Origin of the sequence: Pseudomonas sp. Irchel 3H7 (genome assembly GCF_900187605.1) — a bacterium.
Classification (GTDB): Bacteria; Pseudomonadota; Gammaproteobacteria; order Pseudomonadales; family Pseudomonadaceae; genus Aquipseudomonas.
In genome coordinates this window covers 172,492-229,467 of record NZ_FYEA01000008.1, presented here as the reverse complement: position 1 = coordinate 229,467, position 56,976 = coordinate 172,492, and the positions used below count along the sequence as shown (strand labels likewise).

Annotated in this window: 51 protein-coding genes (2 of these 51 cut by a window edge); 21 read left to right on the top strand and 30 right to left on the bottom strand. The window is 58.1% G+C overall.

Annotated features, from left to right (window positions below):
- Positions 1–2,077: the 5' portion of an autotransporter gene (locus CKW38_RS17130; protein ID WP_095113349.1), read on the bottom strand. 359 nt of this gene lie to the left of the window's left edge; 2,077 of the gene's 2,436 nt are visible here — the first part of the coding sequence; its start codon is at positions 2,075–2,077; its stop codon lies beyond the left edge, outside the window.
- Between the two features lie 187 nt (positions 2,078–2,264).
- Here CKW38_RS17130 and CKW38_RS17125 point away from each other — a divergent pair, with 187 nt between their 5' ends.
- Positions 2,265–3,248: an MDR family oxidoreductase gene (locus CKW38_RS17125; RefSeq protein WP_095113348.1), complete on the top strand. Its 984-nt coding sequence runs from the start codon at positions 2,265–2,267 to the stop codon at positions 3,246–3,248.
- Positions 3,249–3,279: 31 nt separating this feature from the next.
- Here CKW38_RS17125 and ada read toward each other — a convergent pair whose 3' ends face one another.
- The 5 genes from ada to CKW38_RS17100 form a co-directional block, all read right to left on the bottom strand.
- Positions 3,280–4,347 carry a bifunctional DNA-binding transcriptional regulator/O6-methylguanine-DNA methyltransferase Ada gene (ada, locus tag CKW38_RS17120; protein ID WP_095113347.1) on the bottom strand — a complete coding sequence of 356 codons (1,068 nt, stop codon included), beginning with the start codon at positions 4,345–4,347 and terminating at the stop codon, positions 3,280–3,282.
- 88 nt (positions 4,348–4,435) lie between these two features.
- Positions 4,436–5,101, bottom strand: coding sequence for a DNA oxidative demethylase AlkB (alkB, locus tag CKW38_RS17115; protein WP_095113346.1), 666 nt, complete (start codon positions 5,099–5,101; stop codon positions 4,436–4,438).
- Positions 5,102–5,106: 5 nt separating this feature from the next.
- Entirely contained in the window at positions 5,107–5,817 is a 711-nt protein-coding gene (locus CKW38_RS17110) for a 2OG-Fe(II) oxygenase (protein WP_095113345.1), read from the bottom strand.
- A gap of 93 nt (positions 5,818–5,910) precedes the next feature.
- Positions 5,911–6,087, bottom strand: coding sequence for a hypothetical protein (locus CKW38_RS30210; RefSeq protein WP_007912252.1), 177 nt, complete (start codon positions 6,085–6,087; stop codon positions 5,911–5,913).
- 28 nt (positions 6,088–6,115) lie between these two features.
- Complete coding sequence (locus CKW38_RS17100) at positions 6,116–6,418, bottom strand: DUF1883 domain-containing protein (protein ID WP_007912251.1); 303 nt, start codon at positions 6,416–6,418, stop codon at positions 6,116–6,118.
- A 210-nt stretch (positions 6,419–6,628) separates the two neighbouring features.
- Between CKW38_RS17100 and CKW38_RS17095 the strand changes: the two genes are divergently transcribed.
- Complete coding sequence (locus CKW38_RS17095; protein WP_007912249.1) at positions 6,629–6,985, top strand: hypothetical protein; 357 nt, start codon at positions 6,629–6,631, stop codon at positions 6,983–6,985.
- 71 nt (positions 6,986–7,056) lie between these two features.
- The gene (locus tag CKW38_RS17090; RefSeq protein ID WP_007912247.1) at positions 7,057–7,287 is read left to right on the top strand and encodes a hypothetical protein; all 231 of its coding nucleotides are present in this window, start codon (positions 7,057–7,059) and stop codon (positions 7,285–7,287) included.
- Between the two features lie 3 nt (positions 7,288–7,290).
- On the opposite strand, the gene CKW38_RS17085 is transcribed toward CKW38_RS17090, so the two are convergent.
- Both CKW38_RS17085 and CKW38_RS17080 read right to left on the bottom strand, forming a co-directional pair.
- Complete coding sequence (locus CKW38_RS17085; protein ID WP_042704992.1) at positions 7,291–7,578, bottom strand: lipoprotein; 288 nt, start codon at positions 7,576–7,578, stop codon at positions 7,291–7,293.
- Positions 7,579–7,714: 136 nt separating this feature from the next.
- Entirely contained in the window at positions 7,715–7,900 is a 186-nt protein-coding gene (locus CKW38_RS17080; protein ID WP_007912238.1) for a hypothetical protein, read from the bottom strand.
- A 258-nt stretch (positions 7,901–8,158) separates the two neighbouring features.
- Between CKW38_RS17080 and galU the strand changes: the two genes are divergently transcribed.
- Together galU and gorA are read left to right on the top strand one after the other, a co-directional pair.
- Entirely contained in the window at positions 8,159–8,998 is an 840-nt protein-coding gene (gene galU, locus CKW38_RS17075; protein ID WP_007912230.1) for a UTP--glucose-1-phosphate uridylyltransferase GalU, read from the top strand.
- A 128-nt stretch (positions 8,999–9,126) separates the two neighbouring features.
- Positions 9,127–10,485, top strand: coding sequence for a glutathione-disulfide reductase (gorA, locus tag CKW38_RS17070; protein ID WP_095113344.1), 1,359 nt, complete (start codon positions 9,127–9,129; stop codon positions 10,483–10,485).
- Here the strand turns inward: gorA and CKW38_RS17065 are convergent.
- The gene (locus tag CKW38_RS17065; RefSeq protein WP_095113343.1) at positions 10,482–11,498 is read right to left on the bottom strand and encodes a DNA-binding protein; all 1,017 of its coding nucleotides are present in this window, start codon (positions 11,496–11,498) and stop codon (positions 10,482–10,484) included. The two genes, gorA and CKW38_RS17065, sit on opposite strands and share 4 nt — an antisense overlap.
- 177 nt (positions 11,499–11,675) lie before the next feature.
- Here CKW38_RS17065 and CKW38_RS17060 point away from each other — a divergent pair, with 177 nt between their 5' ends.
- The 3 genes from CKW38_RS17060 to ahpF all read left to right on the top strand — a co-directional run bounded on the left by CKW38_RS17060 (position 11,676) and on the right by ahpF (position 15,002).
- Positions 11,676–12,614 carry a site-specific integrase gene (locus CKW38_RS17060; RefSeq protein ID WP_095113342.1) on the top strand — a complete coding sequence of 313 codons (939 nt, stop codon included), beginning with the start codon at positions 11,676–11,678 and terminating at the stop codon, positions 12,612–12,614.
- A 137-nt stretch (positions 12,615–12,751) separates the two neighbouring features.
- Complete coding sequence (ahpC, locus tag CKW38_RS17055) at positions 12,752–13,315, top strand: alkyl hydroperoxide reductase subunit C (protein WP_007912224.1); 564 nt, start codon at positions 12,752–12,754, stop codon at positions 13,313–13,315.
- Positions 13,316–13,439: 124 nt separating this feature from the next.
- Positions 13,440–15,002, top strand: a complete 1,563-nt coding sequence (gene ahpF / locus CKW38_RS17050; protein ID WP_095113341.1) for an alkyl hydroperoxide reductase subunit F — start codon at positions 13,440–13,442, stop codon at positions 15,000–15,002.
- A 374-nt stretch (positions 15,003–15,376) separates the two neighbouring features.
- Here the strand turns inward: ahpF and gloA are convergent, their stop codons facing one another.
- The gene (gloA, locus tag CKW38_RS17045; protein ID WP_007912219.1) at positions 15,377–15,898 is read right to left on the bottom strand and encodes a lactoylglutathione lyase; all 522 of its coding nucleotides are present in this window, start codon (positions 15,896–15,898) and stop codon (positions 15,377–15,379) included.
- Positions 15,899–16,037: 139 nt separating this feature from the next.
- Here gloA and CKW38_RS17040 point away from each other — a divergent pair, with 139 nt between their 5' ends.
- Positions 16,038–16,556, top strand: coding sequence for a DUF4946 domain-containing protein (locus CKW38_RS17040; RefSeq protein ID WP_007912218.1), 519 nt, complete (start codon positions 16,038–16,040; stop codon positions 16,554–16,556).
- Positions 16,557–16,774: 218 nt separating this feature from the next.
- Here CKW38_RS17040 and CKW38_RS17035 read toward each other — a convergent pair whose 3' ends face one another.
- The 3 genes from CKW38_RS17035 to CKW38_RS17025 form a co-directional block, all read right to left on the bottom strand.
- Positions 16,775–17,140 (bottom strand): histone-like nucleoid-structuring protein, MvaT/MvaU family, encoded by a 366-nt coding sequence (locus CKW38_RS17035; RefSeq protein WP_007912217.1) that lies wholly within the window; start codon positions 17,138–17,140, stop codon positions 16,775–16,777.
- Between the two features lie 235 nt (positions 17,141–17,375).
- Positions 17,376–18,911, bottom strand: coding sequence for a cyclic diguanylate phosphodiesterase (locus CKW38_RS17030; RefSeq protein ID WP_095113340.1), 1,536 nt, complete (start codon positions 18,909–18,911; stop codon positions 17,376–17,378).
- Between the two features lie 118 nt (positions 18,912–19,029).
- Entirely contained in the window at positions 19,030–19,899 is an 870-nt protein-coding gene (locus CKW38_RS17025; RefSeq protein ID WP_095113339.1) for a LysR family transcriptional regulator, read from the bottom strand.
- Positions 19,900–19,977: 78 nt separating this feature from the next.
- Between CKW38_RS17025 and CKW38_RS17020 the strand changes: the two genes are divergently transcribed.
- Complete coding sequence (locus CKW38_RS17020) at positions 19,978–20,925, top strand: DMT family transporter (RefSeq protein WP_095113338.1); 948 nt, start codon at positions 19,978–19,980, stop codon at positions 20,923–20,925.
- A gap of 245 nt (positions 20,926–21,170) precedes the next feature.
- Complete coding sequence (gene hppD, locus CKW38_RS17015) at positions 21,171–22,247, top strand: 4-hydroxyphenylpyruvate dioxygenase (protein WP_007912211.1); 1,077 nt, start codon at positions 21,171–21,173, stop codon at positions 22,245–22,247.
- A 151-nt stretch (positions 22,248–22,398) separates the two neighbouring features.
- Here hppD and rarD read toward each other — a convergent pair whose 3' ends face one another.
- From rarD to CKW38_RS16995, 4 genes are all read right to left on the bottom strand, one after another.
- The gene (gene rarD, locus CKW38_RS17010) at positions 22,399–23,280 is read right to left on the bottom strand and encodes an EamA family transporter RarD (RefSeq protein ID WP_042704993.1); all 882 of its coding nucleotides are present in this window, start codon (positions 23,278–23,280) and stop codon (positions 22,399–22,401) included.
- A gap of 205 nt (positions 23,281–23,485) precedes the next feature.
- Positions 23,486–25,591, bottom strand: coding sequence for an acyltransferase family protein (locus CKW38_RS17005; RefSeq protein WP_095113337.1), 2,106 nt, complete (start codon positions 25,589–25,591; stop codon positions 23,486–23,488).
- A gap of 112 nt (positions 25,592–25,703) precedes the next feature.
- A complete protein-coding gene (locus tag CKW38_RS17000; protein WP_095113336.1) occupies positions 25,704–26,717 on the bottom strand; it encodes an aldo/keto reductase in 1,014 nt (337 codons plus the stop codon).
- A gap of 68 nt (positions 26,718–26,785) precedes the next feature.
- Positions 26,786–27,685 (bottom strand): LysR family transcriptional regulator, encoded by a 900-nt coding sequence (locus tag CKW38_RS16995; protein WP_095113335.1) that lies wholly within the window; start codon positions 27,683–27,685, stop codon positions 26,786–26,788.
- A gap of 94 nt (positions 27,686–27,779) precedes the next feature.
- Here CKW38_RS16995 and CKW38_RS16990 point away from each other — a divergent pair, with 94 nt between their 5' ends.
- Positions 27,780–28,148, top strand: a complete 369-nt coding sequence (locus tag CKW38_RS16990) for a hypothetical protein (protein WP_095113334.1) — start codon at positions 27,780–27,782, stop codon at positions 28,146–28,148.
- A gap of 252 nt (positions 28,149–28,400) precedes the next feature.
- Here the strand turns inward: CKW38_RS16990 and CKW38_RS16985 are convergent, their stop codons facing one another.
- On the bottom strand, positions 28,401–29,711 hold the full coding sequence (locus CKW38_RS16985) for an MFS transporter (protein ID WP_095113333.1): 1,311 nt from the start codon (positions 29,709–29,711) through the stop codon (positions 28,401–28,403).
- Positions 29,712–29,882: 171 nt separating this feature from the next.
- On the opposite strand from CKW38_RS16985, the gene CKW38_RS16980 reads away from it, so the two are divergent.
- The 3 genes from CKW38_RS16980 (at position 29,883) to CKW38_RS16970 (ending at position 34,306) form a co-directional block, all read left to right on the top strand.
- On the top strand, positions 29,883–31,004 hold the full coding sequence (locus CKW38_RS16980; protein WP_095113332.1) for a sugar diacid recognition domain-containing protein: 1,122 nt from the start codon (positions 29,883–29,885) through the stop codon (positions 31,002–31,004).
- Between the two features lie 246 nt (positions 31,005–31,250).
- On the top strand, positions 31,251–32,390 hold the full coding sequence (locus CKW38_RS16975) for a glycerate kinase (protein ID WP_095113331.1): 1,140 nt from the start codon (positions 31,251–31,253) through the stop codon (positions 32,388–32,390).
- Positions 32,391–32,680: 290 nt separating this feature from the next.
- Positions 32,681–34,306 (top strand): methyl-accepting chemotaxis protein, encoded by a 1,626-nt coding sequence (locus tag CKW38_RS16970; protein ID WP_095113330.1) that lies wholly within the window; start codon positions 32,681–32,683, stop codon positions 34,304–34,306.
- A 69-nt stretch (positions 34,307–34,375) separates the two neighbouring features.
- On the opposite strand, the gene CKW38_RS16965 is transcribed toward CKW38_RS16970, so the two are convergent.
- Positions 34,376–35,107: a hypothetical protein gene (locus CKW38_RS16965; protein WP_095113329.1), complete on the bottom strand. Its 732-nt coding sequence runs from the start codon at positions 35,105–35,107 to the stop codon at positions 34,376–34,378.
- A 232-nt stretch (positions 35,108–35,339) separates the two neighbouring features.
- On the opposite strand from CKW38_RS16965, the gene CKW38_RS16960 reads away from it, so the two are divergent.
- Entirely contained in the window at positions 35,340–36,527 is a 1,188-nt protein-coding gene (locus CKW38_RS16960; protein ID WP_095113328.1) for a pyridoxal phosphate-dependent aminotransferase, read from the top strand.
- A 143-nt stretch (positions 36,528–36,670) separates the two neighbouring features.
- Here the strand turns inward: CKW38_RS16960 and CKW38_RS16955 are convergent, their stop codons facing one another.
- The 5 genes from CKW38_RS16955 to CKW38_RS16935 all read right to left on the bottom strand — a co-directional run bounded on the left by CKW38_RS16955 (position 36,671) and on the right by CKW38_RS16935 (position 42,020).
- Complete coding sequence (locus tag CKW38_RS16955; RefSeq protein ID WP_095113327.1) at positions 36,671–37,648, bottom strand: D-glycerate dehydrogenase; 978 nt, start codon at positions 37,646–37,648, stop codon at positions 36,671–36,673.
- Positions 37,649–37,661: 13 nt separating this feature from the next.
- The gene (locus tag CKW38_RS16950) at positions 37,662–38,960 is read right to left on the bottom strand and encodes an MFS transporter (RefSeq protein ID WP_038368553.1); all 1,299 of its coding nucleotides are present in this window, start codon (positions 38,958–38,960) and stop codon (positions 37,662–37,664) included.
- 59 nt (positions 38,961–39,019) lie between these two features.
- The gene (locus tag CKW38_RS16945; protein WP_095113326.1) at positions 39,020–40,063 is read right to left on the bottom strand and encodes a sugar kinase; all 1,044 of its coding nucleotides are present in this window, start codon (positions 40,061–40,063) and stop codon (positions 39,020–39,022) included.
- The gene (locus CKW38_RS16940) at positions 40,056–40,838 is read right to left on the bottom strand and encodes a sugar phosphate isomerase/epimerase (RefSeq protein WP_095113325.1); all 783 of its coding nucleotides are present in this window, start codon (positions 40,836–40,838) and stop codon (positions 40,056–40,058) included. Before CKW38_RS16940 ends, CKW38_RS16945 begins: the two co-directional genes overlap by 8 nt.
- 153 nt (positions 40,839–40,991) lie before the next feature.
- On the bottom strand, positions 40,992–42,020 hold the full coding sequence (locus CKW38_RS16935; RefSeq protein WP_095113324.1) for a LacI family DNA-binding transcriptional regulator: 1,029 nt from the start codon (positions 42,018–42,020) through the stop codon (positions 40,992–40,994).
- A gap of 216 nt (positions 42,021–42,236) precedes the next feature.
- Between CKW38_RS16935 and CKW38_RS16930 the strand changes: the two genes are divergently transcribed.
- The 3 genes from CKW38_RS16930 to CKW38_RS16920 all read left to right on the top strand — a co-directional run bounded on the left by CKW38_RS16930 (position 42,237) and on the right by CKW38_RS16920 (position 47,634).
- A complete protein-coding gene (locus tag CKW38_RS16930; protein WP_095113323.1) occupies positions 42,237–43,040 on the top strand; it encodes a hypothetical protein in 804 nt (267 codons plus the stop codon).
- Positions 43,041–43,127: 87 nt separating this feature from the next.
- A complete protein-coding gene (locus tag CKW38_RS16925) occupies positions 43,128–45,176 on the top strand; it encodes a hypothetical protein (RefSeq protein WP_095113322.1) in 2,049 nt (682 codons plus the stop codon).
- Positions 45,177–45,384: 208 nt separating this feature from the next.
- Positions 45,385–47,634 (top strand): autotransporter outer membrane beta-barrel domain-containing protein, encoded by a 2,250-nt coding sequence (locus CKW38_RS16920; protein ID WP_095113321.1) that lies wholly within the window; start codon positions 45,385–45,387, stop codon positions 47,632–47,634.
- Positions 47,635–47,691: 57 nt separating this feature from the next.
- On the opposite strand, the gene CKW38_RS16915 is transcribed toward CKW38_RS16920, so the two are convergent.
- The 4 genes from CKW38_RS16915 to CKW38_RS16900 form a co-directional block, all read right to left on the bottom strand.
- Positions 47,692–48,180, bottom strand: a complete 489-nt coding sequence (locus CKW38_RS16915; RefSeq protein WP_095113320.1) for a hypothetical protein — start codon at positions 48,178–48,180, stop codon at positions 47,692–47,694.
- A gap of 264 nt (positions 48,181–48,444) precedes the next feature.
- Entirely contained in the window at positions 48,445–49,086 is a 642-nt protein-coding gene (locus CKW38_RS16910) for a DUF1345 domain-containing protein (RefSeq protein WP_095113319.1), read from the bottom strand.
- 141 nt (positions 49,087–49,227) lie between these two features.
- Positions 49,228–52,326 carry an efflux RND transporter permease subunit gene (locus CKW38_RS16905; RefSeq protein WP_007912175.1) on the bottom strand — a complete coding sequence of 1,033 codons (3,099 nt, stop codon included), beginning with the start codon at positions 52,324–52,326 and terminating at the stop codon, positions 49,228–49,230.
- 15 nt (positions 52,327–52,341) lie between these two features.
- On the bottom strand, positions 52,342–53,499 hold the full coding sequence (locus CKW38_RS16900; RefSeq protein WP_007912173.1) for an efflux RND transporter periplasmic adaptor subunit: 1,158 nt from the start codon (positions 53,497–53,499) through the stop codon (positions 52,342–52,344).
- 265 nt (positions 53,500–53,764) lie between these two features.
- On the opposite strand from CKW38_RS16900, the gene CKW38_RS16895 reads away from it, so the two are divergent.
- Entirely contained in the window at positions 53,765–54,466 is a 702-nt protein-coding gene (locus CKW38_RS16895) for a response regulator transcription factor (protein ID WP_007912171.1), read from the top strand.
- A 4-nt stretch (positions 54,467–54,470) separates the two neighbouring features.
- Positions 54,471–55,772 carry an ATP-binding protein gene (locus CKW38_RS16890; RefSeq protein WP_007912170.1) on the top strand — a complete coding sequence of 434 codons (1,302 nt, stop codon included), beginning with the start codon at positions 54,471–54,473 and terminating at the stop codon, positions 55,770–55,772.
- A 128-nt stretch (positions 55,773–55,900) separates the two neighbouring features.
- Here the strand turns inward: CKW38_RS16890 and pncA are convergent, their stop codons facing one another.
- The gene (gene pncA / locus CKW38_RS16885) at positions 55,901–56,527 is read right to left on the bottom strand and encodes a bifunctional nicotinamidase/pyrazinamidase (RefSeq protein ID WP_007912169.1); all 627 of its coding nucleotides are present in this window, start codon (positions 56,525–56,527) and stop codon (positions 55,901–55,903) included.
- A gap of 43 nt (positions 56,528–56,570) precedes the next feature.
- On the bottom strand, positions 56,571–56,976 hold the 3' portion of the coding sequence (locus CKW38_RS16880) for an anti-sigma factor (RefSeq protein WP_095113318.1). It continues 356 nt past the right edge of the window; the window shows 406 of its 762 coding nt (coding positions 357–762); its start codon lies beyond the right edge, outside the window; the stop codon is at positions 56,571–56,573.

Here is a 56,976-nt window from a genome sequence, read left to right as displayed (position 1 = left end):
CATTGCCGGCGGTGACCCGTTCGCCGGCAATGGCACCACCGTTCGGTCCGACTGCCACGCCGCTGCGTCCGGCTGCGTAATTGCCGGTGTAGACGTTGTGCACGGCACCGCGTTGACCGGCAGCCGCGACGCCCGTGCGTGAGTTGTAGGAAGCACCGACCTGGCCGGCCCAGCGATTGCCGGTCCAGGCGTTGTAGCCCGCGCCATAGCGGCTGACCGTGGCCCGGTCACCCCACTGATGATAGAGGTTGCCGGTAGTGCCGGCCCAGCCGCCAGGTCCCCAGGCCACCGCGCCACCGCGATAGCCGTAAGCGGCGCCACCCCAGGCCAGTGGCGCCGGGTACAGGTGCGGCCCCCAGGCATAACCCCAGCCGTAATTGCCCCACCACGGGTACGCGCCCCAGCCCCAACCCATCGCCACGGTGCTGCCGCCCCAGCTCCAGCCAAAACCGAAACCGAAAGTCCAGCCCGTCCACGGTGTATAGCGGATGGCGACGCCGAAACCGTAAGTCACCGGCGGGCCATACCAGACGCTGCCCACCCAGGGCGTGTAGGGATAACCGGTGCCATACACCACGACGCCCGTGTTCGGATCAAGATTTGAACCCTGATAACCCGGCGTGTAGCCGACCACCACGGTATCGCCGCTGGACTCGTAGACCTTGACGTACGTGAGGTAATGCATGGGCGAGCTCGGCGGGATCGAATAGATCACCGCTGGCACGGAACTGGCGACAACCCACGGGCCGTTCACACCGGTAGCGGTGAACCAGATACCGTTTTCCACGGCGTACCAGCTGTCGTTGTCGACTCGGATAATGGGCGTAGCGCTGTTGACCACATATTGCAGCGTCGTGGTGTTGATGGCTTTGAGTTGCGGCTCGCCATCGAACTGTGGCGCGGTCATTTTCACCGCGCTTTTTTTGATCGCCGACGTCTGTGGAATAGTCGCAGCAATGGCGGCCTCTTTGGCTTGCGGCGTGCCGGCGACCGAAGCTTTGACGTTTTCCTTCGGGCTGTCATCGGGAATGTTGGCGAAATCTGCCGGCAGCTTGTCTGCCGGGGTAAACGTCCACGGGCCATTCATATCGGTGGCGCGAAACCAGCGCCCGGAGATCAGCACATAGCTGTTCTGGTCACCGATCTCCTTGAAGATGTGCCCGGTGGTATTGCTGACATACAGCAAACCGGTGCCCTGAATGGGCGTCCATTGCGCTGCGCCGTCAGTGACCAGTAATTCAGTGGGCGTGGTCGCGACAAAAATCTTTGGTTGTGGTGACCTGGCCAGGCTGGGGATTTTGTCTTTCGGGTCGCTTTGTCCGGTCAGCAGATCGACTTGCCGGCTCTGAATGGCGGCCTGTTTGGCTTTTTCCAGTTCGGCAAACGGTGTGGCCAGGCGGGTATACGCGCCATTGATCTGGTCCGCGACCATCCAGCCATCAAAGACGTGCAGATAATGTTTGCCCTGCGTGTCTTTCAACAACAGCGGGCGAGTATTGATCACCCGCTGCAGCGCCGTGCCGTCCACCGATCGGTAGGCCGCATCGCCATCGATATAGACGAGTAGGGCGGGTACGTCAGAACTGATGATGGTCGGCGGCGTGTTTTCCAGCGGCGCGCTGTCAGCTTTCTGCTCGGCTGACAGAACGCCGACAGCCGCTTCCAGTTGATCCAGCGAAATGGTTTTCTTGCGGTTGTCGGCGTCCTTCTGCAGGGCTGCGATCCAAGTGTCGGCTTGACTGGCATCGGCCGGGAAATCGGCTTTGATGATTTTGTACTGATCCAGCGCGACCCAGCGCGTGGCCTTGTCGACCAGCGTATGCGCGCTGAACTGCACAATGCCGTAGGTTGATTTGCCATCGGCGTTGGTGGCTTCAACCGCCGCACGAGCATTGAGGGTGTAGCCGTCCCAACTGTCGAGTTGCGGCTGATAGACCGTCAGCTTCGCTTTGCCGCTGCTGATGACTTGCGGCCAGGTCGGCTCGCTCGGGGTCTCAGCGGCCGGTGCCGCCCAGGCACTGCCGAACGTCAGCAGGCACAGCATCAACATCATGAGAAACGAGCGCGGGTAAGGCATTGTCAGCTCCATCGACAGGCCGATTTCTGAAGGAATAACGGTGAAACCACGACCGTCGAAAAAGCATAGTCGTCCGTGTTGGAAATACCCGGCGGATTCGCCGATTGGCACAAAGTCGTATGTGGCAGCGTGTTGCAATGTGGTATTTCAAGGCACGACATTCTGAAAACAGTCATACGAGGCAGTCATGTTCAACGCCATTGTGATCGACAAAGACGACAGCGGTTATCGCGCCAGCCTGCAGCAAGTCAACGAAGATCAGTTGCCCGAAGGCGATGTCACCGTCGCTGTTGCGTACAGCACGCTGAACTTCAAGGATGGGCTGGCGATTACCGGCAGCAGTCCGGTGGTACGCAAGTTTCCGATGGTGCCGGGGATCGACCTGGCGGGCAGCGTAGAAGCCAGTTCCCACCCCGACTATAAGGTGGGTGATCAGGTGGTGCTCAATGGCTGGGGTGTCGGCGAAAATCACTGGGGTGGTCTGGCGCAGAAGGCGCGGCTCAATGGCGACTGGCTGATTCCATTGCCCAAAGCCTTCACCGCAGCGCAAGCCATGGCCGTCGGTACGGCCGGGTATACGGCGATGCTGTGCATTCTGGCACTCGAACGTAATGGCGTGACGCCCGATCAGGGTGAGGTGTTGGTCACGGGGGCCAACGGTGGCGTTGGCAGTTTCGCCATCGCTTTGCTGAGCAAGCTCGGCTACCGCGTCGTCGCATCCACCGGCCGTGTTTCCGAGCATGAATATCTGAAGCAGTTGGGCGCCGCTGAAATCATCGACCGCGCGACCTTGTCAGCGCCCGGCAAGCCACTGGCCAAAGAGCGCTGGGCAGCGGTGATCGATTCGGTAGGCAGTCATACGCTGGCGAATGCCTGCGCCAGCACTCGCTCCGAAGGCACCGTCGCCGCCTGTGGTCTGGCGCAGGGCATGGATTTCCCGGCGTCGGTTGCTCCGTTCATTTTGCGTGGTGTGACACTGGCCGGCATCAACAGCGTGACCCAGCCCAAGGCGCGCCGCCTCGAAGCGTGGGAGCGTCTGGCCAGGGATCTGGATTTCTCCTTGCTGGCATTGATCAGCCATGAAATCGGCCTGAACGAGGCGATTGATGCGGCGCCGAAGTTACTTGCCGGACAGCTTCGCGGGCGGGTTGTAGTGGACGTTAATCGCTGACAATGTCAGTCGCGATCGACCTCGGCATCCGTCAAGCCTGTGTCTCGCGCTCAAGCAATTGACGTTTGCGCTCGACGCCCCAGCGATAGCCCGAAAGATTGCCATCGCTGCGCACCACGCGGTGGCAAGGGATCGCCACCGCCAAACGGTTGGCCCCGCAGGCCTGGGCTACCGCGCGCATGGATGTCGGTGCGCCAATGCGCTGGGCAATCTCGGCGTAGCTGGCCGTCTGGCCCAACGGAATTTCCCGCAGCGCCTGCCACACGCGTTCCTGAAACGCCGTGCCTCGCACGTCCAGTGGCAGGTCCAGGCCAATCGCCGGCGCTTCGATAAATCCCACGACTCTGGCGATCAATTGCTCGAAACCGCTATCGGCGCCAATCAGGTTGGCCTTGCGAAACTGGTCCTGCAGATCGCACACCAATTGATGCGGATCGTCACCCAGCAGAATCGCACACACACCGCGCTCGCTTTGCGCCACCAGAATCGCTCCTAGCGAGCATTGGCCGACGGCGAAGCGAATGTCGTTGTTCCTCCCGGCCGCGCGATAGTCGCCGGGTTTCATCCCCAACAAATGATCTGCTGATTCATAGAAACGGCTATTGGAATTGAATCCGGCGTCATACAACGCATCGGTTACCGAGCCGCCGTCTGCCAGGCGCTCACGGACTTTGCGCGAGCGATGCGCCGTTGCGTAGCCCTTGGGCGTCAACCCCGTCGCGGCCTTGAAGACACGATGGAAGTGAAACGGACTCAGGCCAGCGGTTTGCGCCAGTTCGTTGAGCGCCGGCAACGTCTCGGCGGATTCGATTTGGCGGCAGGCAATGGCGACGGTCGCGGCATGCTGCGCGGCGACATCACTTTGATCCTTGCTGGTTCTTTTGCTCGGCCGATAGCCGGCAGCCTCGGCCTGTTCAGCGGTATCGAAAAACTCGACGTTCTGCGGTTTCGGCAAGCGCGCAAGGCTGCTCGGGCGGCAGTAGATGCCGGTGGTTTTAACTGCGTAGACAAATTGCCCGTCCGCCCGTGAATCTCGCGCAACCACAGCGGCCCAGCGTGGGTCTGTTTCAATCGTGAAAGGAGTCGAAAGCGTTTTCATGAGGGTTTGTCCGTTGACCTGTTTGATTCAGGTTAACCAGCGTCGCAAGGCGCGACACTCCGGGCCTTGCGGTCAAATTTTTTGCAGACTATCCGGCCACGCGAAAGGTCAGATTGATCCGCTGTTCCCCCAGGCGCGGATGCCGGCCTTGCTTGATCGGCAGTACACCGTGAAAACGCAAGCGATCAACGCCACCCCAGACCACCATGTCGCCATGCAGCAAGGCAATGCGCTGACTCTTGTCGCTGCGATTGAAACCGCCGAAGAGGAACATTGCCGGCAACCCCAGTGACAGCGAAACGATCGGTGCAATGTAGGCCTTTTCGTCTTTATCCTGGTGCAATGACATCTTGGCGCCGGGGACATAGCGGTTGATCAGGCAGGAATCGGCGTTGAAGTCAGCGAATCCGGCTTGCGCGGCTGCCGAGTGCGCCAGTGCCGCGAATACTTCCGGCATTGGCGGCCATGGCAAATGACTGAGCGGATCGACGCCTGAATAACGATAGCCATAGCGATCAGTGATCCAGCCCAAAGCGCCGCAACTGCTAGTGCCCACCGACATGCTGAATCCACCCGGCGTGACCATGTGGCGCAACGGCGCTGCGGCAAGAATCGTATCCAACGCCGGCAGGATCTGCTCGATCAGCGGCAGGGCAAAACCATGCAGCAGCCACGATTGCTCGCCAATCTGCTCGGCGCGGGGGCGTTGCTCGGGTTCATGATCGGCGAACAGATCGAAAGTGTTCGGTTGCATGTAGGTCAGGTGGCGTCGTGAAAGATGATGCCTAGGGTATGCCTTTTTCCACTGTGCAGGCGACTGACGCCGTGGCGCATCGTTACCCGATAATCACCGCGCACGCCTTTGACCGGGCGCTGGTTCACGGCAAAGATCACCGCATCACCTTTCGTCAGATCGAGTACGTGCGGGCGAGACTGCATGCGCGGGCGCTGCTCGGTGAGAACGAATTCGCCCCCACTGAAGTCTTGCCCGGGTTCTGACAGAAGTATCGCCACTTGCAGCGGAAACACCGATTCGCCGTACAGGTCCTGATGCAGGCAGTTGTAGTCCTGCGCGCCGTACTGCAAAAGAAGCGGGGTAGGGCGTAATTGACCGGTGGCATGGCAGCGCTGAAGAAATTCGGCATGGCTCGGCGGAAAACGCTCGGGCAGGTTCATGCGTTCGTACCAGCGATTGGCCAAGGCAACCAGGCGCGGGTACAGCGCGCCGCGAAAGCGTTCTACGGGTGTCGGCAGGGGATAACGAAAATATTTGTACTCGCCACGACCGAAACCGTGGCGGGCCATGATGACCTGCGAACGAAACGGTTCGGTCTGCTGATACAGCGCACTCAATTGATCGCAGGTTTTAGCCAGCAGCAGCGAACGGACGATCGCGTAGCCGTCCTGATCCAGTTGCCGCTCAAGGCTTGCCCAGTCGAGTGAATCCAGACGAGAGGGTGACATCGACATGCTGACTCCTTGACGCTTGGTCGAAGAAAATCAGTCTAGGCAGGGCCTCGCGGCAGAACACTCCGCCGCTTGCGGTCGAATTCCTGTCGATGCTTACAGCGCTTTGCTGACGGCGATCTCGCTGATCACGTCGTCGCTCTGGCCGTGAAGGGCATCCAAAGCAGCCTTGGCTTCTTCGGCAGTGCCGTTTTCCAGCTGCGCGAACTCAAAGCGGCGTTCACCGTTGAGTTTGTATTTGATGACGTATTTGGTCGTTTGGGCCACGGTCATGCATTCCTTTCTGGTTGGACGGCTTGTCTCAGCTGAGTTTGGTGCTGGAGCGGCGGATGATCTTGATCGAGTGAGTCAGCGTCGGCTTGCGGGTCACGCTGATCGCACGGCGGTTGACGGTGTCGATGGTGATGTTCCAGAAACCGGTGCTCGGCGCGGTGATACGGGCCGGAAAGGTGTCGAAGGCGCCGCCGTGATAGGTGTGACGGCCGCCGTTTTTGAAGCTGCGGAAGTTGGCGTCGTTCATCAGACGGATGTTGCACATTTGCGAGCATTGGATGACGACGATGTCGTCTTCGTTGAGGTGTTCGCGCTGGTGAATGAATTTCATGGGCGCCTCCAGAAGGGCTTTTTCTACAAAATCAAAACGATAGCTTGTAATTGCGCGCAGTTTATCAGCCCGCACGGGTTATTATCTGGCCGTCGGGCGTTGGTTTGACAATTTTGAACAGATATTCGCAATCGGATGCGGGTTAAATGCAGAAGGCCCCGGAGAAAAACGGCATTTGTGCTGTCGGACGGTCTTTAACGGAGGTTTTGTATGAAGTGGGGTGTGGTGTGTCTACCGTTGATTCTGGCTGTGGGTGGTTGTGCGAGTGTTTCCGAAATCAATGAAACGCTGCCGACCGTGAGCGTAATCTCCGGCAAGAAACCCCATGAATATGCCCAATGCCTGGCCGAGAAGCTGGCGGACAGCCGCGGTGCGCTGCAAATGCAGCCGCACAAGGACGGGGTTCGGGTGATCGTCCCGGGTAAATTTTCCACCGGCGCGGCAGCGGTATTTGATATCGAAGATCGCTCCGGCGGCAGCAGCATCAAGTTGCATGAGCGCATGTCGAATGTGCCAGTACGTCCGCGTGATGTGCGAAACGCCGCCAATGCGTGTATTTCCGGCTGATAGACTGATTGTCATCAGCAACGATGCCGTCGCAGTCATGCTGTGACGGCATTTTCATTTCTGGAGTCGCGATGAAGCGAGAGCAAGTACGGGAGCGCCACGTAGAGGGCCTGATCTCTGCCACCCATGTCATCCAGAACCCGGCGAATCCGGGGGAGTGGATCGTGTTTTTCAAGAAGAGCGCCGGACGCAGTTATTTTCTGGTCGACGAAAACGACGAAGTCGAGTCGTTCAACCGTCTCGACGATCTGATCGAAGTCGTACGCGGACTCGGGATCAAATTCGCCGAAATTCATATGTAAGGTCTATTTGCAGACCACGACAACGTTGCGGTTCTTGTAGTTGCCGACATCGACTCCCAGCGTTTTGTCGCTTTCCTTGGGCTGAGGCGTACCGTCAGTGCCCACGATGCGATAACCGGTGCCTGCACAGGACGCATCGGCTTTTTCATAGCAGGTCGCCCAGGAGTTGGCTTCGCCGGAGCAATCGATCGACAGGCCCTGTTCACCGTTGTTCAGGTACGTGGGTTGGGAGGTCGCGCAGCCGGCCAGTGCCAATACCGCTATCAGGGGCAGCCATTTTTTCAAAGTCATGTTCGGGGTCTTCAGCAAGGGGGACTAGACGCTCTGACAGCGCCGGTGTGAAAAGGTTATAGCGTTTGGCCACTTGTTTGTCAGCGGGCACAAAAAAGCCCTGCACAAGGGCAGGGCTGAGGCGTGTCGGGACTGATCAGTCCTGATCTTTGCCGCGGCGCTTGGCCGATGCCGGAGTGTCCGTGAATACGGAAGCCACATCGGTGGCCATTTGTTCGCTGTCGAAAGGCCCGGCGATGTGTTCGCCATTGGTGGTGGTCAGCGTCCACTTGCCGTCTTTCTTGTCGATCACATACCCGTTGATGATTTTTACCGCGGCCATCTATCTGTCTCGTTCGCTGGTTCAAAGGCGCCATGATACCGCCAAATGCTGGCATTGGGGGGCGATGAGCGTATGGTAATCCGGATTGTCGACAGCTATGAGCTACGCTGATCTGGCTGCGTCAGGATGCCGATGGAACTATCGGCGAGAATATTTCTCTATGTTGGCATCGGTTAGCCAGTGCGGGGCATTGTAAGGTGCACGCCGCCTGATTAGACTGCGCCGAAACTCGTACACACAGCCCTTTCAAGGACTTATATGATCAAGAAATGCTTGTTCCCAGCAGCCGGTTACGGTACTCGCTTCCTGCCAGCGACTAAAGCCATGCCTAAAGAAATGCTGCCGGTGGTAAACAAGCCACTGATCCAGTACGGCGTTGAAGAAGCTCTGGATGCCGGCCTGACGGAAATCTCCATCGTCACCGGTCGTGGCAAGCGTGCTCTGGAAGACCACTTCGACATCAGCTACGAGCTGGAAAACCAGATCAAAGGCACCGACAAAGAGAAATACCTGGTCGGTATCCGCAAACTGCTCGACGAGTGCTCGTTCTCCTACACCCGTCAGACTGAAATGAAAGGCCTGGGTCACGCGATCCTGACCGGCCGCCCGCTGATCGGCGACGAACCGTTCGCCGTGGTTCTGGCGGATGACCTGTGCGTCAACCTCGAAGGCGACGGCGTACTGACCCAGATGGTCAAGCTGTACAAGCAGTTCCGCTGCTCGATCATCGCCATCCAGGAAGTCGATCCGCAGGAAACCAGCAAATACGGCGTTATCGCTGGCGAGATGATTCGCGACGACATCTACCGCGTGCACAGCATGGTCGAGAAGCCAAAGCCGGAAGACGCGCCGTCGAACCTGGCAATCATCGGTCGTTACATCCTGACCCCGGACATCTTCGACCTGATCGAACAGACCGAGCCAGGCAAGGGCGGCGAAATCCAGATCACCGACGCCCTGATGAAACAAGCCCAGAACGGCTGCGTCATGGCCTACAAGTTCAAAGGCAAGCGTTTCGACTGCGGTGGCGCTGAAGGCTACATCGAAGCGACCAACTTCTGCTTCGAGAACTTCTACAAGACTGGCAAGGCTTACTAAGAGCGCTTGATTGGTCTGTAAGAAAAACCCGCTTCGGCGGGTTTTTTCATTTTGCGCCCCCATATGACTGGCAGTGCTTGCCCAATGGGCGTCTGCAGGTATGCTGATCCCCTGCCGAGGAGATAGAAATGGCCTACGATTTTGACCTTTATGTGATTGGTGCCGGTTCCGGCGGTGTGCGCGCTGCGCGTTTTGCGGCCGGTTTCGGTGCGAAAGTGGCGGTGGCGGAGAGCCGTTATCTGGGCGGGACCTGCGTCAATGTCGGCTGTGTGCCGAAAAAGCTGCTGGTGTACGGCGCGCATTTCGCCGAAGACTTTGAGCAGGCGTCCGGTTTCGGCTGGAGCCTGGGTGAGGCGAATTTCGATTGGGCGACGCTGATCGCCAACAAGGATCGCGAGATCAATCGCCTCAACGGCATCTATCGCAACCTGCTGGTCAACAGCGGCGTGACCCTGCATGAAGCGCACGCGAAGATCGTTGGCCCGCATGAGGTTGAAGTGAATGGTGAGCGCTACACCGCGAAAAACATCCTGATTGCCACCGGTGGCTGGCCGCAGATTCCGGAAATTCCGGGGCGCGAACACGCAATTGGTTCCAATGAAGCGTTCTTCCTCAAAGAGCTGCCAAAGCGTGTGCTGGTGGTGGGCGGCGGTTATATCGCGGTCGAATTCGCCGGGATTTTCCACGGCCTCGGTGCAAATACCACGCTGCTGTATCGCGGTGATCTGTTCCTGCGCGGCTTCGATGGTTCGGTGCGCAAGCATTTGCAGGAAGAGTTGACCAAACGTGGTCTGGATCTGCAGTTCAATGCTGACATCGCGCGTATCGACAAGCAGGCCGATGGCAGCTTGAAAGCGACCCTCAAGGATGGTCGTGTGCTGGAAGCGGATTGCGTGTTCTACGCCACTGGCCGGCGTCCGATGCTGGACAATCTGGGCCTGGAAAACACCGATGTGCAGCTCAATGACAAAGGCTTCATCAAAGTCGATGAGCAGTATCAGACCAGCGAGCCATCGATTCTGGCGCTGGGCGATGTCATTGGTCGTGTGCAACTGACGCCAGTGGCATTGGCTGAAGGCATGGCCGTGGCGCGTCGTCTGTTCAAACCTGAGCAATACCGTCCGGTGGATTACAAGATGATCCCGACGGCGGTGTTCAGCCTGCCGAACATCGGCACGGTCGGTTTGACCGAGGAAGAAGCGCGCGACGCGGGTCATGATGTGGTGATCTTCGAGAGCCGTTTCCGACCGATGAAGCTGACCCTGACCGAGTGCCAGGAGAAGACGCTGATGAAGCTGGTGGTCGACGGCGAGACCGACAAAGTCCTCGGCTGCCACATGGTCGGCCCGGACGCTGGCGAGATCGTTCAGGGTTTGGCGATAGCGTTGAAGGCTGGCGCAACCAAGCGTGACTTCGACGACACGATCGGGGTACACCCGACGGCCGCCGAAGAGTTCGTCACCATGCGTACACCGGTCGGCGCTTAAGCGTCTTTCGGTTTGGCTGAGTCTGGCGCTGCCGCAACGGTGGGCGCCAGACGCTGGATTTCTTCCAGGCTTGCCTGGGCCTTGTTCAATTCCTTTTCCAGTGACTGGTTGAGCAGCGTCTGCTCCTCGACGCTCTGTTTGAGTGTCTGGCTTTCCAGGGTGGCTACGCGCAAGCGTTCCTGGAGGAGGGTGCGCTCACTGTCGACGCGCGTCGCTTGTTCGAGCAGTTGATCCTGACGCTGATTGCTCTGCTTGAGCTGATCCTGCAACAAACTCAGTTCGCGCTGGGTGCCACGGTTTTCCGTGAGCAGGCGTTCGTTGTCGCGGTGCAGTTGGGTGATCTCGTCCTGGCGGACCAATGCACTTTGCTGCGCCTGACGCAGCTCGGCCTGAATCTGCTGCACCTGCGCTTCGTGGCGGCTCTGTTCCTGCTCGCGCTGCTCTTTGCTGGCGTTGCGGTAGTGCTCCAGCGCGTCACGGGCATGCAGGTGTTTTTCTTCCAGCGAGCGGATCTGCTCGTCCTTGTCCTGCAAGCGCAATTCAAAATCCGCCAATGCCTGATTCAGCCCGGCATTGCGGGTTTGCTCGGTTTGCAGCATTGACCGCGTGTTGTTCAGCGCTTCGGATTCGCGCTCCAGTGCGGCGCCTTGAATGTCGTGGTCGTGTTCGAGCTTTTCCAGCGCCTGGCGCGTTTGTTTCAGCTCCGACTCCAGTGCTTCGCGCTGTTCCTCGAACTGCTCACGGGCCTGCTCGATGGGCTCTTGCGCCTGTTCTTTGAGGCGCTGGGCGAGACGAGAGACGAGGGCGGTCAACTCGTCATCGATGGGCTCCGCCGAGGCTTCAACCGGCTGCGCACCGTCATCCAGCTCTTTCAAATAACGATGGATCGTGGTTTTCGAGCCGGTGTTGCCCATTTCGATGCGTACTGCATCGATGCTCGGGTGTTCGCCACGGGCGAGGATCGCTGTGCGCGCGATTTGCACCAGTGCTTTGGTAATGCCGCCACGGGCCATGTGAACTCCTACGGTTACGTACTGTGGTACATGCCACTTAAGTACGCAGTGTACCATCTCAAAAATAAACATAAAACTTTGATAATCAAGACGCGGGATATACTGGTATTACCCAGTGTCAGGCGGCAAAATGCGCATCTGCATCCCCATATCAGTACGCCAGCGAGAAAACAGCCCATGAGCGATCTGGATCGCTATCTGCAAGCGGCCACCCGCGACAACACCCGCCGTAGCTACCGCGCGGCCATCGAGCATTTCGAAGTGAAGTGGGGCGGGTTCTTGCCGGCCACGGCCGACAGCGTCGCGCGGTATCTGGTAGCGCACGCCGAAGAGCTGTCGATCAATACGCTGAAACTGCGTCTGTCGGCGCTGGCGCAGTGGCACAACAGTCAAGGGTTTGCCGATCCGACCAAGGCGCCAGTGGTGCGCAAGGTCTTCAAAGGCATTCGTGCTCTGCACCCGGCGCAGGAGAAACAGGCCGAGCCGTTGCAGTTGCAGGATCTGCAGCGCGTCATCGATTGGCTTGAGCAGGAGGTGCAAACCGCGAAAGAGCAACAGGATCGCCCGTTACTGCTCAAGGCTTACCGTGATCGCGCCTTGATCCTGCTGGGATTCTGGCGCGGCTTCCGCAGCGATGAGTTGTGTCGCTTGCAAATCGAGCATGTACAGGCGCACGCCGGCAAAGGCATTACCTTGTATTTGCCACGCAGCAAGGGTGATCGGGAAAACCTCGGCCAGACCTATCAAGCGCCGGCGCTGCTCAAGTTGTGTCCGGTGCAGGCCTACATCGATTGGATCACTGAGGCGGCGCTGGTGCGTGGCCCGGTTTTTCGTAGCATCGACCGCTGGGGCAATCTGAACGAGGAGGGCTTGCACGCCAACAGCATCATCCCTCTGCTGCGCCAGGCGTTGCAGCGTGCGGGCATTGCCGCCGAAAACTACACCAGCCACTCGCTGCGCCGAGGCTTTGCCACATGGGCACACCAAAGTGGCTGGGATCTGAAGTCGTTGATGAGCTACGTCGGCTGGAAGGATATGAAGTCCGCGATGCGCTATGTTGAAGCCAGCCCATTCCAGGGAATGGCTCGGATTACGGATAAACCGGCTTCGTCGTAGAGATCGTTTTCTTCTATTAATACAGTCAGCTAATAGCGAAAACAAATCAGCAGCATCAGGTTTGCCAATGAGCCATCCGTCGAGTGAGTGGGTAGGATTCACCCATCAACTTCATAACCCCTGACGGAGAGTCATCAATGCCTATCATCAACAGCCAAGTAAAACCGTTCAAAGCTACCGCATTCAAAAACGGCGACTTCGTTCAAGTCTCGGACGCTGACCTGAAAGGCAAGTGGTCGGTCGTGTTCTTCTACCCAGCCGACTTCACCTTCGTTTGCCCAACCGAGCTGGAAGACCTGGCTGACAACTACGCTGCCTTCCAGAAACTCGGCGTAGAGATCTACAGCGTTTCCACCGACACCCACTTTGCTCACGCTGCCTGGCACAACACTTCGCCAGCCATCGGCAAAATCGAATACACCATGATCGGCGACCCGACCCACGCCATCTCCCGCAACTTCGACGTGCTGATCGAAGAAGTTGGTCTGGCTGACCGTGGCACTTTCGTGATCAACCCTGAAGGCCAGATCAAAATCGTTGAACTGAACGATGGCGGCGTTGGCCGTGACGCTTCCGAGCTGCTGCGCAAGATCAAGGCCGCTCAGTACGTTGCTGCTCACCCAGGCGAAGTTTGCCCAGCCAAGTGGAAAGAAGGCGAGGCCACTCTGGCACCGTCCCTGGACCTGGTCGGCAAGATCTAAGTCTGTGACACGCAACTCGGGGCGGATCTCCGCACCTACTTAAGTTAGCTGCACCGCCCCATAAAAATGCCCGGGCGAGATTCGCTCGGGCTTTTTTTCGCCTCAAATAAAGGAAATCGCCCGTATGTTGGACGCCAATCTTAAAGCCCAGTTGAAATCGTACCTGGAACGGGTCACCCAGCCGATCGAGATCGTTGCCTCCCTCGACGACGGTGCGAAATCCCGTGAAATGCTGGAACTGCTGAAAGACGTTGCCAGTCTTTCGAGCCAAATTACCTTGATCGACAGCGGTGCCGATGCACGCAAGCCATCGTTCTCGATCAACCGCCCGGGCGCTGACATCAGTCTGCGTTTCGCCGGCATCCCGATGGGCCACGAGTTCACTTCGCTGGTGCTGGCCTTGCTGCAAGTCGGCGGCCACCCATCGAAAGCCAGTGTTGAAGTGATCGAGCAGATCCGCTCGCTCAAAGGCCAGTTCAGCTTCGAGACTTACTTCTCGCTGTCCTGCCAGAACTGCCCGGACGTCGTTCAAGCGCTGAACCTGATGGCCGTGCTCAATCCGAACATCCGCCACGTCGCCATCGACGGCGCGTTGTTCCAGGACGAAGTCAACGATCGCAAGATCATGGCTGTACCTAGCATCTACTTGAACGGTGAAAACTTCGGCCAGGGCCGCATGGGCCTGGAAGAGATTCTCGCCAAACTGGACACCGGCGCCATCGAGCGTCAGGCCGAGAAGATCAGCGCTAAAGAGGCCTTCGACGTGTTGGTTGTCGGCGGTGGCCCGGCCGGTGCTTCGGCAGCGATTTACGCTGCACGTAAAGGCATCCGCACCGGCGTTGCGGCTGAGCGTTTCGGCGGTCAGGTGCTCGACACCATGGCCATCGAGAATTTCATTTCCGTACAGGAAACCGAAGGGCCGAAACTGGCCACAGCACTCGAAGAACACGTCAAGCAGTACGACGTCGACATCATGAACCTGCAACGCGCCGACAAGCTGATCCCGGGCAAAAACGGCGAGCTGCATGAAGTCCGCTTCGCCAGCGGCGCAACCCTCAAAGCCAAGAGTGTGATTCTGGCGACCGGTGCGCGCTGGCGTGAAATGAACGTGCCGGGCGAGCAGGAGTATCGCAACAAAGGCGTGGCGTACTGCCCGCACTGCGACGGCCCATTGTTCAAGGGCAAGCGCGTGGCAGTGATCGGTGGCGGTAACTCCGGCGTCGAAGCGGCCATCGACCTGGCCGGGATCGTGTCGCACGTAACGCTGCTGGAGTTCGACGTACAACTGCGTGCTGACGCCGTATTGCAACGCAAGCTGCACAGCCTGCCGAACGTCACCGTGATCACCAGTGCGCAAACCACTGAAGTCACCGGCAATGGCGAGAAGGTCAGCGGTCTGCGCTACAAGGATCGCAACACTGACGAGCTGCGCACTGTCGAGCTGGAAGGGATCTTCGTGCAGATTGGTTTGTTGCCGAACACCGACTGGCTGAAGGGCACCATCGAGCTGTCGCCGCGTGGCGAGATCATTGTCGATAACCGCGGTGAAACGTCGATTCCAGGCATCTTTGCAGCGGGTGACGTGACCACTGTGCCGTACAAGCAGATCGTGATTGCAGTGGGCGAGGGCGCCAAGGCTTCGCTGAGCGCTTTTGATCATTTGATCCGCACGTCGGCTCCTGCGTAACTGCCGGGCCAGAAATGAAAAAACCCATGAGCGATCATGGGTTTTTTATTGCGCGTGAAAAGCTGCCCCTCACCCCAGCCCTCTCCCGAAGGAGAGGGGGCCGACCGAGGTGTCTGGCGTTTTCCATCGACCTGAAAGCGCCAGTCGATTATGGATACAGCGCCAGCCGTTAAAGTCGGTGAACCTGCGCAATATCCCCCAATCAGCCCCTCTCCCTGTGGGAGAGGGAGCCGGCCGAGAAGTGGTGCGTCGATTTGTAAGACCTAATCGATTATGGATTCAACGCCAATCGTTCAAGTCGGTGTAACTCTGCAATATCCCCCAATCAGTTCCCTCTCCCCCAGGGAGAGGGCTAGGGTGAGGGGCTTTTGCTTTTACAGCGGCGCAGGCTGAATAATCTCGACCCAGTAACCATCCGGATCCTTGATGAACGCCAGGCTTTTCATGCGGCCATCGCTCAGACGCTTCTGGAAGTCGCAGCCCAGTTCTTCAAAACGCGCACAGGCCGAGACAATATCCGGCACCGAAATGCAGATATGGCCAAAACCACGTGGGTCGGTATTGCCGTTGTGATAAGCGAAATCGGCGTCGTTCTCAGTGCCGTGGTTGTGAGTCAGTTCCAGAATGCCTGGAATCGACTTCATCCACTCGGTGCGAGCCGCTGCGTCAGCCGGGATCTGTGCCTTGTCGACCAGCGCGAGGAAGTACAGGCTGAACTCGGCTTCCGGGAAGTCGCGCTTCTCAACCAGCGAGAAACCCAGCACGCGAGTGTAGAAGTCCAGGGATTGGGTGATGTCTTTGACGCGCAACATGGTGTGGTTGAAGACGAAGTTGCGGGTTGCGCTGTCTGGGGTGGCAGTGACGCCGGGGAAAGTGTTGAGTTCGTGCAGGCTCATGGGCCCTCCAATAACTATGGGCGAGTGAATGGGCGCAATGATACGCATGCCTGTCGGCATCGCCAAATGAAAGGGCAGGCTTGCCCTGCGTGCGGGCGAGCCTCAGACTTTACCGCTCAATCTGTGAGTGCGCCCGGCAATGATCCGACTGTTCAAATCCCTGTTTGTTTTTTCTTTTTTGTCGCTGGTGGCGGTGTGCGCGTCGGCGGACGAACCGAGCATCACCTGGCCGGCCGGCTGGGAAGTCGAGGCGCTGCCTCCGGTGACGGCACAGGTTTCCCGTCAGCGAGCGGTGAAGAATGATGCCAATGGCAATCAGGTGATGGTGATGGAATTGACCATGACTCAGGTTGAGAAGGGCCACCAGGTCAATTTGCAGGGCGTGCTGCTGGAAATGCGCAAGTCGATACAGAAAGACTTCTTCCAGGGCGGCTACCAAAGCGTCTGCAACAAAGTGCATGCGGCGACGCTGGGTTCTTTGTCGGCGCTGGAAACCACTTGCACGATCACCGAAAACGGTCGGCATGTGTTGTCGCAAACCCTGGTAGCGGCGGTAGAGGCGGACAAGGCTTATGTTCTTTCCTACGCCGGGCAAGCTGAGGTTTATAAGGCGAGCGCAGACGAGATAGTGGCGGCGAGAAACAGCTTGAAACTTTAAGCCGCTGTACTCTTCACGCCGAAGGTTAGATACCCGAAGGGATTAAGTACAAAGTTTAACGTGGGTCACGATCGTAACATCGCGCAGCAAAATGTTTGGCGTCTGGCTCAGCAACGTTACAGAAAACTCGAAACTTCTTCGATGAAATTCATTTCATTTGTTAGATATTGTCAATAAAAAAGCCCTGCATGATGCAGGGCTTTTTTGTTGGCAGGGGATTAACCGCGCAACCAGGAGTCAACGGTGGCAGCACCGTATTGTTCCTTCCAGGCTTTCAGGCCGCGGTGGTTGCCGCCCTTGGTTTCAATCAGTTCACCGGTGTGCGGGTTGTGATAAACCTTGACCACGCGAGCGCGGCGGGTTTTAGGCGCTGCAGAGGTCTGCAGACCGGATTTTGCCGGGTTCGGATCGAGGATGGCGATGATGTCTTTCAGGCCTTTGCCGTAGGTTTTCATCAGCCCCTGGAGCTTTTCTTCGAATTCGATTTCTTTCTTGAGCCCGGCATCGTTCTTCAGCGATTCCAGCTGCTTGAGCTGTTCCTGAAGGGCCTTTTCAGCTGCACGAAATTCAGCGAGTCTGGACAATATCTTTACTCCAATAGTGTGTTTGGCTGATACCAACCGCAAACAAAGCTAATAAGCCAAGAGCCTTGAAGCGACTCGGTGATAAATGGCTCACCTGCCAATCTTGCTCAGGTTGAAAAAATTGTAGTAGTTAATGCGCCAAGAGTAAATCCTGATGTTGTCTTCATGTAACAACAGCGGTCTTTTGTATCAATTTGGTGCGCCTGATCGGGACGCTCGTCTTAATCCGGCTTAGTTAATGGTGAGTTAATGCGCTGATGAACTCCGCGGCCGGCATCGGTTTGCCGAACAGGTAGCCTTGCAGAAAGTTGACGTGATGTGCAGTCAGATAATCGGCTTGCGCCTGAGTTTCGACACCTTCGGCAACAATACCCAGATCAAGCTTGGCCGACAGTTCGATAATGGTATCGAGAATGTGTCGGGACAGCGCATCGACGCCGATCATGGCGACGAAACTCTGATCGATCTTGAGGAAATCCACATTGAATTTGCGCAAGTAGCCGAGGCTTGAATGACCGGTACCGAAGTCGTCAATCGCGATCTTCACGCCCAGTGCATGCAGTTGCTCGAACAGTTGCCGGGTGATGTCGGTCGGCTCGATCAATTCGCGCTCGGTCAACTCCAGCACCAGGCTGATGCTGTCGGGCACGAACGCGGCGAGAAACGCCCGGCAGTCCTCCACCAGTTCCAGATCCTTGCAATGGCTCGCGGTGATATTGATGCCGATATGAAAGGGCGGGGTGAACGTTGATGACAGCGGTCCCAGCAGCGCAGCGGTTTGTTGCATCAAGGCGCGGGTCATCGGCACGATCAACCCCGAATGCTCGGCGAATGGAATAAACAGGTCCGGGCGCACCAGTCCTTCTTTGGGGTGAGTCCAGCGCATCAGCACTTCGGCCCCCGACCACTTCTTGCTGTCGCCATGCACTACGGGCTGAAAGTAAGGAATGAATTCGCCTGCCTCGAGCGCCCGAAGCATCTCGTGGCTCGGAGACGTCGAGCGCTTCTGCAAGACATGGCCGATGGCACCCGAGACCACGCCAAAAAAGATCAGCAGACTGAACAGCGGCGGGTATTCATCGGCCATGTAGCGCCAGGTTTCGCCCTCGGGAAATCCCGCAGAAACGCTGAACGCATAACGCGAAGAATCGAGTGTGTGTTGTGCTATCGGCAACGCGGGCAGGGCGCCAGTGTGTACTTTGCCGTCGGCCGACAGCCAGTTGTCACCCACTTGCAGCACCAGCAACATGTGCCGGCCGATCAGACGCAACATGTTGCTTAGATGGTAGCCGTCGAGTGTCGTCAGTGCGCCGCCGCGACCCTCGCTGAGCCGATAGACCAACAGAGCGGTGTTGGGTGTTACCGGGTTGCCATTCATCAGCCACAACTTGCCCTGGTTGTAGTCGCCCGCGTTGACGGCTTCCTTGAAGTCGCCAAACAACGAACTGCAATAGAGGTTGTCGTCCCACACCAGATTGGTCGAGCGCACGAACGGGCGACGGGTCACTTGCTCGCGCAGGGCGAGCTTGACGTTCTCACAAGTCTGGCCGGCCAGAGGCAGCAATTCACGGGCTGCCTGGGCCGTGTTGTCGAGCATCAATTCGAATTGGCGCAACGCCTCTTCCGCAGTCTGTTGTGAACCTTGTTCCAGCGTGCGTTCGGCCTGCACGTAGAGAATTACGCTGCCCAGCAGCACCGGAAGCAAGCCACTGAGCAGTGTGACGACGATGCGGGCGCTGCGTTTGCGGCGGGGTCTGGCGGTCAACGGCATGGGCGCATCCTGTCGCGGTGGAGTGGGGCTCTCGAATGCAGGCCGGATAACGGCGCGCCGCTGAAAATCACATCAGCCAGAAGGGAGGATAGATGGCAGAAGGCGCTTGCGCTGCTCATCAAAGATTCATCCGCGACGCCACTTCGATAAAGGCCAGGGTGGCGGGAGAGGCCTGGCGCTGATCGAGGACGGCAAGTCCGACCTGGCGCTGCACGGCGGGCAACAACGGCTTTTTCACGTAGTGAGACGTTGCTTCCTCCGGCAATGAGCCTTCGGCAACAATCGTGATGCCATCGCCACGGCTGACGGTGTCGAGGGTGCTGAGCAGTTGCGAGCAGCGATAGCGAATATTCGGTTGCAAGCGCGCGGCCATGAACAGCTGCGATACCAGTTCTGAAGAACCCGCCTCGGTGAGCACGAACGGGTCGTCGCACAAGTCCTTGAGAGTCAATGCCGATCGCGCTGCCAGCGGATGACCTACAGGGAGCAGGGCAACCATCTGGTCTTCGATCAGCGCAAACGTGTCGAAGCGATCTTGGGGCAGCACCACAAAACCGATGTCGATCCGCCGCTCTTCGAGCCACTGGGTCACTTGTCGATCGGGTCCTTCATCGATGTGCACCTCGATGCCCGGATGCGCCTCTCGATAACGCCGCAAAATATTGGGCAACAGTTTGATCGACGATGTTGGTCCGAACGAGCCGATGCGCAAGGTGCCGCTTTTCATACCGCGCGCATCGGCGGCTTCCTGACGCAAGGTGTTGGCCAGACCGAGCATCGCGCGGGCGCGCAGCAACAGTTGCTCGCCGATATCGCTGAGTTCCACTGTCGACTGGTGCCGACGCAGCAGCTCGACGCCGAGTTCTTGCTCCAGCGCTTTCATCGCATGGGATACCGCCGACTGTGAAATCCCCAGCCGATGCGCCGCGAGGGTGAAACCGCGCAGTTCGGCGACCACTGAGAAGATCTCCAGTTGGGTAAGGGTCATGAGTATTTGCTCATTTTACGATGATGGGGAATGAGGTGAATGATACGGCATTCCTCAATTTCCTTGGGCTGGAGCGTCATGCGCAACGTTGAGCAGCTACACACAACTTCATCCGACATCGCCGTTTACCTGACTCTGGCGGCGGTCACCATGATCTGGGGCGGGACCTTTGTCGCCGGACGTTTCCTGGCCGGCAGCCTGAGCCCAATGTTCGCCGCCAGCCTGCGCTTCTTGCTGGCCAGTGCGGCGTTGCTGGGCTTTTTGTGGCTGGCGCGGATCCCCTTGGCGCGGCCGACCCCAAGGCAGTGGCTGCAACTGATGCTATTGGGATTCTTCGGGATCTTCTTCTACAACCTGTGCTTCTTTTACGGCCTGCAATACATCAACGCGTCGCGGGCTTCGTTGATCGTCGCGTTGAACCCGGCGGTGATCGGTCTGGCCTCATGGTGGTTGTTCAAAGAACGCTTGAGGCGGGTGAAGGTCGCCGGAATCGCCACCTGTATTGTTGGCGCTGGTCTAGTGATCGTCAGCCGTAATCCGCAATTACTGGCTGCAACGCCTGACGCATGGATCGGTGATCTGTTGATCCTCGGCTGTGTGCTGGGATGGGGTGTTTACTCGTTGTTTTCCCGTGAATTGAATCAGACGCTGGGGCCGGTGCAGACCGTGACGTATTCGATCCTGATCGGCACGCTCATGTTGTGGGTTGTGGCGGCTGTGCGCGGCGAACTGAGCTGGGAGGCGCTGGATGATCTGGGGCTGCCGCAATGGCTGAGCCTGACCTACCTCGGCGTCCTCGGCTCGGCGCTGGCCTACATCGGCTATTACCACGGTATCCGCAAAATCGGCGCGACGCGCAGCGGGGTGTTTATCGCGCTGAACCCGTTGACGGCCGTGGTCTTCGGCGCAGTGTTGCTGGACGAACACCTGACATTGGCCATGTATGGAGGTGGCGCACTGATCCTGACGGGCATTTACCTGTGTAACAAACCCCTTGCACCGGGCGCCAGAAAGCGGATTTTATAGAGAGAGCAGACAAGCCTATTTACGCTGTGTAGAATCGGGTTACGCATACAATAATAATCGTCTTCTGGCAGCAGAAGCCTCGCCCGCAAGAGCCTTGGGTCGACAATGAAGATATTCGGGTTTCAACTGATCTACGGTGACTTTCTCGCCCGCAGTGTGCGTGGCATCTCCTGCGCGCCACCCACCGACCTCACATGACTGACAAATAACCCTGGTTAATTGATAAGAAATGATGAGGTGCCACCATGGCAGATTTATACGAAAACCCAATGGGCCTGATGGGCTTTGAATTCATCGAGCTGGCATCGCCGGTGCCGGGCACCCTGGAGCCGATCTTCGAGATCATGGGCTTCACCAAAGTCGCCACCCACCGCTCCAAGAACGTGCACCTGTACCGTCAGGGCGCGATCAATCTGATCCTCAACAACGAACCCAACAGCGTTGCGTCGTACTTCGCCGCCGAGCACGGTCCTTCCGTTTGCGGCATGGCGTTCCGCGTCAAGGATTCGCAAAAAGCCTACAACCGCGCACTGGAACTCGGCGCTCAGCCGATCCACATCGAAACCGGTCCGATGGAGCTGAACCTGCCGGCGATCAAAGGCATTGGCGGCGCGCCGCTGTACCTGATCGACCGTTTCGGCGAAGGCAGCTCGATCTACGACATCGACTTCGTGTTTATCGAAGGCGTTGATCGCAACCCGGTCGGTGCCGGCCTGAAAATCATCGACCACCTGACCCACAACGTGTATCGCGGTCGCATGGCCTACTGGGCGAACTTCTACGAGAAGCTGTTCAACTTCCGCGAGATCCGTTACTTCGACATCAAAGGCGAATACACCGGCCTGACTTCGAAAGCGATGACCGCACCGGACGGCATGATCCGCATCCCGCTGAACGAAGAGTCGTCCAAAGGCGCGGGCCAGATCGAAGAGTTCCTGATGCAGTTCAACGGCGAGGGCATCCAGCACGTCGCGTTCCTCACCGACGACCTGATCAAGACCTGGGATCAGTTGAAGAAGATCGGCATGCGCTTCATGACCGCGCCGCCGGACACCTACTACGAAATGCTCGAAGGCCGTCTGCCGAACCATGGCGAGCCGGTTGATCAACTGCAATCGCGTGGCATCCTGCTCGACGGCGCCTCGGAGCAGGGCGACAAGCGTCTGCTGCTGCAGATTTTCTCGGAAACCCTGATGGGCCCGGTGTTCTTCGAATTCATCCAGCGCAAAGGCGATGATGGTTTCGGCGAAGGTAACTTCAAGGCTCTGTTCGAGTCGATCGAACGCGATCAAGTGCGTCGTGGTGTGCTTGCCACCGAGTAATCGGCCACTGAAATGAAAAATCCCGGCCTGCAGCGATGCAGAGCCGGGATTTTTTTGAAGATCAAAAGATCGCGGCCCGAGCCTGCGGCAGCTCCTACAGGGAAAATGCATTCCAAATGTAGGAGCTGCCGAAGGCTGCGATCTTTTGCTTTTAAGGGCGGCGTTGCCGCGTCAGGTGTTTGAAGCCTTCGAAGATCAGCACCACAACCGCCAGCCAGATCGGAATATACGTCAGCCATTCCCCGGACTTGATGCTCTCACCGAGCAACAACGCCACGCCAAGCAACAGCACCGGCTCAACATAACTCAACAGGCCAAACAGACTGAACGGCAGCAATCGGCTGGCAATGATGTACACCACCAGCGCCGATGCACTGATCAGGCCGAGCAGCGGGATCAGCCACATCAGCCCCGGGTATTGATCAAACACGCCCAAGCCTTGCTCGCCGCCCTGCACAAACCACCAGGCGACCGGCAGCATCAGCGTCATATCCACCCACAATCCGCCGAGGTGGTCGGTTTTCAGGTATTTGCGCAGGACGAAATACAGTGGATAGCCGACCACGACCACCAGTGTCGCCCAGGAAAAACCGCCGACCTGATATAGCTCATTGAGCACGCCCAAACTGGCGAAGAACACTGCAATTTTCTGCAAATAAGACAGACTTTCTCCGTAGGCAATCCGTCCGGTCAGCACCATCGCCAGCGGCAGCAGAAAGTAGCCCAGCGACACGTCGAGGCTGTAGCCGTTGAGCGGCGCCCACATGAACAGCCACAGTTGCACACCGAGCAGGGCAGCCGAGACGCTCAACCCGGCGACCAGTTTTGGCTTTGCCGCGACCACACGAACCAGCTCCAGCACCCGCCGCCATTCCCCGGATACCAGCATGAACACGGTCATGCACGGCACGGTCAGCAGCATCCGCCAGCCGAAAATCTCTACGCCACTCAACGGTGTGAGCAACGAGGTGTAGTAATACATGACGGCAAACAGCACCGAGGCTGAAACCGATAGAGCGATACCTTTAGACAAACTGTCCTCGCGGGGGTTGATGGTCAAACGGGGCGCGAAGGATACGTGGTTTTTGTGCTGAATATTGGGCAAATGCTCAATATTCTTCACACACATTCCCCTGTATGAGCTGCCGCAGGCTGCGATCTTTGATCTCGCCTTTGAAAGTCGAAAGATCGCAACCTGCGGGCGTTCCTCCACAAGCGTAGTCAGTGGCAGGAAAACATCACTGAGCAACCTTCAACGGATTACCGAAGCGCTTGAGGTACATCTCGCCGAACTTGTAAGAGGCATAATCGGTGACGTGACCAATATCACGATAGACCGGCAAACCGTCGACGGTGGTCATGCAGGCGGCGTCTTTGCACTGCACGATTTTCGGGTCAATGACGATCAAGTCGGGATATTCAGCCTTCAGATCATTGAAGAGTTGTTCCAGTACCGGCTCTTTGGCACCTGACCATGGCGCCGTGGCGCAGAGGTTGCTTTGCTCGACACTGCCCATCAAACCGCGCAACTTGACCTGTTGCAGCAGGCAGGTGTTGATCCCCTCAGGCATAGGCAGCGTGTTCTCGAGAAGGACTGGAGTAGCACCGGATTCGACAATGATATCCAGAGCCTTGCGGATCGCTGTGCCGAGACGTTGTCTTGACAGTTCCGGGCTGCGCGGGTCATCGAGTTTGGTGACGATGTCATCGTCGAGATAGGCCTCCCAGAACTGACCCACGATCACATACTTGAAATGCCGCTTCGCGATCATGTCGTAATAGCGTTGAGCGGCGTTGTGGCATTTTTGATACAGCCCGTTGGTGTATTTACTCTCGTCATAGAGGTAGATCCCGGGCAAGGCCAGGCACGCCGGATAGCCCTGTGTGAGCACGGCAAGATTGGCATCCTTGGCCAATGTTTCAACAAAGCCCCAGTAATGATTCGAAAACGAATCGCCCATCAGCAGTATTTGCGGTGCAGCCTGTGCGGCGCCCGATATGCAGCCAGGATCGGCGCCATCGCTGACACCCAGGCATCCCTCGCGAGTGGCCGGAACAGATGCTTTCAAACCGTTGAACACGTCGTTGTAGCCTTGGTTGAAGCGGTTCGGCCAGCCTTCTTGTCTGACGCTGGCCGCGTGGAGCAGCGACAGGCCGATCGCCGGCACGATCATTAGCACGACCAGGGTTTTGGCAAAGCCGAGCCTGGCCTTTCGAAAGCGGTTTTCGATCAACACATAGCAGAGCCAGGCCGTGACGAACGTGGAGACGAAGTAAACGATCGTCATCGGCGGGGTGAGCGCGATGCCCATGTAACTCATCACCGCCAGGATCGGCCAGTGCCACAAGTACAAGGAGTACGAGAGCGTGCCGATAAACACCAGGGGTTTGAACGCCAGCAGTTTCGAGGTGATGCTTGCATTGCCAACACCCGGAAACAGCAAGGCTGCCGTTGCGAGGCACACGGCAATGGCGTGATATCGCGGAAAGCCCGGCAGGATATCTTCCAGGGTGGCGCAGTAGATGATCGTCGCCAGCGAAAGCGCGCAGACCAGCGTGGCGCTCAGGCGATTGAGCCTGAACGTGTCCGTGCTGAAGATGACCGCACAAGAGCCAATCATCAATTCGAAAATTCGCGCGGTGAAGAAGTAATAGTTTTTTTCAGGAGCCGTGTAAGACAGGTACAGGGCGAGCGCCATTGCCGCCAGGGTCAAGCCGAGCACCGCTGCTTTGAAAAGGCTTTTCGCCAGATAACGGTAGAGCAACCAGAGGCCCAGTGGCAGCGCCAGGTACCACTGCCATTCGATGGCCAGCGACCAGGTGTGCAAGAGCGGCAGACTGGCCGCATCGGGCGTGGCGTAACCCGTGGTGACTTTGGAAAAGTACTGGTTGGAGATGATCAGCGACGTGTATTTTTCGCTTTTGAGAAAATCCACATAGTCATCGGGCAAATACAGCAGCGTGGTGACTATCAGCGTTACGACCAGCAACGCAATCACGGCCGGTTGCAAGCGCCAGATTCGACGCGTGTAGAACCCCGAGAAAGTGAACGTGCCGTTGTTCAGCGACTTCATGATGATTGCGGTGGTCAGATAACCCGAGATCACGAAGAAGATGTCGACGCCAATAAACCCTGACGGGAAGAACGCCAGGCCGCCGTGAAAAATCAGCACCAACAACACCGCGATTGCGCGCAGCCCATCGATATCCGCACGGTAATCAATCGAAGGTTTGCGATCCACCGCAGTTGCGGTCGCTGCCGGCGCAGGAAGCTTATCGGCAAACAGTTTGAACAGCAGCCCGCGCAAAGGCTTCCTGGTTACCTCAACGGGGCGATTGAGCATGTATTAAGTCCCTGGTTATTTCTGAACGCTCAATCAAATCATCCGTTTGATCGCGCTTGCTTCAACGAAAAACAGCCGATTGTATCGGCTGTTGCTGGACAAGGGAAAACGCTTAAACCAGATGCGGTTTACGCCCCGACACAAAATGACTGACATCGTTGAATCCCGGCGTCGATGCATGGCCCGGCGTCACCAGCGAATCGATGAAAGCCTCATCTGCTGCGGTGATCTTCACGGTCTGTGCCTTGGTATACGCATCCCATTGCGCTTCGGTGCGCGGCCCGACAATCGCCGACGTCACGGCACTGTTGTTCAACACCCAGGCAATCGCAAACTCCACCATCGCGACGCCGCGCTGTTCGGTGTACTGCTGAATCTGCTGGGCAATGCGCAGTGATTCCACGCGCCACTCGGTTTCCAGAATGCGTTTGTCCTGACGCCCGGCGCGGCTGTTGGCGTCCGGCTGCACATCCGGCGCGTATTTGCCGCTGAGCACGCCACGGGCCAGCGGACTGTAAGGCACCACACCCAAGCCGTAGGTTTGCGCCGCGGTGATCTGCTCGGTCTCGGCCTGACGGTTGACGATGTTGTACAACGGCTGGCTGATCACCGGGCGGTCCACGCCGAGTTTATCGGCGATGCGAATCACCTCGGCAATCCGCCAGCCGCGATAGTTCGACAAGCCCCAATAACGAATCTTGCCCTGACGAATCAGATCGCCAATCGCCGAAACGCTCACTTCAAGCGGCGTGTTGTGGTCTTCGCGGTGCAGGTAATAGATGTCGAGATAGTCAGTACCGAGCCGGGTCAGGCTGGCATCGATGCCATTGAAAATGTGTTTGCGGCTCAAACCGCTGCGATTCGGCACACCGTCCACCGGGCCGAAACCGACCTTGGTTGCCAGCACCCACTCATGCCGATGACGGGCAATCGCTTCACCGACGATCTCTTCGGAACGGCCGTTGGTGTAGACGTCGGCGGTGTCGATGAAATTGATGCCCTGATCCCAGGCCTTGTCGATGATACGCAGCGAATCCTCAGCGCTGGTCTGCTCGCCAAACATCATCGTGCCAAGGGTGAGGGTGGACACCTGCAAGCCCGAGTGCCCGAGTGTGCGAAAGCTCATGCCGAAATCCTTTTGTCGGTGGGAAAGGGTTAATCAAATACCAGAAGCGTGCGATGCGGCAAAGTGAATTATTGGCTCAATGCTGCGCAGCGCTGTTGCAGAAACGCCTGCAACACCCTTACCCGTTCCGACACCTGCACCCGATGCGGACAGAGCAAATTGAACGGCGCACTTTCGCCGTGCCAGTCATCAAACAACGTCACTAACCGCCCAGCGCGGACATCTTCAGCAATGTCGAGCCAAGCCTTGTACGCGATGCCATGCCCGGCCAGCGCCCAGCGGCGGGCGACTTCGCCGTCGTCGCTGAGGTAGTCGCCGTGGACTTCGACTTCCAGCGTTTCATCGCCGAGGCTGAAACGCCAGCTGTTGTAGGGGCGGCCATTGCGTAGATAGAGCAGGGCGCTGTGCTCGCTTAGTTCGCTGGGATGTTGCGGGGTGCCACGGCGCGCCAGATAGTCAGGGCTGGCGCAAGCGACGCGCCGGTGTTGCGGCAGAATTGGCAACGCCACCAGCGTCGAATCGCTTGGCGTGCCAAAACGCAGGGCGACATCGACGGTCTCGCGGAACAGATCGGCGTGGCGGTCGTTGAGCAGCAGTTGTAGTCGAATATGCGGGTGTTCGAGCTTGAAATCGTCGAGCCACGGCAACAACACGTTGCGCCCGAAGTCCGACGGTGCGGCCAGTTGCAACACGCCGCTCAGGCCTTCGTTTTGCTGCTTGATTGCCTGTTCGCCCTCCGCCAGCGCCGCCAGTGCCAGGCGCACGCTTTCAAGATAACGCCGGCCTTCTTCAGTCAGACGAATGCTGCGGGTGGAGCGTGCGAACAAACGGATACCGAGGCGGGTTTCCAGGCGCTTCAACGCAATACTGGCGGCGGCCGGGGTCAGCGCCAAGGCGCGGGCGGCAGCGGAAATGCTGCCGGCATCGGCGACACGGACGAAGATCTCCAGATCGAGAATCGAGCTCATTGCTAAAAATCCTTTAAAGATCTTTGCGTTTTTGCGGGATTTTTTCGTGATTGGCAAGGATGGATACTGCAATCAATAATCGCAGGAGAGGCGCATGAGCTGGACATTCGATCATCTGGCGTTCAATACCGCTGACGGGCAGAGCTTGCAGGACGATTTCGCCAAGTTGCTCGGGCTCAAGCCGGGCCGGCGACCGCCGTTTCCGTTTCCCGGGCGCTGGCTGTATCAGGATGAACATGCCGTGGTGCATGTGATTGAGCGGCCGTTGCCGGATGACACGGAATTGAGCCACATCGCGTTTCGTACTGATGAGCCGGCGGAAACGGTGTTGCAGCGGGTGCGTGAGAGTGGATTGCCGTATCAATTGGCGCAGGTACCGGGCGATGGGATTGCGCAGATTTTTGTGCAAATGCCGGGTGGTCTGGTGATTGAGCTGGACGCCAAAGCGCAGCCCTCACCCTAACCCTCCCGAAACGTCGGACCGCCCGAAGGGAGAGGGGACTGACCGAGGTGCTTGAACTAGGTGCGCCGACGTGCAATAGCGAGTCGAACTCAAGTCTTGAAAAGCACCAAAATCGGCTCCCTTTCCCCCTCGCCCCCTTGGGGGAGAGGGCTGGGGTGAGGGGGAAAAGATCTCCAGAGCACCACAAAACCCAAGTCGGACACCCAATAAAAAACGGCCCTGAAAAAGGCCGTTCTACTCTGCATCAAAAACTCAAACCCGCAACGTCCGCGTCATGCGCAGCGCCAGCAAACTCCCGCCAACAATCACCCCCGCCAGCAGATACAACGCCGCATCCGTCGACCCCGTGCTGTCCTTGACCCAACCCACCAGATACGGACTGAGGAACCCGGCCATCTGCCCCATCGAGTTGATCAACGCCAGCCCACCGGCCGCAGCACCCGCACTCAACATCGCCGTCGGCACCGGCCAGAACATCGGCAGGCCAGTCAGCGCACCCATGGTGGCAATGGTCAGACCGAGAATCGCAATCGCCGGGTTAGCCGCGAAGTTCACCGCAATCACCAGACCGATCGCGCCCATCAGCATTGGCACCACCAAGTGCCAGCGACGCTCCTTGCGCAAGTCTGCCGAACGCCCGACCACCAGCATGAACACCGCCGCCAGCAAATACGGAATCGCACTCAGCCAGCCGATCACCAGGTTATCGCTGAAGCCGAGGTTCTTGATGATCGACGGCAGCCAGAAGTTGATCGCGTACACGCCACTCTGGATGCAGAAATAGATCAGGCCAAACGCCCAGATCGCCGGGTTCTTGAACACCGCCAGCAGCGAGTCGGACGTAGTCTTCGGCTTGTTCGCCAAATCTTCCGCCTGATCCGCTTCGAGCACGGCGCGCTCATGCGGGCTCAGCCATTTGGCGTTGGCGAAGCTGTCGCTCAGGAGAAAATAGGCGAGGGCGCCGAGAATGACGGTAGGAATGCCTTGCAGCAGAAACATCCACTGCCAGCCCGCCAAACCACCTTGCCCTGCGGCGAAGTGATTGAGAATCCAGCCAGAGAACGGACTACCGAGCAATCCGGAAACCGGGATCGCCGACATGAACAACGCCATGATCCGGCCACGGCGGAAGGTCGGGAACCACTGCGAGAGGTACAACACGACGCCCGGGAAGAACCCGGCTTCGGCCGCACCGGTGAACAGGCGCAGCGTGTAGAACTCGGTCGGGGTGGTGACGAACAACAGGCAGGTCGACAGCGCGCCCCAAGTGATCATCATTACCGCGATCCAGCGCCGTGGGCCGAATTTGGTCAACGCCAGATTGCTCGGCACGCCACACAGCACGTAGCCGATAAAGAAGATACCGGCCCCGAGGCCGTACACGGTTTCGCTGAATTTCAGCGCGTCGAGCATCTGCAGTTTGGCAAATCCAACGTTGACCCGGTCGAGGTAGTTGAACAAGTAGCAGATGAAAATGAAGGGGATCAAACGCAGGGTGATGCGTTTGTAGACGGCGTTTTTATCGTCATCGATGGTCTGGGTAGCTGCGGCGCTGTGCGACATAGCGGCTCTCTCTTTATTATGATTTTTTGCGATGCAAAGGGTAACGTTGATCGCCCCGAGAGTCTCGGTCACCTTTGGCCGGATTGTCTTTGTGCCTGAGCACAGGGTTTGCCACCAGACCCTGTGCGGGTGAACAACTGCCAGTGCCGAAATTTAAGGATTGCCGCCGTTATGTTCGAACTCGATCACGACCTCGCCCAGGACATCGTCGACCGGGCCATGGCCATTTTGCCCTACAACGTCAACGTCATGGACAGCCAGGGGCTGATCCTCGGCAGCGGCGAACCGGAGCGCATCAACACCCGTCACGAAGGCGCGCAACTGGTGCTGGCCAATGGTCGCGTGGTCGAGATCGACGCGCAGACGGCCGTGCATTTGAAGGGCGTACAACCGGGCATCAACCTGCCGCTGTTACTCGATCAGCGCTTGATCGGCGTGCTCGGCATTACCGGCGAACCGGAGCAACTGCGCACGTATGCGGAACTGGTGCGCATGACCGCCGAAATGCTCGTCGGCCAGCGCAATCAGCAGGCCGAACAGCAATGGCGGCGCCAGCGTTGTGATGATTTGCTCGCGCTGCTGTTGAGCGAGGCGGGTGACTCGCCGCGTCTGGTCGATGAAGCGCAGCAACTCGGGCTTAAACCGCAACTGACGCGGGTGCCGTATCTGTTCGAGCTGGGCCTTGAACATGGGCCGGGGCAAACCGTCGAGGCGTTGAGTGTCTGGCTGATGTCGCGTTATCCCGATAGCTGGTGCGTGAGTTCGGCGAAGTCATCGCTGCTGTGGTGTCGCCCGGCGAATCAGACCGTCGAGCACGACCGCTTACTGGAAAAACTCGACGGCCTCGGCTGGAAGATTCTGCGCATCGCCGTGGGCGGGCAGGCCGATGGACTGGCCGGGTTACGTCGGTGTTATCGGCGGGTTGGTGATTTGCTCGCCTATGGCCGGGAAGTGTTGCCGCACTCGCGATTGCTGACGCTGAACCGCTATCGCTTGCCGGTGATGTTGTGGCGGCATCGCAATGACGATGCGCTGGACGAATTGCTCAAGCCGCTGCGCAAGGTGATCGCCAAGGACGGCAACGGCCAGTTGCTGGCGACGCTGCGCAGTTGGTGCGAGCACGATGGTCAGAGTCAGGCGTGTGCCGATGCGTTGGGGATTCATCGCAACAGTTTGCGTTATCGGATGGAGCGGATTGCTGAACTGAGTGGGGTTGATCCGTTGCGGCTGGACGGGATGTTGGCGCTGTATCTTGGGGTGCAGCTATTACCCCAGACAGATCTGTCGGCATGAGGTGATTTTGAGGCCGCCATCGCTGGTAAGCCAGCTCCCACAAGGGTTGATGGTGTTCACTACATTTGTGTTCACCGACAATCCCTGTGGGAGCTGGCTTGCCAGCGATGGCGGCCGAACATTCACCGCCACTTTCCCTGTCTTTGTGAAAATGAACAATAAACGCCCCCGCCACTTGTGCAGCGGACCGGCGTCAACGCTCAGGCAGACTGGCAGCATGAGGGGCATTGCAACCGGAGAATTCGCATGAAGATCGTCATCGCCCCCGATTCGTTCAAGGACAGCCTCAGTGCCCAAGGCGTCGCCGAAGCCATTGCCCTCGGCCTTGCTCAGGTCTGGCCGCACGCGACCTTGGTCAAATGCCCAATGGCTGATGGTGGCGAAGGCACGGTCGAATCGATCCTTGCCGCGTGCGAAGGCGAGCTGCGCCGCACCCGCGTGCGCGGCCCTTTGGGCACAGCCGTCGACGCTGCATGGGGCTGGTTGCCGCACAACCACACCGCAATCATTGAAATGGCCGAGGCCAGCGGCTTGCAATTGGTACCGCTGGGGCAGCGCGATGCCTGCATCAGCAGCACTTTCGGTACCGGCGAACTGATTCGCGCAGCGCTGGATGCCGGCGCGCAACGGGTGATTCTGGCGATTGGTGGCAGCGCGACCAATGACGGCGGCGCCGGTGCGGTGCAAGCGTTGGGCGTGAAGTTGCTCGATGCGCAAGGACAGACGTTGGTACCCGGCGGCTTGGCCTTGGCGCAACTGGCGCGTGTCGATTTGAGCGAACTTGACCCGCGACTGGCGCACGTGCGCTTCGATATCGCAGCGGACGTCAATAACCCACTCTGCGGTCCGCACGGAGCTTCCGTGATTTTCGGCCCGCAGAAAGGTGCCTCACCGGCGCAAGTGCAGCAACTCGATCAGGCCTTGGGGCACTTCGCCGAACTGTGCGCACAAGCGTTGGGCAAAGACGTTCGTGATGAGCCGGGCAGCGGCGCGGCAGGTGGTTTGGGGTTTGCGGCCAAGGCCTTCCTCAGTGCGCAATTTCAAGCCGGGGTGGAAGTGGTTGCCGAACTGGTCGGCCTCGCCGAAGCCGTCAAAGGTGCCGATCTGGTGATCACCGGGGAAGGGCGCTTCGATGCCCAGACCTTGCGTGGCAAGACGCCGTTCGGCGTTGCGCGGATTGCCAAACGGCACGCCGTGCCGGTGATCGTCATCGCCGGAACGTTGGGCGAGGGTTACCAAGAACTCTACGATCACGGCATCGATGCAGCATTCGCCGTGACCAGCGGCCCGATGACGCTGGAGCAGGCCTGCGCCGAAGCACCGCGCCTGTTGCGCGAACGCGCGACGGACATCGCCCGTGTCTGGCAGCTCGCTATCGACCGCTGAGCCTGATCAGCTGCCGAAGGCTGTGATCTTTTGATACTGCTTTTAAACGTCAAAAGATCGCAGCCTCGTTCCACTCGACAGCTCCTACACAAAACAACCAACTGTGTTTCATTGCTGTAACACCCTGAAAAATAGTTGCTCTTGACCCGCAATCTTCCTAAAGCCTGGCCGATACAGCTAACAGGCGCGCACATAACTTCCTAAAACAGTGACGCCGGACTGGACCCGCCCCCCTCGGGCCAGTGATGACGCATGGACGCTCGTAGTTTCTATCTTTCGAGAGCTCAACTATGTCCCTGCGTAACCTGAATATCGCGCCCCGTGCCTTCCTCGGTTTTGCCTTTATCGCCTTGCTGGTGATCGTGCTCGGCGTGTTCGCCGTCAACCGCATGTCGATCATCCGTCAGGCGTCCGTCGAGATGGATTCGACGCAACTTCCCAGCGTGACGCAACTTGCCGTAGTGACAGAAAACGTCCTGCGTCTGCGGATTCTGTCGTTCCGCGTGCTGGTCAACCGCGAAGCGGCCGGGTTGCAGGAAGCGCAGACCCGCATCGGCGTTCTGGTCGACAAGGTTCGCGCCGCCCAGGCCAGTTACGCCGCACTGCCGGCCGGCCCGGAAGAGCGGGCGTTGTACCAGACCTTTGCGACCACGCTGGACAACTACCTGCAAGCGCAGAACCAGATGATGGAGCTGTCGCGCCAGGACAAACTCGACGAGATGCGCACCCTGATCAACACGCGGATCAAGGACGGCACCGACCAGATGGGCGAACAGCTCAACAAGCTGATAGCGATGAACGCCGCCGATGCAAAGACCGCTTCGATTCAGGCCGGCCAATATTATGACAGCGCCATCACCGGCATCATTATCGTCGCTGTTTTCGCAGCCGTTGCCACGGTGCTACTGGCTTGGCTGCTGACCCGCAGCATCGTCACGCCGCTGAACCGCGCCGTGCAGGCCGCGCAAACCATTGCTGACGGCAACCTCACCAAAGTCATCGAAATCGACGGCAAGGACGAAGCGACGCAGTTGCTGCAGGCGCTGGCCACCATGCAGAGCAACCTGCGCAAAACCATCGAGCAGATCGCCGGCTCCGCCACGCAACTGGGCGCCGCAGCCGAAGAACTCAGCGCGGTGACTGAAGAAGCCTCCCGTGGCCTGCAGCAGCAGAACAACGAAATCGAGCAAGCCGCCACCGCCGTCAACGAGATGACCGCCGCCGTCGAGGAAGTCGCGCGCAACGCCGTGTCGACCTCGGAAGCCTCGAACCAGTCGACCCACGCCGCCCGCGAAGGCCGCGATCAAGTAGTGAAAACCGTCGACGCCATCCAGACCATGACCCACGACGTGCAGAACACCGCGAACATGATCGAAGGTCTCGCCGCGCAGGGCCGTGACATCGGCAAAGTGCTCGATGTGATCCGCGCCATCGCCGAACAGACCAACCTGCTGGCGCTCAACGCGGCCATCGAAGCGGCCCGCGCCGGTGAGGCCGGGCGGGGGTTTGCAGTGGTGGCGGACGAAGTGCGCGCACTGGCTCATCGCACGGCGCAGTCGACCCAAGAGATTGAAAAAATGGTCGCCGGCATTCAGAACGGTACCGGCGAAGCGGTTTCGTCGATGCAGCAAAGCAACCAGCGCACCCAGACCACTCTGGAAATGGCCCGCGCGGCCGGCGTGGCGCTGGAGCAGATCACCCAATCAATCCACCAAATCAACGAGCGCAACCTGGTGATTGCCAGCGCCTCGGAAGAACAGGCGCAAGTGTCGCGCGAGGTCGACCGCAACCTGGTCAACATCCGCGATCTGGCCACGCAATCGGCTGCCGGGGCCAACCAGACCAGCGCCGCGACCCACGAACTGTCGCGTCTGGCGGTGGATTTGAACGCCATGGTGGCGCGTTTCGTGATTTGAGAAATACGGAATTGTCTGAAGTGGGCTGAAACAGGTTATTGCTTCAGCCCGTTTTGACAAATCGCTGTTTCAAGAAAGGTTTACTTTAATACTTTCGTAAGCTGAGAACGGTCCTTTATTTCCTGCACGATCTACAAGCCTGTAAAAAGCAAGTTTATCGCCTGAGCCATATGCACGGATAATTTCGCCACTCAGTTTGATAACAGTAGGTGAGCTCGAGTCATGCACCGCTGTAATGATGATAGGACTATTCGTAAGTGAGCCATAGTGAAATTCGATACTGTCGCAGGCTCGTTGCTGCAGATAGCGGGGAATGGTTACCAAAACTTCATCACCGTGTTCGACTAGATACTTCTGTGTAATCCCGTCACTGATGACCTCTTGCGGAAACTGTACAATTTCTCCAGGACTGCCGTAGTTTGGAGCTGTTACATCGATCGTAAAAGGCGTACTCTCTGACGTCTCTGGATTCCCTGCTGTATTCACTATGTATGAAACCTGGTGTACGCCTTCCTTTTGCAGGTAGTGCTCGGGGATATGGGCTGCAAATGGGAAAAGCGCTGGATCAATAGGCGTCACGAAATTAAAGTTTGCCACTCTCTCCCCGTTTAAGAGCAGTATCAATATTACGGGTACGTTTAGTGGATTATCTGAACCTGGCCATTTCTGAATCAATAATTGCAGGGGCGCTGCCAACGCACTCAATGGCAACAAGTTAATTTGACTGTCAGGGAAGTTTACTAACGCGGCGGGGATTGCCGGTGGGGCCAGTTCGTGAATTTCTTCATTAAGATTTGTCATCGTTTTAACGCTCCGTTGTTTCGATAAGAAAGACCTGCAAATGTTTCCGCAGGTTAATTAAGAGGGCGTTCTTGAAGTTGGTCTACTGTCAACTCTGACAGGTAGGCATCCGACCGGAAATCGAGCACAGTACGAAGTTTTTCTTCAAATCCATCTTGCGGACAAAACGGCTGGCGCGTTTCGTGATTTGAGATACGGTGAAGGCTGGAGACCGCGCCATCAGGAGACGTACATGCGCTATTCAGCCTTGACCCAACGAATCGCCGGGGAGGGAGCCGCTGCCTGGCAGATTCACGACCGAGCGCTGGAGTTGCGCGCCGAGGGTGTCGATATCCTGCTGCTGAGCATCGGCGATCCGGATTTCGATACACCTCTGCCAATTGTTCACGGCGCGATCGACAGTTTGTTGGCCGGCGATACCCATTATTCCGAAGTACGTGGCCGTTTGGCGCTGCGCACGCTGATTGCCGAACGCCATCGTCGGCGCAGCGGGCAAGCGGTGGATGCCGACCATGTGATCGTCATGCCTGGCGCGCAATGCGCGGTGTATTCAGTGGCGCAATGTCTGCTGGATCCAGGCGATGAAGTGATTGTCGCCGAACCGATGTACGTCACCTACGAAGGCGTGTTTGGCGCTTGCGGCGCGACAGTGGTGCCGGTGCCGGTGCGCCCGGAAAACGGCTTTCGCGTCGACCCGGCCGATGTCGCTGCGCGGATCACGCCGAAAACCCGCGCCATGCTGCTCAACAGTCCGAACAATCCCAGCGGCGCGAGCCTGTCACTGCTGATCTGGCAGGAACTGGCGGCGCTCTGCGTGCGGCATGACTTGTGGCTGATCAGCGACGAGGTCTACAGCGAACTGCTCTATGAAGGTCAGCACGTCAGCCCGGCGAGTTTGCCGGGCATGGCCGAGCGCACGGCGACAATCAACAGCCTGTCGAAATCCCACGCCATGACCGGCTGGCGCATCGGCTGGATGATCGGGCCGACATCGCTGGCCGAGCATTTAGTCAATTTGTCGCTGAGCATGCTGTTCGGCCTGCCGGACTTTGTGCAGAAGGCCGCAGAGATTGCGTTGCAGTCAGACCTGCCGGAAGTGACGCAAATGCGCGCGGAATATCGCCTGCGCCGGGATCTGGTCTGCGAACGTTTGCAGGGTTGTCCGGGGTTGTACCCGATTCGCCCGGATGGCGGCATGTTTGTGATGGTTGATGTGCGTCAGACCGGGCTGGGCGCCCAGGCGTTTGCCGAGCGGTTGCTGGAGGGTTATGGCGTGTCGGTGCTGGCCGGGGAAGCGTTCGGGCCGAGTGCGGCGGGGCATATTCGCATCGGGCTGGTGCTGGATCGGGTGAAACTGGCGGATGCCTGTGCGCGGATTGCGTTGTGTGCGGCGCAGCTTTTACAGGCGCGTAGTGCCTGATGGTTTTGTCTTGCCTGCACTGGCCCCATCGCTGGCAAGCCAGCTCCCACAGTGATTTGAGGTGGACATGATATTTGTGTCCGCTCGAGAACCCTGTGGGAGCTGGCTTGCCAGCGATTGGGCCAGAACAGGCACTGAAGGTCTCAGCCCTGCCAGGCCGATGGATTCACCAGATTCGCCGGCTTCTCTCCCTTCAACGCCGCCAACAGATTCTCCACCGCACAGCGCGCCATCGCTTCGCGCGTCTCATGCGTCGCCGAGCCCATGTGCGGTGTCGCCACCACATTATTCAGTTGCAACAGCGGCGAATCATGGTTCAGCGGCTCACGCTCAAACACATCCAGCCCCGCTGCACGAATCCGTTGATGACGCAGCGCCTCAATCATCGCCGCCTCATCGACCACCTTGCCCCGCGAGATATTGATAAAGATGCTTTCCGGGCGCATCAGTGCGAACTGCTCGGCGCCGATCAAGCCTTCGGTCTGCGCCGTCAACGGCAAGGTCAGGCAAATGAAATCGGCTTGCTGGAGCAGATCTTCGAGGCTGCGGTATTGCGCATCAAATCGCGCCTCGACCGCCGGTTTGCGCGACTGGCTGTGATAGATCACCGGCATGCCGAAACCGAAATGCCCACGCTGGGCCAACGCCTCGCCGATGCGGCCCATGCCGATAATCCCCAGCGTCTTGCCATGTACATCGGTGCCGAAATGCGCCGGGCCGATGTTGCGGCTCCATTGGCCGCTGCGCACCATGTTCGCCAGTTCCACCACACGCCGGGCAGCCGCGAGGATCAGCGCGAAACCGGTGTCGGCGGTGGTTTCGGTAAGCACGTCCGGGGTGTTGCTCAGGAGGATCTTGCGCCGGGTCAGGTAATCGATGTCGTAGTTGTCGACGCCCACCGAGACGCTGGCGATGGCTTGCAGTTGCGGCGCCAGATCCAATAACGCCGCATCAAGTTTCAGGCTGGCGCCGAGCAAACCGTGGGCGCGGGGCAGGGCGTCGCGCAGTTGCATGAGACCGTCGGCGTCGAGGCTGTCGATCAGCGTCACTTCGCACTGCTCTTGCAGACGCGCCATCAGCGCGGGCGAAAGTTTCTTGTACAACACGACCTGTTTTTTCATGGCAAAAGTCTCTTCAGGAATGCGCTGGCACGGCACGCGTGGCAACGGCTTTGGCAACGACGCGATCACTGGCGCCGGGCTTGAGAAAAATAGTCAGCACCACCGACAGCAGCAGCGCGCCGCTCATCAGCAGGTACGAAGCGCCGGGCGAACCGGTGGAGCTGTTCAAGTAACCGACCAGATACGAGCCGCCGAACGAACCGAGCGCGCCCATGCTGTTGATCAGCGCCATCGCGCCACCGGCAACGTTGGCCGGGAGAATCTCCGGGACGATGGCAAAGAACGGCCCGTAAGGTGCGTACATGCACGCGCCGGCAATCACCAGCAGCGTGTACGACCACCAGAAGTGTTCGGCACCCAGTGCGTAAGAACCGTAAAACGCAATGGACGCGATCAGCAGCGGCGGCCAGACAAAACGTTTGCGCTTCTGCAACTTGTCCGAACCCCACGACACCACAAGCATGCCGATCACCGCCGCCAGATACGGCAGCGCCGACAACCAGCCGGCCTCGATCATGTCCATTTGCGCGCCAGCCTTGAGGATCGACGGCAGCCACAGCACAAAGCCGTAAACGCCGATGCTCCAGCAGAAAAACTGCAGCGCGAGAATGATCACCTTCGGCGAACGGAACGCCTCGGCGTAGTTCTTCACCGCTTTGATGCCGACCTGTTCGGCAGCGAGTGCGCTTTCCAGATCGTGCTTTTCCTGATCATTGAGCCACTTCGCCTGAGCCGGACGATCATCGGCCAGACGCCACCAGATAAACGCCCACAGCACCGCCGGCAGGCCTTCGATGATGAACATCCAGCGCCAACTGAAATGCTGCACCAGATAACCCGAAACCACTGACATCCACAGCATGGTCACCGGGTTGCCGAGGATCAGAAAAGTGTTGGCCCGCGAGCGTTCGGCACGGGTGAACCAGTGGCACAGGTAGACCAGCATTGCCGGCATGACAGCGGCTTCGACGACACCGAGCATGAAGCGGATGACGATCAGCCAATAGGCATTGGAGACCACGCCGGTCAACGTGGCGAGACCGCCCCAGAGAATCAGGCTGACGAAAATCAGTTTCTTCACGCTGTGCTTTTGCGCGTAGATCGCACCGGGCACCTGGAAAAAAAAGTAACCGAGGAAGAACAGTGCACCGAGCAGCGATGACAGGCCCGGGGTAATCATCAGGTCTTCGGCCATGCCCGAGGCGGCGGCAAAACCGTAGTTGGCGCGATCGAGATACGCCAGGCTGTAGGTGATGAACACGATCGGCATGATGTACCACCAGCGGCGGGTGGCGAGGGTTGCGGTTTTCATGGGTCTTGCTCCTGAGCTTGTTGTTTTTGTCGCAGCAGGTTCAATAAATCGGTTGCCTGTCAGGGCCTCATCGCTGGCAAGCCAGCTCCCACAGGGATCTCGGGTATGTCAAAGATTGCATTTCCACCACCAACCCTTGTGGGAGCTGGCTTGCCAGCGATGGCGGCCTCAAATTCGCTGAAGAGTTCGGCCCGGGTCGGAAGGCCCTCCATATCCCCGCGACTCTGCACCGCCCGACTGCCAATCCAGTTCGCGCGCTGCACCGCCTCGGCAAAACCCTGATGCTCCAGCAGGGCGCTGATCATCCCCACCGCAAAGCCGTCACCGGCACCGACCGTGTCGACGACATTGGACACCGGCACACCCGCGACAAAACCCTGATCCAGATGCGTTCGGTAATACGCACCCTGCGGGCCAAGTTTGATCGCCACCGCTTCGGCACCTTGATCGAGATAAAACGCAGCAATGTCCGCCGGGTCTTCGAAACCGGTCAGCAAACGGCCTTCACTCAAACCCGGCAGCACCCAATGGGCGAGGGCGGCGAGGCGGTTGATCTCGGTGATCATTTCGCGCTCGCTGGCCCACAGGCTTGGGCGCAGATTGGGGTCGAAGGACACGCTGCGCCCGGCATTGCGCATGCGCGTCATCAGTTCAAAGGACATCTCCCGCGTCGAGGCTGAGAGCGCCGGTGGGATGCCCGTGGCATGCAGATGACGAGCGCTCAGCAGATTGGTCGTAATCGACTGCGGCGACAAATGACTGGCCGCCGAACCGCGCCGGAAATACTCGACCTGCGGATCGCTGCCATCGTCATTGCGGGACTTGAACTGGAAACCGGTCGGGTGTTGTTTATCGACATCGACATGGCTGCAATCCAGGCCTTCCTTGATCAAGGTCTGCACCACAAAGCGCCCGAGCGAATCGTTACCGACGCGGCTCAGCCATGCGACGTTGAAACCCAGACGCGAAAGCCCGATGGCGACATTGCTGTCAGCCCCGGCGATGCGCTTGTGGAAGTGCTCGACGGCGGCCAGATCACCGGTCTGCTCAGCGACCAGCATCGCCATGGTTTCACCGAACGAGAGAATATCGATCTCAGACATGAGCAGGCTCCAGACGCGATTGGCCGAGGCGGGCGAGGGCGGCGACGTGCTCGGTGGTCAGTTGCACCAGATCATCGCCCTGCAACGGATATTCGGCGGCGCGCATAACGCCTTGGGCCATGTGCCGCAACAGTTGTTCCCATAGATGCAGGTCACTGACGGCCGGCGGCACCGCCACCAGTTTGCCGTCGGCGCGACGGGCCACGGCTTTGCAGTGCACATAACCGACATGCCGGCCGAGCAGGCGAGCGGCGCTGGTGGCGGACTGGTCCTGCCACTGCCAGTTGCCGATGTCGAAAGTCATTTTGATCGGCAGATTGTGCTGCTCGACGGCAGCGAAGAAGCGCTGAAACGGTTCGATGCGTCCGCCGTGCAAGGTCTGGTCGTTTTCCACCAGCAACTGCACCGGGCTGAGCTTCAAGCGTTCGGCCAGGGCTTGCAGATCGTTGGTGTCGGTGAAGTAGCCGAGAGAAACCTTGAGCCACTTTGAGCCGAATGCTTCGGCCTGTTGCAGCGCGGTGATCAACTCGGGATTAGGCTGCGCCTGCCCGGCCAGCCACAGTTCGGTGGGCGAGGAATAAATGCTTAGCAAGCCCTGCGCCTGCGTGGCCTGCGCCAAGTGCGCAGGGTCTTCGCGCGTCAGCAGCTCTTCGCGCCATTCGATGCGATTGGCCCCGGCGGCGGCCAGAACATCGATGAAAGCGTCCTGCCCGCGCTGACGCACAAGCTCGGCGCCGTAGCTGGACAGACTGATGGAAACGGCGGGTTTATTCATTGTTATTGACCTCTGAAACCGGTTTCATTTTTGTTCAAAAAAATATCAGGTGTTTCTGTGTTGTCCTTTCGGACGCCTTCGCGAGCAGGCTCACTCCTACATTTGGAATGCGTTCCCCCCTGTAGGAGTGAGCCTGCTCGCGATAGCGTCAGCTCAAACACCGCTAACCCCCAAGGTAGACCCACGCTCAACCAGCACCGGCGCAAAATCCACCACCCGCGCCACCTCGTCATCCCCGCGCAAACGCTTGAGCAAACACTCAAACGCCCGCGCGCCTATCTCTGCCGTCGGCTGAGCCAGCGCGGTAATCCCGCTGCCCACCAACGGATACCAATCCAGATCATCCAGGGCAATCAGCCCGACATCCTCGAACAATCGAACACCCAATACTCGTAACGCCGACGTGGCCGCCAACGCTGCCACACCATTGGCGCAAAACAGCGCTTTCGGGCCATTGCCGGGTGTGTTTAAAAAAGTTTGAAGTTGTGCGTTCAGTTCATCGCCGGTTTCCAGCACCGCCCCGGCCAGGTTCGAGCGCTGAGCAATCTGCGCCTGAAAACTGCTGACCCGTTCGATCCGTGAACTGGTGCCGTCATACGGCTCAGTGACCAGCACCAGATCCCGATAACCGCGCTGCTCCAAATGCGCCAGCGCCATCTCCACCGCTTGGGGGTTGTTCAACCCAACCATGTCGCTGTCCAGTCCGTCGACCTTGCGATCCACCAGCACCAGCGGCATCTCCCGGCGCAGCTCGTGCAGTTCGTCACGGTGATGGCCAAGGGTGTTCACGATCAACCCTTCGATGTTGTACGAGCGCAACAGGGCCAGGTGCTGGCGTTCCTGCTCGTCATCGCGGTCGGTGTTGCACACCACCAGGCTGTAGCCGTGCGCTCGGCAGGCGGTTTCCACCCCGTGCATCACGGCAATCGAATAAGGGTTACGAATATCGGCCACCAACATGCCGATCAGGCGCGTACGTCCGCGTTTCAGACCACGGGCCATTTGGTTAGGGCGATAGCCGAGTTCGGCAATGGCTTGCTCGATGCGCAGGGCAATGGCATCGGAGAGCAGGGCGCGATCATCGCCAATGAAGCGCGAGACGCTGGCCTTGGACACGCCTGCGCGCTCGGCGACGTCGAGCATGGTCACGCGGCTGCGCTGGGCGGTTGAGAAGTCGTTCATTAATGAACCTTGTTGTTATAGGAATGCGCTGAAACCGGTTTCAGGAGATCCGATTTGCAGGAAAGTCGTCAAGCGATTTTATCTTCTGATAGGCCGATATTCCGACAGACGGTCGAAATACCTGTCAGATATGACAGTAGGCAAGAAGTCTGACACGACGTTTAATCGGACCGAGGCTTTTCATTAATTCCAAAAGACATCAAGGGGCTTTGACGTATGTCTAACCGAGGGCCGCTAAACTTTAATCCACCGAGAGTCATCGGTGTAGAAGATGCCGATATTGACCCGGACGGATATATCCCGCTGGATTTGTTACTGGCAGGAATCGACGTGGTCATTCCCCTGTGGCCCAGTTACGCAACGCTGCCTGATGATAGGGATATTTTAACGGTTTACTTTGATCAGCCAGGGCAGCCGCTGTTCAAGATCGAAAATACCTACACAGCAGCGGACATCCAGCCAGAATTTATTATTCGTATCGATGCGAGCTTTCTGCAGGTTAACGGCGTTGGTCAGTTGCGCTACGAGGTTTTGGATACTGCGGATCAACTCTCAAAGTCAGATCCTCGCAATCTTACAATTGATCACACCCCTATTCCACGTGATCTCGATGAGCCGGATTGCCCCGATAAAGATTTCTACGGATATCTGAACTGCGACACAGATCCACCTTTATGGGAGGGCGTTAGAGTATCTGTTCCCCCCTTGTCGGGATTCAAAACTGGAGATCGAGTTGAGTTGCTTTGGAGAGGTTATCCAAGTTTAAACGGAAGTAATGTGGAGTACGTTAGAGCTCGCAAGAAAAGCATCCGTTTTCCACTGAGCGAGAATGATATAAAAAACGGGTACTCGCTAGTGATCGAGCCTTACGATGTTCATATAAAACCCATGGTGGAGAACTCTTCAGCGGTCGTTCAGTATCGGGTTTTTCGCGGCCGGAGACTCGTTGGAGTCTCCAAAGTCAGAGTAGTTAAAATTGATCGAATAGTTACTGGCGAGGAATTTCCATGCGGGCCGTAAAGTATGGAGCGAAAGTGGTAAGTGATAAATGTGGGATAACCAAGAGATTAGAAAGATTTCCTGATATGCAAACGTATGGAGAGAACCATGAACGCTATAGTTAAAAAGGCACACCTGTCCAGGCTGGCGGCGCTTAAAGCAAGGTCCACCGTGCATAACGCTATTGATGCGGATCCGCCATTGGCTGTTACATTCCCTGCGCAAACACTAGCTCCTGATTTGCGCATCCCGATTGCTTCTCTTAACGGTGATTTGGAATATGTGGTACCAAAGCCGGTAATTGAGGACGACGATGATTCATTTCAACCACAGATTCGAATAGCAGGTACGACGACGTGGCTGGACGTTGTTGATCCAGCGGATCCAGACTCTCCGTATATTATTCCCGGTGCGGTCACTGGTCGAGACTGGACGGTGCCCTACAAGATTCGACGCAGCTTGTTTAGAGAGGAGCTTACACCCGAAGCGCCTACCCAATGGGAGTTCCGATATATTTTCTTTGCTGGCGGTATTAATGATGTCGCATCCAGTACCGCTACCTTCGCCATCGATCTTACACCGCCCTACAGAGTAAAAACCCCGCCCTCCGACCGAACCCCCGGAGCGCCTACATGGCCTACCGATTTAGGGCCGAGTGTTCCCATTGATGAAGCCTACCTCGAAGGCAAAACCCATATCATCGTCAAGCCCGTGATTCCCGCAAACTACGAGGCAACTGACGTTTACAGATTTTTCTTCGGGCCTGCGCCGGATCCCGGCCGCGATACTCCCGTATTTAATGATGTACTGTCGGCGGCTCGGGAAGCTGCAATTGAAGTCAAAGTGTTTGTCGATGCCACTGATGGGCCTAATCAGCTTATTTATGTGTCCAAAGATCTGCCGGGAAATGAAGGACGCCGATCAAACTTCAGTCAGCGTACCGTTCAACATGCCAAGGATCCCGATCCCGATACGGTGGTACCACCGATTGTCACGCTGGCAAATGGTACCGATGGCGACAACTTGATCGATCTTGCAGACACTCAGTTTGATCCTCAAGGTGTGGAGTTCAAGGTCAAAGTGCCTACTCCCAATGCTCCAGCGGATACGATTGCCGGCTACTGGGGGGGGCAACAGGTAGGCACCGAACAGCGCGTGGGTGCCAATACCGAACTGACGTTTTACGCCCCCTATGATCTGGTCAAGCAGGTATACGGCGATACCGATGGCATCGTTAAAACCGATGTCAGTTTTAAGATGTTTCGTGGTATCCGTACGTTGGCTGACTCAAACGTTGAAATCGATGTTGATATTTCATATATCGGTCCGGATCCAATAACCATTGGTCTGGAGGCGCCAACGCTGAAGACAACTGCGGGTACTGACAACGCAATCGAGGAGGGTGATTACGGAGATAACGCCATTACTGCGACTATCAAACTTTTTGCTGCCCCCGCGACAGAAGAAGGTTGGCTGATCGATCTGTTTTATGACGACATCCAGATTGGCGACCCCATTGCGTTAACAACAGGTCAAGAGGGCACGGACATAACTCGTGTCATTCCGTGGTCTGTTATTCAACAGCAGGAAAGTGGGTCCAAGGTTCTACGGTATACCCTCTACACTCCGGGCTCGAACAACCCAACTCCGTCGAGACCGAGGGATATCCCGGTCGAGCCATTCCCGATTGAAATGGCTGCGCCGGTAATATTGGGGCTGGCGGGGTCGGTAAGAAGGATTGGATGCTCCACCTTGAACTTCCCTACGGAGACTGTCCCAAATGATGGTACCGCGAGACGAAATTTGCTCGTTCGTGTATTGCCCAATACGTATACGGTCGATGGTGAAACCATTACTTTGAAGTATCAGGCATTTGAACGGGCGGACCCGACGAAACCTATTCCCGATACTGAAGCAACGGCGACTTACCCAATCTCGGGGACATTTCCTACCGGTGGTGCGCTAATCAATATTGGTGATTACGAGGAAGATTTCAAACCGGCTCATATGCAACTTGCCAAGGTGACTTATTCCATTTCCCGCGGGGGAGCTGGTAATAATCCGACACCAGACTCGCTGCCTGCTGAGAACACACTGGATCTGGATGACAGTCAAGGTCGTTTTTGTGAGGAATTTATTCCCGTTCCAAATCCATAATGGGTGATTGTGGGGGGCGTGATCTCAAAGTTTGTGACCGCCTCCCCCGGTTACTGACATCTGGTATTCAATTTTCTAGCCAGAATGAGATTTCGCCAACTAACTGAGGATAAGTCCTACATAAATTTATGAGTCTTCTCTATAGCCTTGCGCCCCTCCAGGAATGGCTACGACTGCCATTTCACCAGTCAGACAGCAGGTATTCACTATGCGGGGTAAGTCATTGTCGGGTCCAGGCCGTTCGCGGCGTTACATAGTTTTGAGCCCTTCGTTGTTGGCAATTTTGAGTGCCTGCGCCAGCGCGGCTCCGGTCGTGGGTCGCGAGGAAACGGTAAACGGTGGCACGCCGGAACGATGGGACCTTTCCCAGAGCGCCACGCTGACGGTCAACGGCGCGCAAACGCTGTCCATCAACTCTGAAAATTCCACGTTGATCGTGAATCCTGGTAGCACAACGCAGCAGATATCGGCTCGCGAAGGGTCAACGGTCAATCTGAGCAATGCGACCGTTTCGGCTACCGGGGGCTTGGCGGCGGTCTTTTTAAGTAGCTCTCAAGCGACGATCGACAGCAGTTCGATTACCGGAAATCGTGTGGGACTCCAAGTGGTTCGCGATGCCAATACACAGGACGGCTCCAGTGTTTCTGTTACCAATGGCACGAAGATCACTGGTGTGACCGGGGGAGCGTTGGTCAGTGCCTTCAGCGTCCTGAACCTCAGCGATTCCGACCTTCTCGGGACCGGAGCCAGCAGCTACGGACTTCGGCTGAATAGCGGTAAAGCGACGGCCCGAAACAGCTCTATCATTGGTGGTCGGGAAGGCGTCGTCATCGATTCCGATCTCAACAAGGTTCAACCGGCGACGTTGAATCTTGAGAACACTACAGTGCAAGGCAAAACCGGCGCTGCCATTCTGGTCAACTTTGCTAACACCACGGATTCCACAGCGGCCATTACGTTGACCAACTCGCGCTTGCTCGCCGGCAACGGCACCTTACTGGATGTCCGAGGCGGGGCGGATGCCTCGCTGGTGGTCAACGACAGTACGCTCAATGGTGACATCGTCACGGAGCAGGGCAGCACCACAAACTTGACTCTGCAAAACAACTCGAAGCTGACGGGCCAATTGCAAAATGTGGCCAGCGCCACGATCAATGACAGTTCCCAGTGGGTACTGACGGGTAATAGCAGTATCGACCAGTTGAGCCTGAACAACGGTGGCTCGGTGGTCTTCGGGGCTACCGACGCCTTTTATCAACTCAACGTAACGTCCTTGTCTGGCAATGGCCGTTTTGTGATGGGCACCAACTTCACCACGGGTGAAACGGATGTGTTGAATGTCACGGGCACCGCCCAAGGGACACATGAACTGCTGATTGCCAGCAGTGGTCTTGACCCTGCTAGCGGACAACCTGTCCGCGTGGTGCAAACCGCAGGCGGCGACGCTCGGTTTTTCATGAGCCGTGATGTCGATCTGGGGACGTATTCCTATGGTCTGGCGAAAAGTGGCAACGACTGGATACTCGATCCCAGCACGCGGACCATCAGTCCTGGGGCTCGCTCAGTGCTCGCTCTGTTCAACACGGCCTCAACGGTATGGCTGGGCGAGTTGACCTCATTGCGCACGCGTATGGGCGAATTGCGCTTCAATGGTGGTCAATCCGGCGCGTGGGGGCGTACTTACACCAACAAGTACAACATCGCCGATGGCTCGGGTGTTGGCTATCAGCAACGCCAGAGCGGGTTTACTTTAGGAGCGGATGCGCCGCTGCCGGTGGGTGACGGGCAGTGGTTGGTCGGGGTGATGGCAGGCCAGAGTCAATCCGACCTCGATCTTGACGCAGGCACCTCCGGGAGCGTGGACAGCTACTATGTGGGTGGCTACTTGACCTGGCTGGATGCGCAAACCGGTTATTACTTTGATGGAGTATTGAAGGCCAACCGCTTCAATAATGATGCCAAGGTGGGGCTGAGTGATGGAACGCGGGCCAAGGGTGATTACGACAATTCCGGGGTCGGTGGTTCGGTGGAAATCGGTAAACACATCAGTCTTGCTGACGGAAACTTCCTGGAGCCCTACACGCAATGGTCTGCAGTGGTCATTGAGGGCAAGGATTATTCCTTGAGTAATGACCTGCAGGCAGAGGGTGATCGAACTCGTTCATTCATCGGTAAAGTGGGTGTCACTGCCGGTCGAAATATCGAACTGGATCAGGGGCGGACTGTACAGCCTTATATTCGACTTGCCTGGGCACATGAGTTTGCAAAGAACAATGAAGTCCAGGTGAATAACAATGTGTTCAACAATGACCTGTCCGGCTCTCGTGGGGAACTGGGTGCTGGCGTCGCTGTAGCGATAGCCAGAAGTTTCAGCGTGCATGCCGATTTCGAGTACAGCAACGGCCGGTACTTTGAGCAGCCCTTGGGTGCCAACATCGGAATTCGCTATATTTGGTAAACGAGGCAATAAAAAAGGAAGCAAAAGCTTCCTTTTTTTTGTTTGCCGGCATTATGGTTATGCGGCGATCGACCGATATCCACGCAACTTCACGATGTCTCCCTTTGCTGAGAATCTAACCTCCAAGGTTAGTTCTTTCTCCACATCGTCGTCTCGATTCTCCACCACGACGTTGTTCAAGTTCCCGGAAAGAGTAGCGGAATCAGGATCATAAGCGATGATGGCTGCCCCCGAACGCTGAGTATAAGTTACAGGCTTGGCTGGATCGCTGTTGTCGACAAATGTCAGGCGAACCTCATGGGATGTTGGTGTCAGTTCGTAGCTGTCATTCGGCAGGTTTTTGGAGAAGGACAGGGTGATTTCTTTGGTTGTAAAGTCCGTTTTACGCTGACGGGCAAACATTACGTAGGCCTCACCGTGCGGCAGCGGGAAGGTTTGCTCGGAGAGTTCAACCAGGCTTGCTTCAAACTGTTCTACGGCGTTGATTGTCCCTACACACTCACCTGTGCCGATTGCATTTCTACGTTTGAGAATTTTATTGATCATTTTTGCGGTCTCCATGTCATGACGAGATATCCCGTGATTAAAGGAAACTTTCGGGATGAGCTATCAGAGCGCTAATGAGGCCAACTGTAAACTGTCAGACTTGACAGTTTACAGTTGGCCAGAAGTGTGATTTCCGAAATTTGGTTATTGGCGAAGGTTAGTTTTGATGGGGAACGTGATTTAAACGGTTCAGGCTCCCGATCATCAGGTTAGCGGATCTACGCCGCCCGCTTGGAAGGACAGTCTCGGTGGACAATAAAATAATCAGCCAAACAGTCCTGCCGCGATATTGATTGAAAATCCCAAAATAGCCGTGTTGAACACAAATCCGATCAGTGATTGCGCCAAAACGATTTTGCGAATATCCCGTGTCGCCACGCCGACATCTGCTGTCTGCACCGCCACGCCGATGGTGAACGAGAAATACAGGAAGTCCCAATAGTTGGGCGTGGTCAGCCCTTCGGCGAAGCGCAACGCCGGTTCCTTGCCGTCCCAGGTGTAATACAACCTTGCGTAATGCACGCAGAAAATCACCCCGATCAGCAGCCACGAACCAATTACCGTCAGCGCGGTGAAACCGTAATGAAGGAGCTTGCGCGTGGTTTCCAGGTCCTTGCTGCCAGCCAGCTCGAAGGTGATGGTCGCCAAACTCGCCAGCGCGGCGATGCACACCACGAACAGCACCAGCCCGGCATTTTCGTCTTCGACTTCAGCGATGCGTTTGACGTCCGGGGCCTTGGCGCGCACGGTCAGCCAGAACATCAGGATCAGGTAAGTCCAGACGCCAGCGTTCCAGCCGATGAGGATTTTGCTGACGATGGAATCGGCGGGGACCAGGAGACCGGTGGCAAGGCCGAGGAGGGCGGCGGCAGACAGGCGAGGGTGGGTGCGGGCGAGGAAGCGCATGGGGACTCACGTTGGTGAACTGTCTCTGCACCATAGCGTACGCAACCCTGCTTTTGTAGGAGCTGCCGAAGGCTGCGATCTTTTGATCTTCTAAAAGCAAAGTCAAAAGATCGCAGCCTGCGGCAGCTCCTGCAGTTTGGATCAGTGGGGTTTGGTGAATCGTTGTACGAGTTTCATGACCACGACGAAGAAGACCGGCACGAAGATCACCGCCAGCGTTGCGGTAATCATCCCGCCGATCACGCCAGTACCGATCGCCTGTTGGCTCGCCGAGCTGGCGCCGGTGGCAATGGCCAATGGCACCACGCCAAGAATGAACGCCAGCGACGTCATCACGATCGGCCGCAGACGCAAACGCGCCGCCTGCAATGTTGCATCGATCAGGTCGTGACCTTCGTCATACAGGCTCTTGGCGAACTCGATGATCAGGATCGCGTTCTTCGCCGACAGACCGATGATGGTGATCAGGCCAACCTTGAAGAACACATCATTGGGCATCCCGCGCAACGTCACCGCCAGTACCGCGCCGAGCACACCCAGCGGCACCACCAGCAACACCGAAGTCGGAATCGACCAGCTCTCGTACAGCGCCGCCAGACACAGGAACACCACCAGCAGCGACAGACCGAGCAGGATCGGCGCCTGATTGCCAGACAAGCGTTCCTGCAACGACAGGCCGGTCCATTCCTGACCCAGACCTTTCGGCCCCTGTGCAACGAGACGTTCGATTTCCGCCATGGCTTCGCCGGTACTGTGCCCCGGTGACGGTTCACCGGAAATCGCAATCGCCGGATAGCCGTTGTAACGGGTCAACTGCGCCGGGCCCTGAATCCAGTTGGCCTGTACGAATGCAGACAGCGGCACCATGTGCCCGGCGTTGTTGCGCACGTGCATTTTCAGCAGATCGGCCACCTGGCTACGTTGATCACCTTCGGCTTGCACGACGACGCGCTGCATGCGCCCCTGATTGGGGAAGTCGTTGATGTAGCTGGAACCGACGGCAGTGGACAGCACGTTGCCAATGTCGGCGAACGAGACGCCCAGGGCATTGGCCTGTTTACGATCCACGACCAATTGCACCTGCGGCGCTTCGGCCAGTGCGCTTTCACGCACGTTCATCAGCACTTTGCTCTTCTCGGCGGCCGCGAGCAGTTCAGTTCGCGCCTGCATCAAGGTCGCATGGCCAAGACCACCGCGATCCTGCAAGCGGAACTCGAACCCGCTGGACGTGCCGAGGCCATCCACGGGCGGTGGCAGTACCGAGAACGCCATGGCGTCCTTGATTTCACTCAGCGCGATGTTGGCGCGATCGGCAATCGAGCTGGCGGAATCATCACTGCCACGCTGTGACCAGTCCTTCAGCGTCGAGAATGCCAAAGCCGCGTTCTGGCCACTACCGGAGAAGCTGAAACCGAGAATCACCACACTGTCACTGATCCCTGGCTCGCCGGCGTTATGCGCCTCAAGCTGTTCAGCCACCGCCACCGTACGATTCTTGGTGGCGCCGGGCGGCAGTTGAATGTCGGTGATGGTGTAACCCTGATCTTCCACCGGCAGGAACGAAGAGGGCAGGCGCGCGAAGCACAGACCCAACCCGATCAGCAGCACCACGTAGATCAGCAGATAACGACCGCTGCGTTTCAGCGCATAGCCGACCCAGCCCTGATAACGATCGGTCAGGCGCTCGAAGCGGCGGTTGAACCAGCCGAAGAACCCGGACTTTTCATGATGCTCACCCTTGGCAATCGGCTTGAGCAGTGTCGCGCACAGTGCCGGCGTGAGGGTCAGGGCGAGGAACGCCGAGAACAGAATCGACGTCGCCATCGATAGCGAGAACTGCTGGTAAATCACCCCGACCGAACCTTGCATGAACGCCATCGGAATAAACACCGCGACCAGCACCAGGGTGATGCCGATGATCGCGCCGGTGATCTGCGTCATCGCCTTGCGCGTGGCTTCCTTGGGCGACAGGCCCTCGGTGGCCATGATCCGTTCGACGTTCTCCACCACGACAATCGCGTCGTCGACCAGAATGCCGATGGCCAGCACCATGCCGAACATGGTCAGCACGTTGATCGAGAAGCCCAGCGCGAGCATGGTCGCGAATGTACCCATCAACGCCACTGGCACCACCAGTGTCGGGATCAGCGTGTAACGCACGTTCTGCAGGAACAGGAACATCACCGCGAACACCAGCAACATCGCTTCGCCCAAGGTGTAAACCACTTTGGTGATCGAGACTTTGACGAACGGCGAGGTGTCGTACGGAATCTTGTATTCCACGCCCGCCGGGAAGTAGCGCGCCAGCTCATCCATCTTCGCCCGCACCAGGGTCGCGGTGTTCAGCGCATTGGCACCGGGCGACAGCTGCACGCCGACAGCGGTGGACGGCTTGCCATTGAGGCGCGTGCCGAACTGATATTCCTGGCTGCCAATTTCGACCCGCGCGACGTCACCGATGCGCACGGTCGAGCCGTCGCGATTGGCTTTCAGCACGATGTCGGCGAACTCTTGCGGCGTCGACAACTGACCCTTTACCAGAATGGTCGCGGTGATTTCCTGGTTCGACGGATTGGGCAGGTCGCCGATGCTGCCGGCGGAGACCTGAGCGTTTTGCGCGACGATGGCTTCATTGACGTCAGCCGGCGTCAGGTTGAAAGCGATCAGCTTCTGCGGATCGATCCAGATGCGCATGGCCCGCTCGGCGCCATACAACTGCGCCTTGCCGACGCCCTCCAGACGCTTGATCTCGTTCATCACGTTGCGCGCCAGATAATCACTGAGCGCCACGTCATCGAGCTTGCCGTCGCTGGACGTCAGGGTGATCAGCAAGAGAAAACCGGACGAAACTTTTTCGACCTGCAGACCTTGCTGATTCACCGCTTGCGGCAAGCGCGACTCGACCACTTTCAGACGGTTTTGCACGTCAACCTGCGCCAGCTCCGGGTTGGTGCCCGGCTGGAACGTGGCTTTGATCGTCGCGCTGCCGAGGCTGCTCTGCGATTCGAAGTACAGCAGATGATCAGCGCCGTTGAGCTCTTCCTCGATCAGGCTGACCACACTTTCATCGACGGTCTGCGCCGAGGCGCCGGGATACACGGCGTAGATTTCGATCTGCGGCGGGGCGACGTCGGGGTATTGCGCCACCGGCAACTGCGGGATGGCCAGCGCACCGGCCAACAGGATGAACAACGCGACGACCCAGGCAAACACCGGGCGGTCGATAAAGAACTGCGGCATAGAAAAGCGTCCTGCTTACTGACCAGAGGTCTGGGCAAGTGGAAGAGGGGTGTCGTCGATCTGCACGGTTTCGCCGGGACGGGCATGTTGCAGGCCTTCGATGACGATGCGGTCGCCGGGCTTGAGGCCGCCGGTGACGATCCAGCGATTGTTCTGCACCGCGCCCAGTTGCACCGGTTGCTCGGCGACGCGCATTTGCTCATCGACGGTCAGCACTTGGGCAATGCCGGCGCTGTCGCGCTGCACGGCGCGTTGCGGCACGGTGATGCCGTTCTGAATGGTTGCCTGCTCGAGACGCACGCGAATGAAACTGCCCGGCAGCAAATCCAGGTCCGGGTTGGGGAATTCGCTGCGCAGGATGATCTGACCAGTGCCCGGGTCGACGGTGATGTCGCTGAACAGCAGCTTGCCCGGCAGCGGATACAGGCTGCCGTCATCCTGAATCAGCGTGGCTTTGACCTGATCCTGACCGACTTCCTGCAACTGCCCGGAGCGGAACGCGCGGCGCAGTTCGTTGAGTTCACGGGTCGATTGGGTGAGGTCGGCGTGAATCGGGTTGAGCTGCTGGATCAGCGCCAGTGGTGTGGTTTCGTTCTGCCCGACCAGTGCGCCTTCGGTGACCAGTGCACGACCGACACGCCCGGAAATCGGCGCGGTGACGGTGGCGTAACCGAGGTTCAGTTTTGCGCGTTCGACGGCAGCCTTGTTGGCCGCAACGTCAGCGGCGGTTTGCCGGGCATTGGCGCGGGCGTTGTCGTAGTCCTGGCCGCTAATGGCTTGGTCGTCGATCAACTGGGCATAGCGCTGCTCTTGCAGTTTGGCCTGGAACGCATTGGCCTCGGCCTTGCGCAGCGCGGCTTCGGCGCTGTCGAGGTCAGCCTTGAACGGTGCCGGGTCGATGCGGAACAGCACGTCGCCCTTTTTCACGTCGCTGCCTTCGCGGAAGGTGCGCTGCAAGACCACTCCGGCCACCCGTGCGCGCACTTCGGCAATTCGCGGCGCGGCGATGCGGCCGCTGAGTTCGCTGCTGAGCGTCAGGGGATGCGCTTCGATCGTCTCGATGCGCACCGTGGCCGGTGGCGTCTGATCCTCTGCCTTCGAGGACGAATCACAGGCGCTCAGTGTCAGCGCCATCGCGATCAGGCCGAGCCCGGCCAGCAGTTTGTTCGACATGTACAACCCCCAATATTGATGTCCGCATCCTACGGGCAGACGCCGAGATTAGCGGTGAAGCTTTGTAGGCGCTGTGTGAAATTGTGTAAGGGTTTTGCTCAGGGATGGGCGAGGGCGTATATCCTTCAGGTCTTGAAATTTATTGCGACAGATAGACAGCTTTCGCGAGCAGGCTCGCTCCCACAAGGAATCGCATTCCAAGTGTGGGAGCGAGCCTGCTCGCGAATGGGCCTTATCAGTCGCCACAGCACTTTCTGGATCACCCATGCCCAACATCCTCCTGGTCGAAGACGACACCGCCCTCGCCGAACTGATTTCCAGCTACCTGGAGCGCAACGGTTATTCCGTCAGCGTGATCGGCCGTGGTGACCACGTGCGCGAACGGGCGCGGGTCAATCCGCCGGATCTGGTGATTCTCGACCTGATGCTGCCCGGCCTCGACGGCCTGCAAGTCTGCCGTTTACTGCGTGCCGATTCAGCGACATTGCCGATCCTGATGCTCACCGCCCGCGACGACAGCCACGATCAGGTTCTGGGCCTGGAAATGGGCGCCGACGATTACGTCACCAAACCTTGCGAACCGCGCGTGTTGCTGGCACGGGTGCGCACCCTGTTGCGCCGCAGCAGTCTCGGCGAACCGCTGACCGCCAATGACCGCATCCTCATGGGCAATCTGTGCATCGACCTGTCCGAGCGCACCGTGACCTGGCGTGATCAACCGGTCGAGTTGTCCAGCGGTGAGTACAACCTGCTCGTGGTCCTGGCCCGTCACGCCGGCGAAGTGTTAAGCCGCGACCAGATCCTGCAGCGTCTGCGCGGGATCGAATTCAACGGCACCGATCGCTCGGTGGACGTGGCGATCTCCAAGTTGCGCCGCAAGTTCGACGACCACGCCGGCGAAGCGCGCAAGATCAAGACCGTGTGGGGCAAGGGCTATTTGTTCAGCCGTTCCGAGTGGGAATGCTGAGCTGATGTTTCGCATCCTGTTTCGCCTGTATCTGGTGACGATCGTCTCGTACAGCGCGGCGATCTATCTGGTGCCGGATCTGGTGGTCATGGCGTTCCGCGATCGCTTCGTCACCTACAACCTCGACTATTCGCGCGGCCTGCAATCGCTGATTACTCGCCAGTTTCATGCGGTGCCGCATGAGCAGTGGCCGGCGCTGGCGGCGTCGATGGACAAGGATTTCCAGCCGCTGCACATCGTCCTGGCGCGCATCGACGATGCCGAGTTCACCGCCATCGAGCAGCAGCGCCTGCGCCGTGGCGAAAACGTTGTGCGTATCGGCGACTGGGGCTGGCGCACGCTGGCGGTGACGCCGCTGGACGACACCACCGCCGTGCAAATGGTCGTGCCACCGGATCCGATGGACGTCAATCTGTTGTACTGGAGCATCAACGTGCTGATCGGCGCGAGCCTGCTCGCCTGCCTGCTGATGTGGTTGCGCCCGCACTGGCGTGATCTGGAACGCCTCAAAGGCACCGCCGAACGCTTCGGTAAAGGCCATTTGAGCGAACGCACGAAAATCGCCCAGAGTTCCAACATCGGCAGCCTCGCCAATGTTTTCGACACCATGGCCGGCGATATCGAAAACCTGCTCAATCAGCAACGCGATCTGCTCAATGCCGTGTCCCATGAATTGCGTACACCGCTGACGCGTCTGGATTTCGGCTTGGCGCTGGCTTTGTCCGATGACTTGCCGACCGCCAGCCGCGAGCGCTTGCTGGGACTGGTCGCGCACATTCGCGAGCTGGATGAACTGGTGCTGGAGTTGCTCTCTTACAGCCGCTTGCAGAATCCGGCGCAACTGCCGGAGCAGGTCGAGGTGTCGCTGGACGAGTTCATCGACAGCATTCTGGGCAGTGTCGATGAAGAGCTGGAATCACCGGAAATCGTCATTGACGTGTTGCTGCACGGCCAGCTCGAACGCTTCTCCCTCGATCCACGCCTGACCGCGCGGGCGATCCAGAACCTGCTGCGCAACGCCATGCGCTATTGCGAAAAGCGCATTCAGATTGGTGTGCAGGTCAATGCCGAGGGCTGTGAGATCTGGGTCGATGATGACGGCATCGGTATTCCCGATGACGAGCGGGAGCGGATTTTCGAGCCGTTCTATCGACTTGATCGCAGTCGTGATCGCGCCACCGGCGGGTTTGGCCTGGGCCTGGCGATCAGCCGTCGCGCATTGGAAGCGCAGGGCGGCACGTTGACCGTAGAGTCTTCACCGTTGGGCGGGGCACGCTTCCGGTTGTGGTTGCCCAATAACGCCTGAGCTACATGACGCTGAAAATATCCCTGTGGGAGCGAGCCTGCTCGCGAAGGCGTCGGGTCAGTCAACGCATACTTGGCTGACATACCGCCTTCGGGAGCAGGCTCGCTCCCAAAGGGGGCTGTGGTTGTTCAGATCAGTTCAGTCGATTGAATCAACCCGACGCCGGCGTCCTGCATCCGTTCAATTGCTGCCGCCAGTGATCCATTCAGATCGATCGCCCGGCACGCATCCAGCACCACGTAGGCATTGAACCCCGCCGCCCGTGCATCCAGCGCCGAAAACATCACGCAGAAATCCAATGCCAGCCCCACCATGTAGACCGTATCGATCCCGCGCTCTTTGAGGTAGCCGGCCAGCCCAGTGGTGGTTCGGCGATCGGCTTCCAGAAAGGCTGAATAGCTGTCGATATCAGGATTGCAGCCCTTGCGAATGATCAACTGGGCATGAGGCAAGTCGAGTCCCCGGTGAAACTCGGCCCCTGCTGTCGATTGCACACAGTGGTCGGGCCAGAGTGTCTGCTCGCCATAAGGCAACTGGATGACATCGTAGGGCTGGTGTCCGGGATGACTGGAGGCGAATGAGGCATGGCCGGTGGGGTGCCAATCCTGTGCAACGACGACCTGGGTGAACTGACGGGCGAGCCGGTTGATCAGCGGCACAATCAGGTCACCTTCCGGTACTGCCAATTGGCCGCCGGGGGTGAAGTCGTTTTGAACGTCGATAACCAGTAAGGCAGAACGGGAAGAATCAGGCATCGTGGAGTCCTTGAAAAATCACTCACCCAGAATAGTGCAGCATTTATCCGGTGTTTAAACGGCTGTTCAACAGTTTTGCCTTGTCTTCCAGCGCCACCGGGGCGTCGTGTCCGATCAGCATCCACGCGTGTTCACGTTCAGTCCAATACACCACGTTCATCTCACGTCGACGCTCATGGGCCAACGGCTGACTGCCGCGGTTCGAGCGCGTGACACACAGCGCCAACGGCCCATGTTTCGCATCCAGATACACGATCTGCGCGATGGGCACACCGTCGTATTCGAGCATCTGCGCCCGTTTGAACTCGGCACCGTGTAACTTCAACGCGGCAGGTGAAAGATTGAGGCCCAGGCGCGCATCGACCGTGCGCAGTTGTGCCCGTTGTGCGGCGTCGTCGGTGGGCAGATGATCAAGCGTTTGCGGCACGTACAGCGCCATGTAATCAGCC

What these genes read in the sequence shown, in the direction of transcription:
- pncA (WP_007912169.1), bottom strand. Translation starts at nt 56,527, where the DNA reads ATGCCTGATTCTTCCCGTTCTGCCTTACTGGTTATCGACGTTCAAAAC.
- CKW38_RS16950 (WP_038368553.1), bottom strand. Translation starts at nt 38,960, where the DNA reads ATGAAAACCGCAACCCTCGCCACCCGCCGCTGGTGGTACATCATGCCG.
- ahpC (WP_007912224.1), top strand. Translation starts at nt 12,752, where the DNA reads ATGCCTATCATCAACAGCCAAGTAAAACCGTTCAAAGCTACCGCATTC.
- ahpF (WP_095113341.1), top strand. Translation starts at nt 13,440, where the DNA reads ATGTTGGACGCCAATCTTAAAGCCCAGTTGAAATCGTACCTGGAACGG.
- CKW38_RS16990 (WP_095113334.1), top strand. Translation starts at nt 27,780, where the DNA reads ATGAGCTGGACATTCGATCATCTGGCGTTCAATACCGCTGACGGGCAG.
- CKW38_RS16960 (WP_095113328.1), top strand. Translation starts at nt 35,340, where the DNA reads ATGCGCTATTCAGCCTTGACCCAACGAATCGCCGGGGAGGGAGCCGCT.
- CKW38_RS17090 (WP_007912247.1), top strand. Translation starts at nt 7,057, where the DNA reads ATGAAGCGAGAGCAAGTACGGGAGCGCCACGTAGAGGGCCTGATCTCT.
- CKW38_RS17060 (WP_095113342.1), top strand. Translation starts at nt 11,676, where the DNA reads ATGAGCGATCTGGATCGCTATCTGCAAGCGGCCACCCGCGACAACACC.
- CKW38_RS17100 (WP_007912251.1), bottom strand. Translation starts at nt 6,418, where the DNA reads ATGAAATTCATTCACCAGCGCGAACACCTCAACGAAGACGACATCGTC.
- CKW38_RS17125 (WP_095113348.1), top strand. Translation starts at nt 2,265, where the DNA reads ATGTTCAACGCCATTGTGATCGACAAAGACGACAGCGGTTATCGCGCC.
- CKW38_RS16975 (WP_095113331.1), top strand. Translation starts at nt 31,251, where the DNA reads ATGAAGATCGTCATCGCCCCCGATTCGTTCAAGGACAGCCTCAGTGCC.
- CKW38_RS16905 (WP_007912175.1), bottom strand. Translation starts at nt 52,326, where the DNA reads ATGCCGCAGTTCTTTATCGACCGCCCGGTGTTTGCCTGGGTCGTCGCG.
- CKW38_RS16970 (WP_095113330.1), top strand. Translation starts at nt 32,681, where the DNA reads ATGTCCCTGCGTAACCTGAATATCGCGCCCCGTGCCTTCCTCGGTTTT.
- CKW38_RS16985 (WP_095113333.1), bottom strand. Translation starts at nt 29,711, where the DNA reads ATGTCGCACAGCGCCGCAGCTACCCAGACCATCGATGACGATAAAAAC.
- CKW38_RS30210 (WP_007912252.1), bottom strand. Translation starts at nt 6,087, where the DNA reads ATGACCGTGGCCCAAACGACCAAATACGTCATCAAATACAAACTCAAC.
- CKW38_RS17080 (WP_007912238.1), bottom strand. Translation starts at nt 7,900, where the DNA reads ATGGCCGCGGTAAAAATCATCAACGGGTATGTGATCGACAAGAAAGAC.
- CKW38_RS16910 (WP_095113319.1), bottom strand. Translation starts at nt 49,086, where the DNA reads ATGCGCTTCCTCGCCCGCACCCACCCTCGCCTGTCTGCCGCCGCCCTC.
- CKW38_RS16965 (WP_095113329.1), bottom strand. Translation starts at nt 35,107, where the DNA reads ATGACAAATCTTAATGAAGAAATTCACGAACTGGCCCCACCGGCAATC.
- CKW38_RS16995 (WP_095113335.1), bottom strand. Translation starts at nt 27,685, where the DNA reads ATGAGCTCGATTCTCGATCTGGAGATCTTCGTCCGTGTCGCCGATGCC.
- CKW38_RS17085 (WP_042704992.1), bottom strand. Translation starts at nt 7,578, where the DNA reads ATGACTTTGAAAAAATGGCTGCCCCTGATAGCGGTATTGGCACTGGCC.
- CKW38_RS17110 (WP_095113345.1), bottom strand. Translation starts at nt 5,817, where the DNA reads ATGTCGATGTCACCCTCTCGTCTGGATTCACTCGACTGGGCAAGCCTT.
- CKW38_RS16940 (WP_095113325.1), bottom strand. Translation starts at nt 40,838, where the DNA reads ATGAATAAACCCGCCGTTTCCATCAGTCTGTCCAGCTACGGCGCCGAG.
- CKW38_RS16920 (WP_095113321.1), top strand. Translation starts at nt 45,385, where the DNA reads ATGCGGGGTAAGTCATTGTCGGGTCCAGGCCGTTCGCGGCGTTACATA.
- CKW38_RS17025 (WP_095113339.1), bottom strand. Translation starts at nt 19,899, where the DNA reads ATGACCCTTACCCAACTGGAGATCTTCTCAGTGGTCGCCGAACTGCGC.
- CKW38_RS16925 (WP_095113322.1), top strand. Translation starts at nt 43,128, where the DNA reads ATGAACGCTATAGTTAAAAAGGCACACCTGTCCAGGCTGGCGGCGCTT.
- CKW38_RS17005 (WP_095113337.1), bottom strand. Translation starts at nt 25,591, where the DNA reads ATGCTCAATCGCCCCGTTGAGGTAACCAGGAAGCCTTTGCGCGGGCTG.
- CKW38_RS16890 (WP_007912170.1), top strand. Translation starts at nt 54,471, where the DNA reads ATGTTTCGCATCCTGTTTCGCCTGTATCTGGTGACGATCGTCTCGTAC.
- CKW38_RS17065 (WP_095113343.1), bottom strand. Translation starts at nt 11,498, where the DNA reads ATGGCCCGTGGCGGCATTACCAAAGCACTGGTGCAAATCGCGCGCACA.
- CKW38_RS17040 (WP_007912218.1), top strand. Translation starts at nt 16,038, where the DNA reads ATGATCCGACTGTTCAAATCCCTGTTTGTTTTTTCTTTTTTGTCGCTG.
- CKW38_RS16935 (WP_095113324.1), bottom strand. Translation starts at nt 42,020, where the DNA reads ATGAACGACTTCTCAACCGCCCAGCGCAGCCGCGTGACCATGCTCGAC.
- CKW38_RS17030 (WP_095113340.1), bottom strand. Translation starts at nt 18,911, where the DNA reads ATGCCGTTGACCGCCAGACCCCGCCGCAAACGCAGCGCCCGCATCGTC.
- gloA (WP_007912219.1), bottom strand. Translation starts at nt 15,898, where the DNA reads ATGAGCCTGCACGAACTCAACACTTTCCCCGGCGTCACTGCCACCCCA.
- CKW38_RS16895 (WP_007912171.1), top strand. Translation starts at nt 53,765, where the DNA reads ATGCCCAACATCCTCCTGGTCGAAGACGACACCGCCCTCGCCGAACTG.
- ada (WP_095113347.1), bottom strand. Translation starts at nt 4,347, where the DNA reads ATGAAAACGCTTTCGACTCCTTTCACGATTGAAACAGACCCACGCTGG.
- galU (WP_007912230.1), top strand. Translation starts at nt 8,159, where the DNA reads ATGATCAAGAAATGCTTGTTCCCAGCAGCCGGTTACGGTACTCGCTTC.
- alkB (WP_095113346.1), bottom strand. Translation starts at nt 5,101, where the DNA reads ATGCAACCGAACACTTTCGATCTGTTCGCCGATCATGAACCCGAGCAA.
- CKW38_RS17000 (WP_095113336.1), bottom strand. Translation starts at nt 26,717, where the DNA reads ATGAGCTTTCGCACACTCGGGCACTCGGGCTTGCAGGTGTCCACCCTC.
- CKW38_RS16945 (WP_095113326.1), bottom strand. Translation starts at nt 40,063, where the DNA reads ATGTCTGAGATCGATATTCTCTCGTTCGGTGAAACCATGGCGATGCTG.
- gorA (WP_095113344.1), top strand. Translation starts at nt 9,127, where the DNA reads ATGGCCTACGATTTTGACCTTTATGTGATTGGTGCCGGTTCCGGCGGT.
- hppD (WP_007912211.1), top strand. Translation starts at nt 21,171, where the DNA reads ATGGCAGATTTATACGAAAACCCAATGGGCCTGATGGGCTTTGAATTC.
- CKW38_RS16955 (WP_095113327.1), bottom strand. Translation starts at nt 37,648, where the DNA reads ATGAAAAAACAGGTCGTGTTGTACAAGAAACTTTCGCCCGCGCTGATG.
- CKW38_RS16930 (WP_095113323.1), top strand. Translation starts at nt 42,237, where the DNA reads ATGTCTAACCGAGGGCCGCTAAACTTTAATCCACCGAGAGTCATCGGT.
- CKW38_RS17020 (WP_095113338.1), top strand. Translation starts at nt 19,978, where the DNA reads ATGCGCAACGTTGAGCAGCTACACACAACTTCATCCGACATCGCCGTT.
- CKW38_RS17095 (WP_007912249.1), top strand. Translation starts at nt 6,629, where the DNA reads ATGAAGTGGGGTGTGGTGTGTCTACCGTTGATTCTGGCTGTGGGTGGT.
- CKW38_RS16900 (WP_007912173.1), bottom strand. Translation starts at nt 53,499, where the DNA reads ATGTCGAACAAACTGCTGGCCGGGCTCGGCCTGATCGCGATGGCGCTG.
- CKW38_RS16915 (WP_095113320.1), bottom strand. Translation starts at nt 48,180, where the DNA reads ATGATCAATAAAATTCTCAAACGTAGAAATGCAATCGGCACAGGTGAG.
- CKW38_RS16980 (WP_095113332.1), top strand. Translation starts at nt 29,883, where the DNA reads ATGTTCGAACTCGATCACGACCTCGCCCAGGACATCGTCGACCGGGCC.